Below are 54,497 nucleotides of genomic sequence, written 5' to 3' on the forward strand. Positions count from 1 at the left end.
GTTACCACCCCCCCGCCGCAAAACCATATATCCCTGCTGGTTCGGGTTTTTCACCGGTGGGCTCTTCCTAACTCAACCACCCGATACGGCCGCACGCCGTCGGCCGCGGCGTCCTCGGACGCCGCGGCCGACTGCACTGCACGGTTCTACGGGTGCGCTCAGCCCTGGTCGGCCTTGAGCGCCTCCATGGCCCGCTCGGTCACATCGGTGACCTTGCCGAGCGCGGAGATGGTGACCACCAGGTCCTGTGCCCGGTAGTAGTCGATGATCGGCTCGGTCTGCGTGTGGTAGACCTCCAGCCGGGTACGCACCGTCTCCTCGCTGTCGTCGTCGCGCTGGTACAGCTCGCCGCCGCAGGTGTCGCAGACACCCTCGGTCTTCGGCGGGTTGTACGTGGCGTGGAAGACGTGCGCGCTGTCGTTGCGGCAGATGCGGCGACCCGCGATCCGCTTCACGACCTCGTCCTCGGGGACCTCCAGGTCGAGCACGGCGTCCAGCTTCACGCCCTCGTCCTTGAGCATCACATCCAGAGCCTCGGCCTGACCCACGTTGCGCGGGAAGCCGTCGAGCAGGAAGCCGTTGACCGCGTCCGGCTGGGACATGCGGTCCTTGGCCATCCCGATCGTGACCTCGTCCGGCACCAACTGTCCCGCGTCCATGTAGGCGCGGGCCTGCTTGCCAAGGTCCGTGCCCTGGCTGATGTTGGCGCGGAAGAGGTCGCCCGTGGAGATGTGCGGAATCGACAGGTTCTTGGCAAGGTACGCGGCCTGCGTTCCCTTGCCGGCACCCGGCGGGCCGACGAGGACGATTCGCATCAGCGGAGGAACCCTTCGTAATTGCGCTGCTGGAGCTGACTCTCGATCTGCTTCACGGTTTCCAGACCCACACCCACGATGATGAGGATGCTCGTCCCGCCGAACGGGAAGTTCTGGTTGGCTCCACCGAAGCCTGCCAACGCCATCGTCGGCACAAGAGCGATCAGACCCAGATACAGCGAGCCCGGCCAAGTGATCCTGTTGAGCACGTAGCTCAGGTACTCGGCAGTAGGTCGACCTGCCCGGATACCCGGGATGAACCCACCATACTTCTTCATGTTGTCGGCGACTTCCTCGGGGTTGAACGAGATCGCCACATAGAAGAAGGCGAAGAACACGATCAACAGGAAGTACGTGGCGATGTAGTAGGGGTGGTCGCCCTTGACGAAGTTGTCCTTGATCCAGGTCGCCCAGCCCGCGTTGGAGTTGGAGAACTGAACGATCAGGGCCGGGATGTAGAGCAGCGAAGAAGCGAAGATGACGGGGATCACACCCGCCTGGTTCACCTTCAGCGGGATGTAGGTGGACGTGCCACCGTACGACCTGCGGCCGATCATGCGCTTCGCGTACTGCACCGGGATGCGGCGCTGGGCCTGCTCGACGAAGACGACGAGGCCCACCATCACGAATCCGATGAGGATGACCGTGCCGAACTCGATCCAGCCGTCCGCGAGCTTGCCGCTCGTCTTGATGGCCCACAGGGCGCCCGGGAAGCTGGCGGCGATCGAGATGAACATCAGGATCGACATGCCGTTGCCGATGCCGCGGTCGGTGATGAGCTCACCGAGCCACATGACGGCGGCGGTGCCGGCGGTCATCGTGACGACCATCACGATGGTCGTGAACAGCGACTGGTTCGGAACGATCTGGTCGGCGACCGGGCAGCCGCTGAAGAGCGCACCGCTGCGGGCGGTGGCCACCAGGCCGGTGCCCTGGAGGATGGCGAGCGCGACCGTCAGATAACGCGTGTACTGCGTGATCTTGGCCTGGCCGGACTGGCCCTCCTTCTTGAGCGCCTCAAGTCGCGGGATGACCACGGTGAGCAGCTGAAGGATGATGCTGGCGGTGATGTACGGCATGATGCCGAGCGCGAAGATCGTGATCTGCAGCAGTGCACCACCGCTGAACATGTTCACCAGGCCGAACAGGCTGTTGTTGCCCTTGCTTGCCTGGTCAACACAGGTCTGAACGTTCTCGTAGCTCACGCCCGGTACGGGGATGTGCGCCCCGAGCCGGTAGAGCACGATGATGCCGAGCGTGAAGAGCAGCTTCTTGCGCAGGTCGGGCGTCTTGAACGCCCGGGCGAACGCGGTGAGCACGGTGCCTCCTGCGACCCCCGCGCAATGCGTAGAGGTGACGGTCTTGAGGATCGACGAATGAGTGACAGCCAAAGGCCCCTGAACGCACGCGCCCAGGGGTTACCACAGCAACGGACGCCACCTTACCGGCGTACATGCCCCCCTAGGAACGACCAACCGGGGATGCCCCATATGAGAGGGCATCCCCGGTCGGATGTTCAGGCCACCGAATGGTCCGAGTTGTCTCAGACGAGCTCGGTGACGGTGCCGCCGGCGGCGGCAATCTTCTCCTTGGCGGAGCCGGAGACGGCATCGACCGTCACCGTCAGCGCCACGGAGATCTCGCCCTGTCCGAGGACCTTGACGAGGTGGTTGTTGCGCACCGCGCCCTTGGCGACCAGGTCGGCCACCGTGACCTCTCCACCCTCGGGGTAGAGCGTCGCGAGCTTGTCCAGGTTCACGACCTGGTACTCGGTGCGGAACGGGTTCTTGAAGCCCTTGAGCTTCGGGAGACGCATGTGGAGGGGCATCTGGCCACCCTCGAAGCGCTCCGGAACCTGGTAACGGGCCTTGGTGCCCTTGGTACCACGACCAGCGGTCTTACCCTTGGACGCCTCACCACGGCCCACACGGGTCTTGGCGGTCTTGGCACCCGGGGCAGGCCGGAGGTCATGGGCCTTCAGCGGCTTGTTCTCCGCCATGTCAGTCGACCTCCTCAACCGTCACGAGGTGGCGGACGGTGTGCACCATGCCGCGGAACTCGGGGCGGTCCTCCTTGACAACCGAGTCGTTCAGGCGCTTGAGCCCGAGCGAACGCAGGGTGTCGCGGTGGTTCTGCTTGCTGCCGATGTACGACTTCGTCTGCGTGATCTTGAGGCGAGCCATTACGCACCCGCTCCCGCACGCGCACGAAGCAGGGCCGCGGGGGCGACGTCCTCGAGGGGCAGACCGCGGCGGGCCGCGATCTCCTCGGGACGCTGCAGGCCCTGGAGGGCCGCCACGGTCGCGTGCACGATGTTGATCGGGTTCGAGGACCCGAGCGACTTCGACAGGATGTCGTGGACGCCGGCGCACTCCAGGACGGCGCGCACCGGGCCACCGGCGATCACACCGGTACCGGGGGAAGCCGGCTTGAGCAGGACGACGCCCGCGGCCTTCTCACCCTGGATCGGGTGAGGGATGGTGCCCTGGATGCGCGGGACCTTGAAGAAGTTCTTCTTGGCCTCTTCCACGCCCTTGGCGATGGCCGCGGGAACTTCCTTGGCCTTGCCGTAACCGACACCGACGGTGCCGTCACCATCGCCCACCACGACCAGCGCGGTGAAGCTGAAGCGACGACCACCCTTCACAACCTTGGCGACACGGTTGATCGCGACGACGCGCTCGACGTACGCGGTCTTCTCGGCGGCAGCAGCGCCGCCGTCACGGCCCTTCCGGTCCCGCCGCTCGCCGCCACCGGCACCGCTTCCGCGGCGCTGGGGTCCAGCCATTGGATTTACCTCTCTCTGTTACGTCCGCTGTGCGTAGGAACCGGGGCTAGAACTTCAGCCCGGCTTCACGGGCGGCGTCAGCCAGAGCGGCAATCCGCCCGGCGTACTGGTTACCACCGCGGTCAAACACGACGGCCTCGACGCCTGCGGCCTTGGCACGCTCGGCGACCAGGGCGCCGACCTGCTTGGCCTGGCTGCTCTTGTCGCCCTCGCCACCACGGATGGAGACGTCCAGGGTCGACGCCGACGCGAGCGTGTGGCCCGCGATGTCGTCGATGACCTGAGCCACCATGTGGCGGTTGGACCGCGTCACGACCAAGCGCGGACGCTCCGGCGAACCGGAGATGTGCTTGCGGACACGGATGTGGCGACGCTTGCGGGCGGCACGCTTGTAGGCGTCGCCCTTGGCGATCTTCACGCCGTATGCCATGGCTACTTACCAGCCTTTCCGACCTTGCGGCGGATGACCTCGCCGGCGTACTTGACGCCCTTGGCCTTGTACGGGTCAGGCTTCCGCAGCTTGCGGATCTTGGCCGCGGTCTCGCCGACCTTCTGCTTGTCGATGCCCTCGACGGTGAACTTCGTGGGGGACTCCACCTTGAAGGTGATGCCCTCCGGGGCCTCGATCAGGATCGGGTGGCTGTAGCCCAGGGCGAACTCCAGGTTGGAGCCCTTCGCCTGGACGCGGTAACCGACACCGCTGATCTCGAGCGCCTTGATGTATCCCTGGGTCACACCGGTGATCATGTTCGCCACCAGCGTGCGGGACAGGCCGTGAAGGGCCTTGTTCTGACGCTCGTCGTTCGGGCGGACGACGTTCAGGACGCCGTCCTCACCCTTGGTGACCTCGATGGGCGCGGCCACGGTGTGCGTGAGGGTGCCCTTGGGACCCTTCACCGCGACCGTGCGGCCCTCGATGGTGACGTCCACACCGGCGGGAACCTGGATGGGGAGCTTGCCGATACGCGACATGAGCTATTCCTCCGTTCCCGACTACCAGACGTAGGCGAGGACTTCCCCACCTACGCCCTTCTTCTGAGCCTGCTGGCCGGTCAGGAGACCGTGGGACGTGGAGATGATCGCCACGCCCAGGCCGCCGAGGACCTTCGGCAGGTTGGTGGACTTTGCGTACACACGCAGACCCGGCTTCGAGATGCGCTTGATGCCGGCGATCGAGCGCTCGCGGTTCGGGCCGAACTTCAGCTCGAGGACGAGGTTCTTGCCGACCTCGGCGTCCTCGACCTTCCAGCCGGTGATGAAGCCCTCCTGCTGGAGGATCTCCGCGATGTGCGACTTGATCTTGCTGTGCGGCATCACGACGGAGTCGTGGTACGCCGAGTTCGCGTTACGCAGACGCGTGAGCATGTCTGCGATCGGATCAGTCATGGTCATGAATTGGCCTTCGGCCTCTCTCGCCGGGGTTTCCTGTATGCGCCATCCCTCTCCCCACTCAGAGGCGGGACGGGTGCGGCGCGGGGACCTACGGCGTAGTAAGTCGGTCTTGGGCGGCAGGCGCCCAACCCTGCAAGCCTACGGCATGCGGGGCCGGGCTCCTGCCGACCAGATGCTTACCGAGAGTCTCCGGTGATTCCCAACGCCCAAAGGGCGAAGGAGAATTACCAGGAGCTCTTGGTCACGCCCGGCAGCTCGCCGCGGTGAGCCATCTCACGAAGGCACACACGGCACAGGCCGAACTTGCGGTAGACGGAGTGGGGCCGGCCGCAGCGCTGGCAGCGGGTGTACCCGCGGACGCCGAACTTCGGCTTGCGGGCGGCCTTAGCGATCAGAGCCTTCTTCGCCACGGTCAGTTCTCCTTGAACGGGAAGCCGAGGTGACGAAGAAGGGCACGACCCTCGTCGTCGTTGGTCGCCGTGGTGACCACGGTGATGTCCATGCCCCGGACCCGGTCGATCTTGTCCTGGTCGATCTCGTGGAACATGACCTGCTCCGTGAGACCGAAGGTGTAGTTGCCACGGCCGTCGAACTGCTTCGGCGACAGGCCGCGGAAGTCACGGATACGCGGAAGCGCGAGCGACAGCGTACGGTCCAGGAACTCCCACATGCGGTCACCGCGGAGGGTGACGTGGCAGCCGATCGGCTGCCCCTCGCGCAGCTTGAACTGCGCGATCGACTTGCGGGCCTTGGTGACGGCCGGCTTCTGACCGGTGATCGTGGTGAGGTCGCGCACGGCGCCGTCGATCAGCTTGGAGTCGCGGGCGGCGTCGCCCACACCCATGTTGACCACGATCTTGACCAGACCGGGGATCTGCATGACGTTCTCGTAGGAGAACTCCTCACGCAGCTTGCCGGCGATTTCCTCGCGGTAGCGCGTCTTGAGACGCGGCGCAGTGGTGGTAGTCATCAGATGTCCTCACCGGTGCGCTTGGCAACGCGGATCTTGTTGCCCTCGTCGTCAAAGCGGTAGCCGACGCGAGTGACGACCTTCTTGCCGTCCTTCTCGACAACCAGCTGCACGTTGCTGACGTGGACGGGCGCCTCGGTCGTCACAATGCCACCGGTCTGCGAACCGCGAGCGGTCTGACCGGCCTTGGTGTGCTTCTTGACCCGGTTGACACCCTCGACGAGGACGCGGTCCTGAGCGGGGTAGGCCACGATGACCTTGCCCTGCTTGCCCTTGTCCTTGCCGGTGATGACCTGAACCAGGTCGCCCTTCTTGATCTTCATGCTTACAGCACCTCCGGCGCGAGCGAGATGATCTTCATGAACTTCTTCTCGCGCAGCTCACGGCCGACCGGGCCGAAGATACGGGTGCCGCGGGGGTCGCCGTCGTTCTTCAGAATGACGGCGGCGTTCTCGTCGAAGCGGATGTACGAGCCATCCTGACGACGACGCTCCTTGACGGTGCGAACGATGACGGCCTTGACGACGTCACCCTTCTTCACGTTGCCACCGGGGATCGCGTCCTTGACGGTGGCGACGATGACGTCACCGATGCCCGCGTAGCGGCGACCCGAGCCACCGAGAACACGGATGGTGAGAATTTCCTTCGCACCCGTGTTGTCGGCGACGCGCAGTCGCGACTCCTGCTGGATCACGTCTATCTCCTGATCGTCTGCCGGTTCCCGGCGGGGAGCCCCGTAAGCGTGTTACGAGGCTCCCGCGCCGAGCCTGGCGGAACTGACCTGAGGGAAACCCCTCAGGAAATTACTTGGCCTTCTCGAGGATCTCGACGATGCGCCACCGCTTCGTGGCGGACAGCGGCCGGGTCTCCATCAGGAGGACGCGGTCGCCGACGCCGGCGGCGTTCTGCTCGTCGTGGGCCTTGAGCTTGTTCGTACGGCGGATGACCTTGCCGTACAGCGCGTGCTTGACGCGGTCCTCGACGGCGACGACGACGGTCTTGTCCATCTTGTCGCTGACGACGAGGCCCTCGCGGGTCTTGCGGAAGCCGCGCTCGGTCTTGGTCTCAGTCACAGTGTTCTCGCTCATCAGACGCTCTCCACCGTCTCGATGCCGAGCTCGCGCTCACGCATCAGGGTGTAGATCCGGGCGATGTCCTTACGGACGGACTTGAGCCGACCGTGGTTCTCGAGCTGCCCGGTCGCCGCCTGGAAGCGGAGGTTGAACAGCTCTTCCTTGGCCTCGCGGAGCTTGTTGAGGAGCTCCTCGTTGCCCAGCTCGCGCAGCTCGGACGCCTTGGTACCGGCCGACATCACGCTTCACCTGCCTCGCGCTTGACGATCCGGCACTTCATCGGCAGCTTGTGGGCCGCACGGGTCAGCGCCTCACGGGCGATCTTCTCGTTGGGGTACGACAGCTCGAACATGACGCGTCCGGGCTTGACGTTGGCGATCCACCACTCCGGGGAACCCTTACCGGAACCCATGCGGGTCTCGGCGGGCTTCTTGGTGAGGGGACGGTCCGGGTAGATGTTGATCCAGACCTTGCCGCCACGCTTGATGTGACGGGTCATCGCGATACGAGCGGACTCGATCTGACGGTTCGTCACGTACGCCGGGGTCAGCGCCTGGATGCCGTACTCGCCGAACGCAACCTGCGTGCCACCCTTGGACATACCGCTGCGCTTCGGGTGGTGCTGCTTGCGGTGCTTGACCCTACGGGGGATCAGCATTTCGGTCAGGCCTCCGTTCCGGTGCTCTCAGCAGCCGGAGCAGCGGCGGACGCCTCGGCCTTGGGGGCCTCGGCGGCCGGAGCCGACTGCTGCGGCTTGCGGCCGCGACCGCCACGCTCGCCACCGCGGCCACCGCGGCCGGCCGGACGGTCAGCGCCGCCACGGGCCGGGCGGTTGCCCGCACGGGCAGCAGCGTTCTCGGCGCGGACCTCGGCGATGTTCTTGACGTCGCCCTTGTAGATCCAGACCTTCACACCGATGCGGCCGAAGGTCGTCTTGGCCTCGAAGAAGCCGTAGTCCACGTTCGCGCGGAGGGTGTGCAGGGGCACACGGCCCTCGCGGTAGAACTCCGAGCGGGACATCTCGGCGCCGCCGAGGCGGCCACCGCACTGGATCTTGATGCCCTTGGCGCCGGCCTTCATCGAGCTCTGCATGCTCTTGCGCATGGCCCGACGGAAGGAGACGCGGGAGGAGAGCTGCTCGGCGACGGCCTGGGCCACCAGCTGAGCGTCCACCTCGGGGTTCTTGACCTCGAGGATGTTCAGCTGGACCTGCTTGCCGGTCAGCTTCTCCAGCTCGCCGCGGATGCGGTCGGCCTCGGCGCCGCGGCGGCCGATGACGATGCCCGGACGCGCGGTGTGGATGTCAACGCGGACGCGGTCGCGGGTGCGCTCGATCTCCACCTTGGAGATGCCGGCCCGCTCCATGCCCTTCGTCATCATGCGACGAATGGCGACGTCTTCCTTGACGTAGTCCTTGTACAGCTTGTCGGCGTACCAACGGGACTTGAAGTCCGTGGTAATGCCGAGCCGGAACCCGTGCGGGTTTACCTTCTGGCCCATTACCGGGTTCCTTCCTTGCTGCTGACGACCACGGTGATGTGGCTGGTCCGCTTACGGATCCGGTAGGCACGGCCCTGGGCACGCGGACGGAACCGCTTCAGGGTCGGGCCCTCGTCCACGTACGCCTCGCTGATGACCAGCGAAGAGGCGTCGGTGTGGTCGTAGTTGTGTGCAGCGTTGGCGATGGCGCTGTCCAGCACCTTGCCAACCGGCACGCTCGCGGCCTGCGGGGCGAAACGCAGGACCGCCTGAGCCTCCGTGGCATCCATGCCACGGATGAGGTCCACCACGCGGCGGGCCTTCATGGGCGTGACGCGGATGTACCGCGCCTGGGCCCTGGCTTCCATGGTTGTCCCTTCGGTGTAAGTCATAGTCGTTCCACTCCGCGGTTAGCGGCGCTTCGACTTCCGGTCGTCCTTGACGTGGCCGCGGAAGGTGCGAGTCGGCGAGAACTCGCCGAGCTTGTGGCCGACCATCGACTCGGTGACGAACACCGGGACGTGGATCTTGCCGTTGTGCACCGCGATGGTGTGACCCAGCATGGCCGGGACGATCATCGAGCGACGGGACCAGGTCTTGATGACGTTCTTGGTGCCTGCCTCGTTCTGAACTTCCACCTTCTTGATGAGGTGGCCGTCGACGAAGGGCCCCTTCTTGAGACTGCGCGGCATCTAAACCCGCTCCTAGCGCTTCTTGTTCGTCTTGCGGCGGCGGACGATGTACTTGTTCGACGCCTTCTTGGGCGAACGAGTACGACCTTCCTTCTTACCCCACGGCGAAACCGGGTGACGGCCACCGGAGGTCTTGCCCTCACCACCACCGTGCGGGTGGTCGACCGGGTTCATGACGACACCACGGACGGTCGGGCGGACGCCCTTCCAGCGCATGCGGCCGGCCTTGCCCCAGTTGATGTTCGACTGCTCGGCGTTGCCGACCTCGCCGATGGTGGCGCGGCAGCGGGCGTCGACCAGGCGGATCTCACCCGACGGCATACGAAGGTGGGCCATGGTGCCCTCCTTCGCCAGCAGCTGCACGGAGGCACCCGCGGAGCGGGCGAACTTCGCGCCGCCGCCGGGCCGCAGCTCGATGGCGTGGATGGTCGTACCGACCGGGATGTTGCGCAGAGCCAGGTTGTTGCCGGGCTTGATGTCGGCGGCCGGGCCGTTCTCGACACGGTCGCCCTGCACCAGACCACGCGGGGCGATGATGTAGCGCTTCTCGCCGTCCGCGTAGTGCAGGAGCGCGATGCGCGCGGTGCGGTTGGGGTCGTACTCGATGTGCGCGACCTTGGCCGGCACGCCGTCCTTGTCGTGACGACGGAAGTCGATCACGCGGTAGGCGCGCTTGTGGCCACCACCCTGGTGGCGAACGGTCACACGACCGGTGTTGTTACGGCCGCCCTTGCTGTGCAGGGGGCGGACCAGCGACTTCTCCGGCGTGGACCGCGTGATCTCGACAAAGTCGGCGACGCTGGAGCCACGACGGCCCGGGGTCGTCGGCTTGTACTTGCGGATACCCATTTCTCAGTCCTCGTCCGATTCCGGACGACTCGGCCTCACTAGGAGGTCGGGCCGCCGAAGATGTCGATACGGTCGCCCTCAGCGAGGGTCACGATGGCGCGCTTGGTGTCAGCGCGCTTGCCGAAACCGGTCCGGGTGCGCTTGCGCTTGCCCTGACGGTTGATCGTGTTGACCCCGGTGACCTTGACCGAGAAGACCGCTTCCACGGCCTGCTTGATCTGGGTCTTGTTGGAGCCGGGCGCGACGATGAACGTGTACTTGTTCTCGTCGAGCAGCGCGTAGCTCTTCTCCGAGACAACCGGCTTGACGAGAACGTCGCGCGGGTCGGAGTAGGTCTTGCTGGTAACGGTCGCCTCGCTCATCAGGCGTCGCTCCCTTCGGTCTCAGCGGTCTGGGGGCCAGACACGAAGGACTCGAAGGCGGCCTGGGTGAAGACCACGTCGTCAGAGACGATCACGTCGTACGTGTTCAGCTGGCCCGGCTCCAGGATGTGCACCTGGGGCAGGTTGCGTGCGGAGAGCCACGCGGCCTCGTCGGCGCGGTCGACGACCAGGAGCAGGTTCTTGCGCTCCGAGATCTTGCCGAGCAGCGTCTTGGCGGCCTTCGTGGAGATCCCACCCTCGACCACGCCGGTGACGACGTGGATGCGGGAGTGACGCGCCCGGTCGGAGAGGGCACCGCGCAGGGCGGCGGCCTTCATCTTCTTGGGGGTGCGCTGCGAGTAGTCACGCGGCTGCGGGCCGTGGACGACGCCACCGCCGACGAACTGCGGAGCGCGGGTCGAGCCCTGACGCGCGCGGCCGGTGCCCTTCTGGCGGTACGGCTTGCGCCCACCACCACGGACCTCGCCGCGGGTCTTGGTCTTGTGCGTGCCCTGACGGGCAGCTGCCAGCTGGGCGACGACGACCTGGTGGATCAGCGGAACGCTGGTCTTCGCGTCGAAGATCTCCGCGGGGAGCTCGACGGTACCGGCCTTGTCGCCTGCCGGCGAAAGGATGTCAATGGTGCTCATTACCTCAAGCCCCCTTGGCCGCGGTACGGACCAGGACGAGGCCGCCGTTCGGACCGGGGACCGCGCCCTTGATGAGCAGCAGACCCTTCTCCGCGTCAACCGCGTGGATGGTCAGGTTCTGGGTGGTGACGCGCTCGTTACCCATCCGACCGGCCATGCGCATGCCCTTGAAGACACGCCCAGGGGTGGCGCAGCCACCGATCGAACCGGGGGAACGGTGCTTGCGCTGGACGCCGTGGCCGGCGCCGAGGCCCCTGAAGTTGTGACGCTTCATGACACCGGCGAAGCCCTTGCCCTTGCTCTTGCCGGTGACGTCGACCTTCACACCGGACTCGAACACCTGGGCGGTGATCTCCTGGCCGAGCGTGTACTCGGAGGCGTCCGGGGTGCGGATCTCCACCAGGTGGCGGCGCGGGGTGACGTCGGCCTTGGCGAAGTGGCCCTTGAGGGGCTTGTTCACCTTGCGCGGGTCGATCTCGCCGAAGGCGATCTGGACCGACTCGTAGCCGTCGCTGTCGTTGGTGCGGACCTGGGTGACGACGCAGGGCCCGGCCTTGACGACGGTCACCGGGACGACCCGGTTGTTCTCGTCCCAGACCTGGGTCATGCCGAGCTTCTCGCCCAGGACGCCCTTAATGTTCTTAGCCATCTCGCGCGTCACCTCAGAGCTTGATCTCGATGTCGACGCCCGCCGGCAGGTCGAGACGCATCAGCGAGTCAACCGTCTTCGGCGTGGGGTCGAGGATGTCGATGAGGCGCTTGTGCGTGCGCATCTCGAAGTGCTCGCGCGAGTCCTTGTACTTGTGCGGCGACTTGATGACGCAGTACACGTTCTTCTCAGTGGGCAGCGGCACCGGGCCCGCGACCGACGCACCAGTGCGGGTCACCGTCTCGACGATCTTCTTCGCCGAGGAGTCGATGACCTCGTGGTCGTAGGCCTTGAGCCGGATGCGGATCTTCTGTCCCGCCATGGCTACTAGTAGTCCTGTCTCTCGTTTAACGCTCTGGGACCCGGTGTTCTGACAACTCCGCCTCCGACCCACGCGGTCGGGCGTGTCGCATCCCCTCTACGAAGATCTCCCGAAGGATTTCCCAACCAAGGGGGTGCGGGCCCAGGTCCGCGGTGCCGGGGGTGAAACCCACCGGGCGCCTGGCCGGTGCCACACATACGCTTCCCGAAAGATTCCCGTACGTCCGGCCCCAGGGGCCGACGAGTACTGTGGGACTCGCTTCCGGTCCTCCCGGCGGGAGGCGCGCAGCATTGACACTCAACCGAGCAACCTGGCTAGTGTGCCATACGGGCACTGAGCCTGGCCAATCGGGCCGAGGATCTTACCCCGGCCGCCCGCCGCGTCAAACGCGGCCACGCCCCCACGGCGCTTCCGGCCCCTGCCGCACCTGGGAAAACCGGTCGAACGGGACGTACGAACGCCCCTACAGTGACCCGCCGGAACGGCGACTCACGGGGGCACGAATCATGCGTACGCACTATCCGCGGACACCCCATCTGCCCTGGTCTCCCGGGGCCACGTCGGACGACGTGCGCATGACGGACCTGGCGCTGCTCGCCGGTACCGAGGTCGTCGTGACCGAGAAGCTGGACGGCGAGAACACCACCCTGTACGCGGACGGACTGCACGCCCGCTCCCTCGACTCCGCGCACCATCCCTCCCGGGCCCGGGTCAAGGCGCTCCAGAGCGGCATCGGCCCCCGTATCCCCGAGGGGTGGCGGATCTGCGGGGAGAACGTGTTCGCCCGCCACTCGATCGCGTACGAGGACCTGGCGGCCCACTTCTACGGCTTCTCCGTCTGGGACGGCGACCGGTGCCTGGGGTGGGACCGGACCGCGGACTTCCTGCGCGGGCTCGGCGTCCCGGTGCCTCCGGTGCTGTGGCGCGGCGTGTTCGACGCGAAGGCGCTGCGCGCGCTGAGACTGGACACCGGGCGTCAGGAGGGGTACGTCGTGCGGCCGGCGGCGTCGTTCCCGGCGGCCCTGTTCGGGCGGGTCGTCGGCAAGTGGGTGCGGCCGCACCACGTGACGACGGGCACCCACTGGATGCACTCCGAGGTCGTGGAGAACGGACTCGGCCCGGCCGCCCCGCTCTGGGCCGTCCGCTCCGGTGCCCCCGTCGACCCCGCGGCGCTGGCGGCCGCCACCGCTCCCGGCCGGGGCGACACCGGGGCCGCCCTGGCCGCCGCCGACGCGCTCGACGCGCTGGGCCGCACCGGCGACGACCGGCTCGCCGGCGTCCTCGCCGCCCTCCACCACGGCACCCGCCGCGCCGCCCTCGCCCCGCTGCTGGCCCCCGCCCTCGGCCTGCCGCAGGCCCGCCGCGTCGCCGACCTCGTCGGACTGGCCCCCACGCTGCACCGCCCCTACCCGGACGGGGAGCGGCGCGCCGGGCTCGCCCGGATGGCGCTCGCCGCCGACCTGCCCATGCTGCACGCGGTGGCCGGGGCGCTGGCGGACTCCCCCGAGGCGCGGGAGCAGGTCGAGTGGTCGGCCCTGCACGCGGAGGAGGTGCGGGCACCGGACGGGCTGGCCGGGGCGTTCGCCGGGCTGGACGCGGAGGCCGCCGCGCGCTGCCTGGCGCAGGCCCGGGAGGCGTACGCGGCCGGGCGCGTCTCCACCGCCGAGGAGGCGGTCGCCGCGACCTGGCGGTGGCGGTCCGGGGAGTTCCCGCGCCTGGTCCAGCTGGCCGGTCCCTCGGGCAGCGGCAAGAGCACGTTCGGCCGGGGGCTGCCGGGGGTCGCGACGTACGTCTCGCTGGACGGTCTGCGCGAGGCCCGGGGCTCGCGCGCCGACCAGGGGGCCAACGGGGAGGTGCTGCGCGAGGGGCTGCGCCGGCTCGACGACGCGCTGGTGCCGGGCGCCACCGTGGTCTGGGACGCCACCTCGCTCAACGCGCACCAGCGCTCCCTGGTCCACGCCGTCGCCCACCGCAGGGACGCGCTGCTCACCCACGCGGTGGCGTGGATCGGCGAGGAGGAGCTGACCGCGCGCAACCGCCGGCGCGCGCATCCGGTGCCCCCGGAGGTCCTCGCCTCCCAGCTGCACCGCTTCGTCCCCCCGTACCCCGGCCAGGCGCACCGCACCTGGTACATCGGCAGCAGCGGAACCGTGGAGGACCGGGCCTGATGCGTACAAGTGAGCAGCTCTACCACCAGGTCCGCTGGGACGCCCGCTTCGATCCTGCGCGCTTCGTGCTGGGGGTCGCCCAGCGCGGCCGGGAGCCCAAGCGGATCCGGCTCGACCACTTCACCCCGGGCGGCGACATCCCGTGGCACCGGGTGCTGTTCGTCGAGGCGGACGGCGAGCTGGTCTGGGACCGGGCCACGGGCACCGACCGGATCGACACGACCGGCGCGGGCCGCATCCGCACCCCGCGCGCGCTCCCCGCCCCGTACTTCGTCTCCCGTACGCCGCACGCCTTCTCCCCGGCCACGGGCACCTGGGAGCCGGTGCCCCAGGGCGCCCCGCCCCCCGCCGCCCCCTCGGCCCCCGGGCTGACGGTCCTGACCTGGAACACCCTCTGGGACCGCTACGACGCCGACCGCATCGACACGGCCCGGCGTCGTCCTCTGCTGCTGGACGCCCTGCGCGCGGCGGACGCGGACGTGATCGCGCTCCAGGAGGCGGAGCCGGCGCTGCTCGCGCTCGTCCTGGCCGATGACTGGGTGCGAAAGAACTACAGCGTCGCGACGGAACCGTCTCGTCGTGACGTGGCCGACCACGGACTGCTGCTGCTCAGCCGGCTCCCCGTGCGCGAGGCGGGGGTGCACGCGCTCGGTCCGCACAAGGCCGTGAGCGCCGCCGTCGTCGAGACGGCGGACGGCCCCGTCACCGTGGCCGTCACCCACCTCAGCAGCGACCACTCCCCCGACGGCGCCGCCCGCCGCGACGGCGAACTCGCCGATCTGGCGTCGGGCCTGGCCGGAGTGGAGGGAGAACTGGTGCTGGTGGGCGACTTCAACGACGGCGGCGACCATCCGCAGACCCGGCTGGCGATGACGGACGCGTGGAGCGAGGTGCGCGGCCCCGCCGACACCACCCCCACCTTCGACCCGTCCGTGAACCCCCTGGCGGCGGTCTCCTCCCTCTCCGGACGCGTTTCCCGGCTGGACCGCGTTCTGCTCCGCACCCGCCGGCTGCGCCCCCGGTCCGCCACGCTCACCGGCGACACCCCCGGCCCCGGCGGGCTGTACGTCTCCGACCACTACGGGGTACGGGTCGAGCTGGCCCCGCCCTCCGCGCGGGCCGACGAGATCGCGGACGGGGTCGCGGCGGCGCTCCCCGGGGCAGGGGCGCACGCCGGGACGGACCGCGCGGCGGAGGAGGCGGCCGCCCGTGTGACCGCCGCGCTCCCCGGGGCGCGCGTCCACGTCGTCGGCTCGCGCCGTATGGGCTGCGCCGTGCCCGGCGCCGATCTGGACCTGGTGGCCGCGCTGCCCGGCGCCCCCGATCCGGCGGGGGTGCGCGCCCGGCTGGCGGAGGCCTTCCCGGAGGCGCGGGACCTGGCCGAGGTGACGGGTGCCCGCGTCCCCGGTCTGCGCTGGTCGGTGGACGGGCTCCGGATCGATCTCGTCACCGTGGCGACCGGTTCCCTCGCCCCCGCCGACGCGGTGGACCGCCGCGCCGATCTGGGCGGGGCGGCGGCCGTGGCGCTGAGCGCGGTGAGCGACGCCGAGGCGGTCCTCGCGGCGGCGGACCCGCACCGGGCCGCGTTCGCCGGGCTCGCCCGGGACGTCAAGGCCTGGGCGGCCGCGCGGGGGCTCGACGCCGCGCCGTGCGGCGGTCTGCCGGGCCTCGCCTGGACGGTCCTGGCCGCCCGCACCGCGCACGAGGGGGGCGGCCTGCGCGACTTCTTCGCGACCTGGGCCGCGTGGGACTGGCGCGACCCGGTGGGCGAGGGTCCGGCGACCGGCGACCCCGTCACGGTGTACACCCCGACTCCCCCCGTCCGCTCCTGCACCACCCAGGTCTCCCCGGCCGGCCGCGACCTGCTCACGGCGGAGCTGTTCCGGGCCTGGGAGATCCTGGAGGCCGCCGGGGACGGCGCCGGTCCCCGTACGGACCTGTGCGCGCCCCCGCGCCTCGCCGCCGCGCATCCGTCCTGGGCCCTCGCCTCCGTACCCTCCGGCGGCCGGGACGAGGGCCGGCTGCGGGGCCGGCTGCTGGCGCTGACCGCCGCGCTCGACGGGGCGGGCGCCCCCGACGTCCGCGTCTGGCCGCGCCCGGTCCGGGCCGGCGGCCGCACGGGATACGCGATCGGGCTGGGCGCGACCCCGCCGGACGCCGTACGGCTGGCCGAGATCGGGGCCCAGGTGCTGCGCGGGGTCCGGGACGCGTCGCTGGCACCGGCCCAGGCCCCGGCCGCGTCGCCCGCGGCCGGGTGGGAGTGACAGACTCCCGCCCATGCGTGTACGTACCACTCAGGACTGGGCGCTGCGCCCGGCCACCCCGGACGACCTGGAAGCCATCGTCGAGCTGCGGGCCGTCGTGATGCGGCCCGATCTGGTCCGCCTCGGCCGTTTCGACGAGGACCGGGTGCGCCGGAGGATGCGCGACTCGTACGTCCCCGAGCACACCTCGGTGATCGTCGTCGACGGGCGCTTCGCCGGCAGTGTGACGGTGCGGCCGGACGGGGACGGCCGGTGCCTGGAGAGCTTCTTCCTCGACGCGGGCCTGCACGGGCGGGGCATCGGCTCGGGCGTACTGGACACCCTGCTGGCCCGTACCGACGCGGACGGGCTGACCGTCCGGCTCAATGTCCTCCAGGGCAGCGCGGCCCGGCGGCTGTACGAGCGGCACGGCTTCGTCCTGGAGCGGGAGGACCCGGTGGACGTGTTCATGGTGCGCCACCCCCGGCCGGCGGCGGTCCGAGCGAACGGCGAAGGGCCCCGCCCCACCGCGTGAACGGTGGGACGGGGCCCTTCTCGGTGCTCTGTGCGGAGCAACCAGGTCAGACGAACAAGTGATTACTTGTTGATCTTGGTGACCTGGCCGGCGCCCACGGTCCGGCCACCCTCACGGATGGCGAACTTCAGGCCCTCCTCCATGGCGACCGGCTGGATCAGCGCGACCGACATGACGGTGTTGTCGCCCGGCATGACCATCTCGGTGCCCTCGGGGAGGGTCACGACGCCGGTCACGTCCGTGGTACGGAAGTAGAACTGCGGGCGGTAGTTGTTGAAGAACGGGGTGTGACGGCCACCCTCGTCCTTCGACAGGATGTAGGCCTGGGCCTCGAACTCGGTGTGCGGCGTGACCGAACCGGGCTTGATGATGACCTGGCCGCGCTCGACGTCCTCGCGCTTGATGCCACGGAGGAGCAGACCGACGTTCTCACCGGCCTGGCCCTCGTCGAGCAGCTTGCGGAACATCTCGATGCCGGTGACCGTGGTGGTGGTCTTCTCGTTCTTGATACCGACGATGTCGACGGTCTCGTTGACCTTGAGGACACCACGCTCGATGCGGCCGGTGACGACGGTGCCACGACCGGTGATCGTGAAGACGTCCTCGATCGGCATCAGGAACGGCTTGTCGACGTCGCGCTCGGGCTGCGGGATGGACTCGTCCACGGCCTTCATCAGCTCGAGGACGGTGTTGCCCCACTCCTTGTCGCCCTCGAGGGCCTTGAGCGCCGAGACCTTGACGACCGGCAGGTCGTCGCCCGGGAACTCGTACTCGGAGAGCAGCTCGCGGACCTCGAGCTCGACGAGCTCCAGGATCTCCTCGTCGTCCACCATGTCGGCCTTGTTCAGGGCGACGACGATGTACGGAACGCCGACCTGGCGGGCCAGGAGCACGTGCTCCTTGGTCTGCGGCATCGGGCCGTCGGTGGCGGCGACCACGAGGATGGCGCCGTCCATCTGCGCGGCACCGGTGATCATGTTCTTGATGTAGTCCGCGTGACCCGGGCAGTCGACGTGCGCGTAGTGACGCGACTCCGTCTGGTACTCGACGTGCGCGATCGAGATGGTGATACCGCGCTGGCGCTCCTCGGGAGCCTTGTCGATCTGGTCGAAGGCCGAGGCCTCGTTCAGGTCCGGGTACGCGTCGTGCAGCACCTTGGTAATGGCGGCCGTGAGGGTCGTCTTACCGTGGTCGATGTGACCGATGGTGCCGATGTTGACGTGCGGCTTAGTCCGCTCGAACTTCGCCTTCGCCACTGGGTCCTCCTGTGGAGTGGTTCTGTACGCCTTGCTTCATCGGCGCCAGGGTGATCTTTGCTGGGATGCCGGGGCCCGGGGGCATTCTCCGCAGAACTTCCGCTCTGCGACGAATGCCCCACGGGGCTCCGGTGACAAGCCTAAAGCGTGAGCTCGGGAGAGTTACTCGCCCTTGGCCTTCGCGATGATCTCCTCGGCGACGTTCCGCGGAACCTCGGCGTAGGAGTCGAACTGCATCGAGTAGCTTGCGCGACCCGAGGTCTTGCTGCGGAGGTCTCCGACGTAGCCGAACATCTCCGAGAGGGGCACGAGGCCCTTCACGACGCGAGCGCCGCTGCGCTCCTCCATGGCCTGGATCTGGCCACGGCGGGAGTTGAGGTCGCCGATGACATCGCCCATGTAGTCCTCGGGCGTGGTGACCTCGACGGCCATCATCGGCTCCAGGAGCACGGGGGACGCCTTGCGGGCACCCTCCTTGAACGCCTGCGAACCGGCGATCTTGAAGGCGAGCTCCGAGGAGTCGACCTCGTGGTAGCCACCGTCGAGAAGGGTGACGCGGACGCCCACCATCTCGTAGCCGGCCAGGATGCCGAACTGCATGGCTTCCTGCGCACCCGCGTCCACCGAGGGGATGTACTCCCGGGGGATGCGGCCACCGGTGACCTTGTTGACGAACTCGTAGGACGCGTCGCCGCCCTCGATGGGCTCGATGGCGATCTGCACCTTCGCGAACTGGCCGGTACCACCAGTCTGCTTCTTGTGCGTGTAGTCGATGCGCTCGACGGCCTTGCGGATCGTCTCGCGGTACGCGACCTGCGGCTTGCCGACGTTCGCCTCGACGCGGAACTCGCGCTTCATGCGGTCGACGAGCACCTCGAGGTGAAGCTCGCCCATACCACCGATGATGGTCTGGCCGGTCTCCTCGTCGGAGTGCACCTGGAAGGACGGGTCCTCCTCGGAGAGGCGCTGGATGGCGACACCCAGCTTCTCCTGGTCACCCTTGGACTTGGGCTCGATCGCGACCTGGATGACCGGCGCCGGGAAGTCCATGGACTCCAGGATGACCGGGTTCTTGTCGTCGCACAGCGTCTCACCGGTGGTGGTCTGCTTCAGGCCCATGACGGCGATGATGTCGCCGGCGCCCACCGAGTCGATCTCCTCACGCTTGTTCGCGTGCATGCGGTAGATCTTGCCGATGCGCTCCTTCTTGCCCTTGACGGAGTTCAGCACCGCGGTGCCGGCGTCCAGGCGACCGGAGTAGATCCGGACGAAGGTGAGCTTGCCGAGGTGCGGGTCGCTCGCGATCTTGAACGCCAGAGCCGACAGCGGCTCGTCGTCCGAGGGCTTGCGCTTGATGACGCTCTCGGGGTCCTTGGGGTCGTGGCCCTCGATGGCCTCGACGTCCAGGGGGGAGGGCAGGTAGCGCACGACCGCGTCGAGCAGAGGCTGGACGCCCTTGTTCTTGAACGCGGTGCCACAGAACACCGGGGTGACGGTGACGGAGTCGGCGCCGCCCTTGGAGGCCAGGGTGATCCGGCGGATCGCCTCGTGCAGCTGCTCCTCGGTGGGCTCGGTGCCCTCCAGGTACAGCTCCATCATGGCGTCGTCGTTCTCGGCGACGGCCTCGAGGAGCTTGCCGCGCCACTCGTCGGCCGCCTCCTGGAGGTTCTCCGGGATGTCGACGATGTTGTACATCTCGCCCTTGGCGGCCTCTTCGGGGTACACGAAGGCCTTCATCGACACGAGGTCGACGACGCCCGTGAAGTCGGCCTCGGCACCGATCGGCAGCTGCATCACGATCGGGGTGGCGCCGAGGCGGTCCACGATCATGCTGACGCAGCGCAGGAAGTCGGCACCGGTGCGGTCGAGCTTGTTGACGAAGCAGATACGCGGAACGCCGTAGCGGTCCGCCTGACGCCACACGGTCTCGGACTGCGGCTCGACGCCCGCCACACCGTCGAACACGGTGACGGCGCCGTCGAGGACGCGGAGCGAACGCTCCACCTCGACGGTGAAGTCGACGTGACCCGGGGTGTCGATGATGTTGATGGTGTGGTCAACATCGTTGAGCGGCCAGTGGCAGGTCGTCGCGGCCGACGTGATCGTGATGCCGCGCTCCTGCTCCTGCTCCATCCAGTCCATCGTGGCAGCGCCGTCGTGGACTTCACCGATCTTGTACGAAACGCCGGTGTAGAAGAGGATCCGCTCAGTGGTGGTCGTCTTGCCCGCGTCGATGTGGGCCATGATCCCAATGTTGCGGACCTTGGCCAGGTCAAGCGAAGTGGTGGCCATAAGGCTCAATCTTCTCTCGGTCTCGATGGGGTGAGCGACTACCAGCGGTAGTGCGCGAAGGCCTTGTTGGACTCGGCCATCTTGTGGGTGTCCTCGCGCTTCTTGACGGCAGCGCCAAGACCGTTGGAGGCGTCGAGCAGCTCGTTCATGAGGCGCTCGGTCATCGTCTTCTCACGACGGGCGCGGGAGTAACCCACGATCCAGCGCAGCGAGAGGGTGGCGGCACGACCGGGCTTGACCTCGATCGGCACCTGGTAGGTGGCGCCACCGACACGGCGGGACTTGACCTCGAGCGACGGCTTGACGTTCTCGAGCGCGCGCTTCAGCGTGATGACCGGGTCGGCGCCCGTCTTCTCACGGAGGCCTTCCATGGCGCCGTAGACGATGCGCTCGGCGGTGGAGCGCTTGCCGTCCAGGAGGATCTTGTTGATCAGCGAGGTGACAAGAGGAGAGCTGTAGACCGGGTCGATGATGACCGGGCGCTTCGGGGCGGGGCCCTTACGAGGCATTCTTACTTCTCCTTCTTGGCGCCGTAGCGGCTGCGGGCCTGCTTGCGGTTCTTGACACCCTGGGTGTCGAGCGAGCCGCGGATGATCTTGTAACGAACACCCGGCAGGTCCTTCACACGGCCACCACGCACGAGCACGATGGAGTGCTCCTGCAGGTTGTGTCCCTCACCCGGGATGTAGGCCGTGACCTCGATACCGGAGGTCAGACGCACACGCGCGACCTTCCGGAGCGCCGAGTTCGGCTTCTTCGGGGTGGTCGTGAACACACGCGTGCAGACGCCGCGGCGCTGGGGCGAACCCTCGAGTGCGGGCGTCTTGTTCTTCTCGACCTTGTCCTGCCGGCCCTTCCGGACCAGCTGCTGAATCGTAGGCACTACTTCTCCGGTTTCTGTGTGCCGTCGGTGAAACTAACCTGGAACGCCACCGACCCACGCGGTCGGGTGTGTCGGATGCTGCGGGCCACTCCCCGGGAGCAGTGGAAGCACAGATCGCGGTGGCCAGTAACGGACTCGCCGTGCGGTTGAGGACACGCACACGAGCCCAGGCACACCCCAGGCACAAGGTCTGAGCGTACCTACCTCACCGAGCTGGGTCAAAACAAATGGTGTCCAGCCCGGGAGCGGCGCCCCGTCCCCGGGGCGGCCGTACCGAATCCCCATTATCCAGGTCCCCCCGGGGGCACCGCTGCTAGTTTTCGGGACCATGCGCCCGGACGAGCACCTCACTTCCGATGTGTCACTGGCCGGCTTCGTCCTGGACACGGCGAACATCGTCCTGGAGACCGCGCTGGGAGGCTCGCGCAGGGCCGACCTCGGCCGGCTGACCGCCCTCCTCGACGGGCTCGCCGTCTTCTCCGGCGACCCCTCCGTCACGGTGTACGCGGTGACCGACGCCTCGCTGCTCCGCAGTGGGCTGCTCACCCGGGCCGAGCGCGCCACGCTGGCCGGCTGGGCCGCCGCCGGGCTCCTGGAGGTGCTGGACGACGCGGACGGCCGCATCGTCGAGATCCTGGAGGCCGCCCCGGTCCGCGCCGTCACCCGGGACAACTTCGCCGGTCTGCACCGCACCCGCTCCTGGATCCCCGGCAACACCGACCGCTTCCTCACCCCGTACCTCACCCCCGACGGCCGCGTCGCCGTACGCCCCCGCATCGTCCCCGTCAAACCGGACGCCCAGCTGTCCCGGAAGGAGGAGGAGGACGAACTGAAGGGGAACGCCATGCTGACCCGCGACGACGGCCGGCGCGTCCCCAGGGAGGACCTCCTCCAGCGGTACTGGCGCTGCCCCGACCCGGCCTGCGTCCTGTTCGGGAGCCGGGCGCCCGGCTCCGGACAGGCCTGCCCCCGCCGCCGGAACGGTGAGGTCCGCTGCCCCACCCACGACGTCCCGCTCACCGATCTCGGCCCCCGGCCCTTCCAGACGCAGATCAAGGTGCGTGTCGACGGTGACGTCGTCCACAAGTTCCTGGTCGTGGAGGGGACGCCGGTGACCGTGGGGCGCTCCTCCCAGCAGGGCGGCGTCTCGCTGCTGCCCTGGCTGAGCGAGGCCGCCCGGCTGGCCATCAGCCGGGACCACGTACGGCTCCTGTTCGAGGAGCGGGTGCTGACCGTGACCAATCTGGGCCGCACCGGCATCCGCGTGCTGACCGCACCCGACCGCGAGCCGGCCGAGCTGCGCGGCGAGCGCTCCCGGCGGCTGCGCCCCGGACACGCGGTGCTGCTGCACGACACCGTGCGCCTGGAGCAGAGCGGGCGCAACTACGTCTTCGAGGCGGACGGCTGGACCCCCGACTCCGAGACCCGGCGCGCGGTCGCGCGGGACGGGCAGCAGCCCACCGCCCTGGCCGGGCCCCCGCCGTCCCCGGGACGCGGCGGGCGCCGCCGGCGCGGCAAGGGGCGCGGCCGCAGGTGATCGGCACACTGCTGGGTGGGCACTTCCGGCTGGTCCGGGAGCTGGGCAGGGGCGGGCAGGGCCGCGTCTTCGAAGCCTGGGACGAGAACCTGGAGCGCGCCGTCGCGGTCAAACTGCTCACCGCCCCGGACGGTTCCGGGGGCAGGACCGCGGGCCTGCGCCGCTTCGACCGGGAGGCCCTGGCCACCGCGCGGCTCGGCCATCCGCACATCGTGGTGCTGCATCTGCGGGGCGAGCACGAGGGTGTCCCGTACATGGTGATGGAGTACGTCGGCGGGGGCAGCCTCGCCGAACGGCTGGCGGCCGCGCCCCACGGTCTGGCGGTGGACGAGGTGGCGGTCTGGGGCGCGCAGACGGCGTCGGCGCTGGGCGCGGCCCACGGCCAGGGGCTCGCCCACCGGGACATCAAGCCGTCGAACCTGCTGCTCACGCCGTGGGGTGCGGCCAAGGTCTGCGATTTCGGTCTGGTGACCCGGCTGCGGGTGCAGGACTCGGGGATCACCGCCCGGGGGACGCTGCTGGGCACACCCGGCTATCTCTCGCCGGAGCAGGCCCTCGGTGCCGCGGGGGACGGCGCCTCGGACGTGTACTCACTGGGTCTGACGCTGTACGCGCTGCTCGCGGGCGCCTCCCCGCAGGCCGCCGCCGACGCGGAGTCGGCACGGCGCCGGGCGCTGGGCCCGCCTCCCCCGCCGGTCGTCCACTGGCGGCCGGACGTGCCGGCCGGTCTGTCGTCGCTGCTGGCCGCGATGCTGGAGCGGGAGCCGGCCGACCGGCCCACGGCGGGGGAGGCGGAGGCGGCCCTGTCCGCCCCCGGTGCCGCCCGCCGCGCGGTGCCGGGACCGCCGGCCGCGCGTACCCCCGGGGCCCCGGCCCGACCGGTCCCGGACGCCGACGCGCTCGCCCGGGAGGCGGAGCTGGCCACGGGTGAGGCGGGGCCCGGCGGCCCGGAGGGCGGGGGCTCGCCCGGGGGCCCGGTCGGGGCGGCGGACCCGTTGGCCGAGGAGTGCTGGCCCCTGCTGGAGGAGGCCGAGGGCCTGTGGGAGCGGGGTGAACTGGAAGCGGCCGAGCGGGCGTTCGCGCGGCTGTCGGCGGACCTGTCCCACCGCTCCGCCCAGGACCATCCGGCCTTTCTGGCGGCGCTGTTCGGCCGGGTGCGCACCCTGGCCGCGCGCGGGCGCCGGATCACCGCGGCCAAGCGCCTCGCCCGGCTGGTCCCGCAGGTCCGCGCCGCCCTGCCCGGACAGCATCCGCTGCGGCGGGCCGTGGACCGCTACCGCGTCTGACGGGCGCGGCGGCTCACTCCCCGAGGCGGCGTCCCAGCTGGGACAGGATCTCCCACACCAGCCGGGCCCGGCCGGCCGGAGGCACCTGCGGGGGCAGACTCGGCTTCGGGGGGACCGGCCTGCCGGCGGGCGGCTGCTTCCCCGCGGACGCCTTCTTGGCCGGCTGCTTCTTCGCCGGGGTCTGCCGGGCCCGGGACTCGGGCCGCGGTGTCGCCGGCGCGGACGTCCGCTTCCCCGTGGACGCGGCCTTCGCCGCCCGGCGGCGCAGCTGCTTCTCGACCACGGCGATCGCCTCGGGGGCGTTGGCCACCCACACCGCCCGGCCGCCCGGCGTATTGCGCCCTCCGAGGTCCTTCACCAGTCCGAAGAACCAGCCGAGGTTGCCGAGCACCTCGGGGATGTCCCGCTCCGCCATCAGCCGCGCGAGCGCCTGCTTCGCCCCGGTGTCGCGCAGCGAGGCGAGCAGCAGCGCGGCCGTCAGCTGCGGGGACTGCGTACGGGCGGAGATCGGCAGGTCCTCGTAGCGCCGTCCCGTGCTCGCGCGCCAGGCGGTCAGCATCGTGTCGTAGCGTTCCTGGGCGCCGCCGAGGCTGCTCCGCATCGGCCCGCCGCTCGCGTACGCGTCAAGGACCTCGTCGGTGCTTCCCAGCCAGACCACGTTGGCGACCGTCTCCGGTGCGGCCGTCCCCTTCAGGACGTCGAGGAACATCCGTACCCAGTCGGGCGTCAGGGCGGTTCTCCCGCCGAAGGCGGGGGCGGCGTCGGGGCAGAGCCACATGACGAGGTAGAAGTACCGGACCTTGGCGGACAGGGTGCCGCGCAGGTGCTTCTCCACCTCGGGCCACCGCCCGTCCGGATCGGGCTGCCGGCGCGCCCATGCCCGCAGCGGGCCGAGGTCGCCGTCGACGAGGCGCGGCCCCGCGTCCTCGCTCCGGCGCAGATGGAGGCCGAGTTCGTTCTTCGTCAGGAACACCAGACCGTCGAAGGCGAAGGGTGCCGCCTGCTTGGCGGGCCCGCCCTTGTCCGGCGGGACGGCGGGGCCGGGCCTCTTCCGCGCGGGTCCGGCGTCCGGCGCGGCCTTCGCCCGCTTCGGCCGCCCGGCCACCGCCCCGCCGCACACCGACTGCACCGCGTACCCGCCCAGCGAGCCGGGCCCGCCCAGGGCACCGACCATCGCCGCGTACCAGTCGGGGCCGCCGTCCGCGGGACCGGCCGGGAACCGGGCGAGTGCGGCGTGTCCGGTGCCCGTCAGCCGCGAGGGCAGGGCGGCCAGGAGGAGCGCCGCCTGTGCGGCGGGTCCGGCGGTGCGCAGGTGGGCGGGCATGGCGGGAAGACGGGCCGCCTCCGCGTCCCACAAGGCCGTCAGCGTCCGCCACTTCTCGTCGGCGCCCGCCAGACTCTCGAAGCCGGGGAAGAGAGCGAACGCCGGGAGCAGACGCCGGCTGTACACCAGCGCCAGCCGGTCCGTGTCCGGACCGCTCCCGTCCCGTGTCGCGTTGACGGCCGTCTGGACGAGCGCGGCCATGCGGAGCGTGCCGAGCGGCGTCACGGGACCGCCCTTCGGATCGAGGCGGCTCAGCAGGACATTGAGGCGGGCCAGGGGTGTGCCCCGGGCCAGCCGGTCGAGCAGGTCCTGGTCGCCTCCGTGGGCGAGGATCCACCGCCGCGTCTGCTGCCCCGGGCCGTCGGTGCCGTTCCACCGGCTGCCGGCGAACAGCGACTGGGCGATCCGCTCCGGCTCCCGGCGTGCGGCTCCGGCCAGTTCCGTCGCGGTGGTGTACGCCTCCCCCGCGACCCGCAGTCCGCCCGCCGGCTCGGGCGGCGGAGGCGCGGCCTTCGGGGGTGAGGGGTCCGGGCGCGGCGCCCGCCGGGTGGGGGCCGGGCGCGGCGCCCGTACCGTCGTGGCCCGGGGAGCCGGTGCGGCCGTCTCTTCCAGCCATTCCAGGACCCGGCCGCTTCCCCAGCGCCGCGCCGGATCGCGTTCCAGGAGCCCCCCGCACAGGGTGCGCAGCCGCTGGGGCAGCTGGACCAGGTCGACGTCCTCCTCGCGGACCCTCCGCACCACCGCCTCGACCGGGAGCCCCGCGAACGGCCGTGCCCCCGTGGCCATCTGACGTACCGTCATCCCGAGGGACCACCAGTCCCAGGCGGGCAGGACCACCCCGTCGTACGCCTCGGGCGGCGCATAGCCGGGGGTCATCATCCGGGTGGCCGTGACCCCGTCCAGGGCCCCGCTGATCCCGAAGTCCGCGATGACGGCCTCGTCGCCGGAGGCCTCCCGGAACAGCAGGTTCTCCGGCTTGAGATCGCGGTGGACGATCTCCGCCTCGTGCAGCTGGTTGATCCCGCCGACCAGCCGGTCCACCAGCCCGACGACGGCCGAGAAGCCGAGCCTCCCCCGGTCGGCGAGCGAACCGCCCGTGAGCAGCGGCATCGTCTCGTACGCGCGCCCGTCCGCGGTGGCCCCCCACTCCAGGAGCGGCATCAGCGCGGGGTGGCGCAAGCGCTCCAGCCGGTTCCAGACGCCGCGGCGGGCGGCGGGGTCGCGGGCGTAGACCTTGACGACGAGATCGGCGCCCCGGGCGTCGCGCACATGGTGGACGAGGGCCTCGCCGCCGTGGCCGAGCAGGGCGACGTACGTGTAGCGGGAGTCCAGGGGCGGCGGGAGGACGCCGGTCATCAGCGCGCCCCTTCCCGGACCCGGACGGTGATCTCCTCGGCGAGCAGCAGGGTGGCACCGGCGGTGACGGCGGTCCGCTCGCCCGCGTCCAGTCTGCGGGGGCCGAGCCAGGTTCCGTAACGGGAGTTCTCGTCGCGCACCCAGCCGGCGCCGTTCGCGTCGACGCCGAAGGTGGCGTGGCGGTTGGAGACGGCGAGATGGGTCTCCAGCAGACCGGAGAACGGGCAGAACTCGGGGTCGCGTCCGATTCCCACGGAGGTGCCGGCGCGCACCTCGACGCTGCTGCGGCACAGTTCCAGACGGAGGGCCGGACGGACGGTCCTGCGTAAGGGCCGCGCCCCGTGCCGTGCCGTGGGCACCCGGGCCGCGACGGCCGACCAGCGCAGCGGGGTGAGACAGCCTCGGCACACGAGCTGCCCGTCGTCCTGGACCGGTGTCCCGCATCCACAGACGCGCCCCTGCCGCATCCACACCCCCGTAGGCCCCGTCCCCGCCCTCGCGCGCGACCACCCTACCGGGCACACGAAAGGGCGCCCACCCCGTCACGACGGGATGGGCGCCCTTCTCGCTCACTGCCTACTGGTTGTACGGACCGTAGTCGTAGTCCTCCAGCGGAACGGCCTGGCCGGAGCCCGTGCCGAACGGCGAGTAGTCGATGTCCTCGTAGCCGACGGCCGAGTACATGGCGGCCTTGGCCTCCTCGGTCGGCTCGACCCGGATGTTGCGGTAGCGGGACAGGCCCGTACCGGCCGGGATGAGCTTACCGATGATGACGTTCTCCTTGAGGCCGATCAGGGAGTCGGACTTGGCGTTGATCGCCGCGTCCGTCAGGACCCTGGTCGTCTCCTGGAAGGAGGCCGCGGACAGCCACGACTCCGTCGCCAGCGAGGCCTTGGTGATACCCATCAGCTGCGGACGGCCGGAGGCGGGGTGACCGCCCTCGGTGACCACACGACGGTTCTCGGTCTCGAACTTCGAGCGCTCGACGAGCTCGCCCGGCAGCAGCTCCGCGTCGCCGGACTCGATGATCGTCACGCGGCGGAGCATCTGCCGGATGATGATCTCGATGTGCTTGTCGTGGATCGACACGCCCTGCGAGTTGTAGACCTTCTGGACCTCGCCGACCAGGTGGACCTGGACCGCGCGCTGACCGAGGATCCGGAGCACGTCGTGCGGGTTGGTGGCACCCACGGTGAGCTTCTGGCCCACCTCGACGTGGTCGCCCTCGCCGACCAGGAGACGGGCGCGCTTGGAGATCGGGAAGGGGATCTCGTCGCTGCCGTCGTCCGGGGTGACGACGATCTTCTTGGTCTTCTCGGTCTCCTCGATGCGGACCCGGCCCGCGGACTCGGAGATCGGGGCGACACCCTTGGGCGTACGGGCCTCGAAGAGCTCGACGACACGGGGCAGACCCTGGGTGATGTCGTCACCGGCCACACCACCGGTGTGGAAGGTACGCATCGTCAGCTGGGTACCGGGCTCACCGATGGACTGGGCGGCGATGATGCCGACCGCCTCACCGATGTCGACCAGCTTGCCGGTGGCGAGCGAGCGTCCGTAGCAGAAGGCACAGGTGCCGACCGCGGACTCACAGGTCAGGACCGAGCGGGTCTTGACCTCCTCGACGCCGGCGCCCACCAGGGCGTCGATCAGGACGTCACCGAGGTCGACGTTGGCCGGCGCGATGACCTTGCCGTCGACGACGACGTCCTCGGCCAGCATGCGGGCGTAGACCGAGGTCTCGACGTCCTCCGTCTTGCGCAGGACACCGTCGGCGCCCTTGACCGCGATCTTCAGCTTGAGGCCGCGGTCGGTGCCGCAGTCCTCCTCGCGGATGATCACGTCCTGCGAGACGTCCACCAGACGACGGGTCAGGTAACCCGAGTCGGCGGTACGCAGGGCGGTGTCCGCCAGACCCTTACGGGCACCGTGCGTGGAGATGAAGTACTCCAGAACGGTGAGGCCCTCGCGGAAGGACGCCTTGATGGGACGCGGGATCGTCTCGTTCTTGGCGTTGGACACCAGACCACGCATACCGGCGATCTGACGCATCTGCATCATGTTTCCTCGGGCACCCGAGTCAACCATCATGAAGATGGGGTTCGTCTTGGGGAAGTTCGCGTTCATCGCCTCGGCGACCTCGTTGGTCGCCTTGGTCCAGATCGCGATGAGCTCCTGCGTGCGCTCGTCCTTGGTGATCAGACCGCGCTCGTACTGCTTCTGGACCTTCTCGTCCTGCTCCTCGTAGCCCTTGACGATGGCCTTCTTGGCCTCGGGCACGACGACGTCGGAGATGGCCACGGTGACGCCGGAGCGCGTCGCCCAGTGGAAACCGGCCGCCTTCAGGTTGTCGAGCGTCGCCGCCACGATGACCTTGGGGTAGCGCTCGGCGAGGTCGTTGACGATCTCGGAGAGCTGCTTCTTGCCGACGGAGTAGTCGACGAACGGGTAGTCCTCGGGCAGCAGCTCGTTGAAGAGCGCGCGGCCCAGGCTGGTGCGCAGCCGGAAGGTGTCACCCGGCTGGTACTCGGGCTCGCCCTCCTCGGCGACCGGCGGCACCCAGCCGCGCGGCGGGATGGTGCCCACCGGGAAGCGGATGTCGATCGGCGACTGGAGCGCCAGCTCACCGGCGTCGAACGCCATGATCGCCTCGGCCGTGGAGCCGAACGCGCGGCCCTCGCCCTTGGTGTCACGGAGGTCGCCGTCCGTGGTGAGGAAGAACAGACCCAGCACCATGTCCTGCGTCGGCATGGTGACGGGACGGCCGTCGGCCGGCTTCAGGATGTTGTTCGAGGACAGCATCAGGATGCGGGCCTCGGCCTGCGCCTCCGCCGAGAGCGGCAGGTGCACGGCCATCTGGTCACCGTCGAAGTCCGCGTTGAACGCGGTGCAGACGAGCGGGTGGATCTGGATGGCCTTGCCCTCGACCAGCTGCGGCTCGAAGGCCTGGATGCCGAGGCGGTGCAGCGTGGGCGCACGGTTCAGCAGCACCGGGTGCTCGGCGATGACCTCTTCGAGGACGTCGTACACCACGGTGCGGCCGCGCTCGACCATGCGCTTGGCCGACTTGATGTTCTGCGCGTGGTTCAGGTCGACCAGGCGCTTCATCACGAACGGCTTGAAGAGCTCCAGCGCCATCGCCTTCGGCAGACCGCACTGGTGCAGCTTGAGCTGCGGACCGACGACGATCACGGAACGCGCGGAGTAGTCCACGCGCTTGCCGAGGAGGTTCTGACGGAAACGGCCCTGCTTGCCCTTCAGCATGTCGCTGAGGGACTTCAGGGGACGGTTGCCGGGGCCGGTGACCGGGCGACCGCGACGACCGTTGTCGAAGAGGGCGTCCACGGCCTCCTGGAGCATGCGCTTCTCGTTGTTCACGATGATCTCGGGCGCGCCGAGGTCGAGAAGCCGCTTCAGGCGGTTGTTGCGGTTGATGACGCGGCGGTACAGGTCGTTCAGGTCGGAGGTCGCGAAGCGGCCACCGTCCAGCTGCACCATCGGACGCAGGTCCGGCGGGATGACCGGCACGCAGTCGAGCACCATGCCCTTGGGCTTGTTGCTGGTCTGCAGGAACGCGGAGACGACCTTGAGGCGCTTGAGCGCACGGGTCTTCTTCTGGCCCTTGCCGGTACGGATGATCTCGCGGAGGCGCTCGGCCTCCTCGTCGAGGTCGAAGGACTCCAGGCGCTTCTGCAGCGCGGCGGCGCCCATGCAGCCGTCGAAGTACGTGCCGAAGCGGTCGCGCAGCTCGCGGTAGAGCAGCTCGTCGCCCTCCAGGTCCTGGACCTTGAGGTTCTTGAAGCGGCTCCACACCTCGTCGAGGCGGTCGATCTCGCGCTGGGCGCGGTCGCGCAGCTGCTTCATCTCGCGCTCGGCGCCCTCGCGCACCTTGCGGCGCACATCGGCCTTGGCGCCCTCGGCCTCCAGCTCGCCGAGGTCGGTCTCCAGCTTCTTGGCCCGGTTCTCCAGGTCGGAGTCGCGGCGGTTCTCGATCTGCTGGCGCTCGACGGAGACGTGCGCCTCCAGCGACGGGAGGTCGCGGGTGCGGCGCTCCTCGTCGACGAACGTGATCATGTACGCGGCGAAGTAGATGACCTTCTCGAGGTCCTTCGGCGCGAGGTCCAGCAGGTAGCCCAGACGCGACGGGACGCCCTTGAAGTACCAGATGTGGGTGACGGGAGCGGCGAGCTCGATGTGACCCATGCGCTCGCGGCGCACCTTGGCGCGCGTGACCTCGACGCCACAGCGCTCACAGATGATGCCCTTGAAGCGGACACGCTTGTACTTGCCGCAGTAGCACTCCCAGTCCCGGGTCGGACCGAAGATCTTCTCGCAGAAGAGTCCGTCCTTTTCGGGCTTGAGGGTGCGGTAGTTGATGGTCTCCGGCTTCTTGACCTCGCCGTGGGACCAGGTCCGGATGTCGTCCGCGGTGGCAAGGCCGATCCGCAGCTCGTCGAAGAAGTTGACGTCGAGCACTTGTCGTCAATCCCTCTTTCGGGGGTTCGAGCCCCCTCGCTCATGCGAGAAATCGGGGCACTTCAGCAATGGTCTGAACGGGTCCGGGGAGAGCCGGCCGGATCACGGGGATCCGGCCGGCCAACCCGTCAGACCTCTTCGACGCTGCTCGGCTCGCGCCGGGACAGGTCGATACCGAGCTCCTCCGCCGCGCGGAAGACGTCCTCGTCCGTGTCGCGCATCTCGATGGACATGCCGTCCGAGGACAGCACCTCCACGTTGAGGCAGAGCGACTGCATTTCCTTGATGAGCACCTTGAAGGACTCGGGAATGCCCGGCTCGGGGATGTTCTCGCCCTTGACGATCGCCTCGTAGACCTTCACTCGGCCGGTGACGTCGTCGGACTTGATCGTCAGGAGCTCCTGGAGGGCGTATGCGGCGCCGTATGCCTCAAGGGCCCACACCTCCATCTCACCGAATCGCTGACCACCGAACTGCGCCTTACCACCCAGCGGCTGCTGCGTGATCATCGAGTACGGGCCGGTCGAACGGGCGTGGAGCTTGTCGTCGACCAGGTGGTGCAGCTTGAGGATGTACATGTAGCCGACCGAGACCGGGTCCGGGAACGGCTCGCCGGAGCGGCCGTCGAACAGCTTGGCCTTGCCGGAGGGCTGCACCAGGCGGTCGCCGTCGCGGTTGGGGATCGTGGCCTCGAAGAGACCGGAGATCTCGTCCTCGCGCGCACCGTCGAAGACGGGGGTGGCGACGTTGGTGCCGGGGGCGACCTGGTCGGCGCCGATGGCCTGCAGGCGCTTGGCCCACTCGTCACCGAGGCCGGAGACGTCCCAGCCGCGGCTGGCGAGCCAGCCGAGGTGGATCTCCAGGACCTGTCCCGGGTTCATTCGGGACGGGACACCCAGCGGGTTGAGGATGATGTCGACCGGGGTGCCGTCCTCGAGGAAGGGCATGTCCTCGATCGGGAGGATCTTCGAGATGACGCCCTTGTTGCCGTGACGGCCGGCGAGCTTGTCACCGTCGGTGATCTTGCGCTTCTGCGCGACGTAGACGCGGACCAGCTGGTTCACGCCCGGCGGCAGCTCGTCGCCCTCTTCGCGGTCGAAGACGCGGACGCCGATGACCTTGCCGATCTCACCGTGCGGCACCTTCAGCGAGGTGTCGCGGACCTCGCGCGCCTTCTCACCGAAGATCGCGCGGAGCAGGCGCTCCTCGGGGGTCAGCTCGGTCTCGCCCTTGGGCGTGACCTTGCCGACGAGGATGTCGCCGGCGACGACCTCGGCACCGATGCGGATGATGCCGCGCTCGTCGAGGTCGGCGAGGACCTCCTCGGAGACGTTCGGGATGTCCCGGGTGATCTCCTCGGGGCCGAGCTTGGTGTCACGGGCGTCGACCTCGTGCTCCTCGATGTGGATCGAGGAGAGGACGTCGTCCTGCACGAGGCGCTGCGACAGGATGATCGCGTCCTCGTAGTTGTGGCCCTCCCACGGCATGAACGCCACGAGCAGGTTCTTGCCGAGCGCCATCTCACCGAACTCGGTGGCCGGACCGTCGGCGAGGACCTGGCCCTCGATGACCCGGTCGCCCTCGGAGACGACGACCTTCTGGTTGACCGAGGTGCCCTGGTTGGAGCGCATGAACTTGGCGATGCGGTACGTGGTGTACGTGCCGTCGTCGTTCGTCACGGTGATGTAGTCCGCGGAGACCTCCTGGACCACACCGTCCTTCTCGGCCTTCAGCACGTCACCGGCGTCGGTGGCGCAGCGGTACTCCATACCGGTGCCGACCAGCGGGGCCTCGCTCTTGATGAGCGGAACCGCCTGGCGCATCATGTTCGCGCCCATGAGGGCACGGTTGGCGTCGTCGTGCTCCAGGAAGGGGATCATCGCGGTGGCGACGGACACCATCTGGCGCGGCGAGACGTCCATGTAGTCGACCTCGGACGGGGGGACGTAGTCGACCTCTCCCCCGCGGCGGCGGACCAGGACGCGCGGCTCCGTGAAGCGCAGCTCGTCGGAGAGGGTCGCGTTCGCCTGGGCGATGACGAAGCGGTCCTCCTCGTCGGCGGTGATGTAGTCGACCTCGTCGGTGACCTGGCCGTCGACGACCTTGCGGTACGGCGTCTCGATGAAGCCGAACGCGTTGACGCGGCCGTACGAGGCGAGCGAACCGATCAGACCGATGTTCGGGCCTTCGGGGGTCTCGATCGGGCACATGCGTCCGTAGTGGGACGGGTGCACGTCACGGACCTCGAAGCCGGCGCGCTCACGGGAGAGACCACCCGGGCCGAGCGCCGACAGACGGCGCTTGTGGGTCAGACCCGACAGCGGGTTGTTCTGGTCCATGAACTGCGACAGCTGGCTGGTGCCGAAGAACTCCTTGATGGAGGCGACGACCGGCCGGATGTTGATCAGGGTCTGGGGCGTGATCGCCTCGACGTCCTGGGTGGTCATGCGCTCGCGCACGACGCGCTCCATACGCGCCAGACCCGTGCGGACCTGGTTCTGGATGAGCTCGCCGACGTTGCGCAGACGACGGTTGCCGAAGTGGTCGATGTCGTCGGTCTCGACGACGATCTCCCGGCCGGACTCGCCGATCGTCTCGGTCTCACCGGCGTGCAGCTTGACCAGGTACTTGATGGTCGCGATGACGTCGTCGGTGGTGAGCACCCCGGCGTCCAGCGGCTCGTCCGCGCCGAGCTTCTTGTTCACCTTGTAGCGGCCGACCTTCGCGAGGTCGTAGCGCTTCGGGTTGAAGTAGAGGTTCTCCAGCAGCGTCTGAGCGGCCTCGCGGGTGGGCGGCTCGCCCGGACGGAGCTTGCGGTAGATGTCGAGCAGCGCGTCGTCCTGGCCCTGGGTGTGGTCCTTCTCCAGGGTGGCGCGCATGGACTCGTACTCGCCGAACTCCTCCAGGATCTGCTCGGTGCTCCAGCCGAGCGCCTTCAGGAGGACGGTGACCGACTGCTTGCGCTTGCGGTCGATGCGGACACCGACCATGTCGCGCTTGTCGATCTCCATCTCCAGCCAGGCACCCCGGGAGGGGATGATCTTGGCGGAGAAGATGTCCTTGTCGGACGTCTTGTCGATCGACGAGTCGAAGTAGACACCCGGCGAGCGGACCAGCTGCGACACCACGACACGCTCGGTGCCGTTGATGACGAAGGTGCCCTTGTTGGTCATGAGCGGGAAGTCGCCCATGAAGACCGTCTGGGACTTGATCTCGCCGGTCTCGTTGTTGGTGAACTCGGCCGTGACGAAGAGCGGGGCGCCGTACGTGAAGTCGCGCTCCTTGCACTCGTCGATCGAGTTCTTCGGGGGCTCGAAGCGGTGGTCGCGGAACGTGAGCGACATCGACCCGGAGAAGTCCTCGATCGGGGAGATCTCCTCGAAGATCTCCTCCAGACCCGACTTCCTGGGGACGTCTTGTCCACTGTCCAGAGCAGCCTCGACGCGAGCCTTCCAGGCGGCATTGCCGAGGAGCCAGTCAAAGCTCTCGGTCTGCAGCGCGAGGAGGTTCGGAACCTCGAGGGGCTCCTTGATCTTTGCAAAAGAGATGCGCAGCGGGGCGGTGCTGGCGCCGTTGTTCGTATTCGCGGTCGAGGCGTTGCGCGAGGCGGCCAAGAGGGGGTCCTTCCGAGGGCTCGGACTCACTACGCGCGTACCGGTCCCAAACTGGACAGGTGGACAGAAAATCCCTGGTGAGAGATGTTGCGATCCACGGTGCACAAGATGGGTATGCCCCTGGTGACGGGCAGGAGGCAGCTAACAGGCAGCGCAAAGGGTCAGTGTAGCCAAGTGGCACACTGATGTCCAGTCGGGGTTCTCAGAGACCCGCGTCGCTGTCAACAGCTGTTCTCAACACCTTTGTCTGGCCCTGCGTGAGCTGCGCTCTTCTTTACTGCCCTCTTCGCCGCCGATCCATGCCTCGGATTCGGATCGATGTGACGACGCGCCTTGAGAATTGCGCGCCTGCTGCGGTTCGTCAAGGCCCCCCAGCCGGTGCGGGCCCCCGGGACCCCTGTCCCGCCGTCACCCGGCCACCGGCCGCGCCCCCGGAGAGGCGCACGGCGATGATCACCATACTCGTCGCGCCGGGAAGAGCAAGGCACCCGCCGCGGGTACGCCGAAAGGCGACCACCCGTACGGGTGATCGCCTTTCGCGATGTGACGTCCACGCCCTCAGGGCGCGGCAGTCGAGTCAGACGACTCGCGAGGTCACTTGACCTCGACGGAGGCGCCGGCGCCCTTGAGGGACTCGGCGGCCTTCTCGGCGGCGTCCTTGGCGACCTTCTCGAGGACCGGCTTCGGAGCGCCGTCCACGAGGTCCTTGGCCTCCTTCAGACCCAGGGAGGTCAGCTCGCGCACGACCTTGATGACCTGGATCTTCTTGTCGCCGGCACCGGTGAGGATGACGTCGAACTCGTCCTTCTCCTCGACGGCCTCGGCCACGGCGCCCGGGCCCGCGGGGCCGGCGACGGCGACGGCCGCGGCGGCGGTGACGTCGAACTTCTCCTCGAAGGCCTTCACGAACTCGGCGAGCTCGATGAGCGTGAGCTCCTCGAACTGGGCGAGCAGGTCTTCCTGGCTGAGCTTCGCCATGATGGCGTCCTTCCACTAAATCGGCAGGTGCCGGGTGTATATGAAGGCGGGCGTACATTCGGCCCGCTGTGACCGTCGCCCTAGGGGGCGGCGATCAGTGCGCGAGCCGAATTACTCGGCACCGCCCTGCTCGGCCTTCTTGGCACGAAGCGCTTCCGCGGTGCGGACGAACTTCGTCGGCAGAGCCTGGAAGAGCTGTGCAGCCTGAGTCTGCTTGCCCTTCATGGCGCCGGCCAGCTTGGCGAGCAGAACCTCGCGGGACTCGAGGTCCGCGAGCTTCTTGATCTCATCGGCGGACAGCGCCTTACCGTCAAGGACACCGCCCTTGATGATGAGGTTGGGGTTGTCCTTGGCGAAGTCACGAAGACCCTTCGCCGACTCCACCGGGTCACCGGTGACGAAGGCAACCGCCGTCGGACCTGCGAACAGGTCGTCCAGCGCGTCGATCCCGGCCTCGTTGGCCGCAATCTTGGTCAGCGTGTTCTTCACCACGGCGTACTGGGCGTTCTCACCGAGCGAACGGCGCAGCTGCTTGAGCTGTGCCACGGTGAGACCCCGGTACTCGGTCAGCACGGCGGCGTTCGAGCTGCGGAACTGGTCCGCGAGCTCGGCTACCGCTGCAGCCTTGTCGGGCCTTGCCATGAGCGTCGGCCTCCTTCCGGGTGATGAGGACCGCTCACAAGGGGCCGGGAAAGACGAAACGCCCCGGCGCAGGCGCCAGGGCGTAGCTCGACCGAAACGAGTCGGGAGCTTTCCACAGTCACCTGCGCAGGTCGCCCGTCTCAACGGATCCTTCGGTTGCCGTCCCCCTTGCGGGATCCGGGCAACGACCAGCGGTCTTTGGCTTCTGCAGAAGAGTACGCGACCGGGGTCGCGCGGGGCAAATCCGTCCGGTTCCGTACGGTCCGGGCCGGTCAGGCGCCGGTGCCGGCGGCCGACTGCTGCTGCTTGACCAGGTCCGCGAAGCCGATGGTCTGGGAGGCCGGCGGCTGCTCGACCGTGACCTTGACGCCGTAGTCGCTGTAGAACACCGTCGAGTTCAGCTCGCCGGTCTTCATCCGGCCGCGCTCGGTCTTCTTCACCAGCAGATCGTTCTCGTCGACCCAGATGTCGACCTTCTCGGTGGTGATCCCGGCGTCGTTGAGCTGCTTCTTCAGCGCTTCGAGCTGGTCCGCGTCGAGCTTCGAGGTCTTGGCGGTCAGCTCGGCGACGTCGACCGTGCCGGAGTAGTGCGTGGTGGCGACCCCGCGGACCTGCTCCTTGCCGACCTCCTTCACGTCCCCGGAGGCCAGCAGCGACTTCACTCCCTGCTCGGGGGTGGTGTTCTGCATCTGCTCCTTCATCGCCGCGCCGGAGGCGCCGCCGACCTGGGCCAGATCGTCGTAGGAGTAGCTGATCCAGCGCTTGCCGCCGGTCTGCCGGGCGAGCACCGGGCCCATGTCGGCCGCGTAGCCGTCCTTGAAGTAGCGGGCCTCCATGGTGCCGCTGCCGCCCGCCTGCTTCAGGGTGTCGGCCATGGTGCCACCGGTGTAGGTGATGCTCATGGTGCCGGTGATCCCGTCGCTCCAGTCCAGGGACCCGGTCTGCTTCATGGACATCGTGCTGCCCATGACCGTGGTGCCCTCGACCTTGGCGGAGCTGGCCGAGCCGGTCTTCTTCTGTACGTCGAGCAGCGCGGCGATCGTGTCGGCCTTCAGCACCGAGGTGCCGCCGCTCTTCTCCTTGGCGGCCGGCTTGCCGCTCCCGCCGTCCTCGTCCGCCCCGCCGCAGGCCCCGACCGACGTCAGCGCCGCTGCCACAGCCACGGCCAGACCCACGCGTCGTACGGTACTGGTCCTCATGTCCGCTTCCACCCCTCGTTCGGCTCTCTCGTCATGCGCACGCTAACGCACGACTCCGACAGCCGGGTTGTCTGTGTACGAGGACGGGCCCCGCACCTCGAAAGGTTGCGGGGCCCGTCCCATGTCACACGTGACACGGCGGTCGTACGAGCACGGGGGCTCAGACGGCGGCCGGGTCCTCCTCGACGAGGAGGTTACGGGTGCGGTTGGCGTCCAGCGGGATGCCGGGGCCCATCGTGGTGGCCAGCGCGGCCTTCTTGATGTAGCGGCCCTTGGCGGCGGACGGCTTCAGACGGAGGATCTCCTCCAGCGCCGCCGCGTAGTTCTCCACCAGCTTGGTCTCGTCGAACGAGGTCTTGCCGATGATGAAGTGCAGGTTCGAGTGCTTGTCGACGCGGAACTCGATCTTGCCGCCCTTGATGTCGTTGACAGCCTTCACGACATCCGGGGTGACCGTACCGGTCTTCGGGTTCGGCATCAGACCACGCGGACCGAGCACGCGGCCGAGGCGGCCGACCTTGCCCATGAGGTCCGGGGTCGCGACGACGGCGTCGAAGTCCAGACGGCCCTTCGCCACCTCGTCGATGAGCTCGTCGGCGCCGACGATGTCGGCTCCGGCGGCTTCCGCGGCCGCAGCACGGTCACCGGTCGCGAAGACCAGGACCCGGGCGGTCTTGCCGGTGCCGTGCGGGAGGTTCACGGTGCCGCGGACCATCTGGTCGGCCTTGCGCGGGTCGACACCCAGGCGGAAGGCGACCTCGACGGTGCCGTCGAACTTCGTGGAGGCGGTCTCCTTGGCGAGACGGACGGCCTCGAGCGGCGCGTACACACGCGTCCGGTCGACCTTGGCGTCCGCAGCGCGGAGGTTCTTGCTGCGCTTCACTTCTACTCCTGATGGTTTCAGAGTGTGGAGTCGTGGTGCGGACCAGCGCTTGGCCCTACCACTGAGAGGGGTGGGGGCTGAATCAGCCTTCGACCGTGATGCCCATGGAGCGGGCGGTGCCTTCGATGATCTTCGACGCGGCGTCGAGGTCGTTGGCGTTCAGGTCGGGGAGCTTCGTCGTGGCGATCTCGCGGACCTGGGCGGCCGTCAGCTTGGCCACCTTGGTCTTGTGCGGCTCGCCGGAGCCCTTCTCCACACCCGCGGCCTTGAGGATCAGCTTGGCGGCCGGCGGGGTCTTCGTCACGAAGGTGAAGGAGCGGTCCTCGTAGACCGTGATCTCCACCGGCACGACCATGCCGCGCTGCGACTCGGTCGCGGCGTTGTAGGCCTTGCAGAACTCCATGATGTTGACGCCGTGCTGACCGAGCGCGGGGCCGACCGGCGGGGCCGGGTTGGCCGCACCGGCGTTGATCTGGAGCTTGATAAGCCCCGTGACCTTCTTCTTCTTGGGAGGCATGTGCTCTCTCCGGGTCCTAGTGAGAGTGTTTCGCCTTCATCCGGTCATCCGGATGCAGGCATACCGCACAACGATAACGGGTATAGCTGCGCGACCAAAAACCGAGCAGGTCAGACCGGCTGCGACAGCCGGTCTGACCTGCTCGTTGGGCATGTGTCCAGGAACGAGCCGAAAGAGCTAGTTCTTCTGGATCTGGTCGAAGCTGAGCTCGACCGGGGTCTCGCGGCCGAAGATCTCGACGAGGCCCTTGACCTTCTTCGAGTCGGCGTTGATCTCGTTGATCGTCGCCTGCAGCGTCGCGAACGGGCCGTCGGTGACGGTGACCGAGTCGCCGACCTCGAAGTCGAGGACCTCGACGGTGACCTTGCGGGCCGGAGCCGGCTTGCCCTCGGCCTCGGCGGCCTCGCGGGCGGCCTTCTCCTCGGCCTCCGGGGCGAGCATCTTGACGATCTCGTCCAGCGTCAGCGGGTACGGGTCGTAGGCGTTGCCCACGAAGCCGGTGACACCGGGGGTGTTGCGGACGACGCCCCAGGACTCGTTCGTCAGGTCCATGCGCACCAGGACGTAGCCCGGGAGCTTGTTCTGACGGACGTTCTTGCGCTCGCCGTTCTTGATCTGGACGATTTCCTCCTCAGGCACCTCGGCCTGATAGATGAACTCCTCCACGTTCAGCGAGACGGCGCGCTGCTCCAGGTTGGCCTTCACACGCTTCTCGTAACCGGCGTAGGTGTGAATGACGTACCAGTCGCCGGGGAGACCGCGCAGCTCCTCGCGGAGGGCGGTGACGGGGTCGACGGGCTCGACGGGCTCGGCCGGCTCGGCCTCCTCCGCGTCGGCCTCGGCCTCGGCCTCGACGGCCTCCTCGTCGGCGGCGTCCTCGACGTCCGCGGTGTGCACAGCGGCCTGCTCGGCGGGCTCGCCCGCGGCGGCGTCGGCAGCCTCGGCCTGGTCCGGCTCCTCGGCGTCCGCCGCCTCGACGATGTCGAGCTCGTCCTCGGCGGACTCGAAGGCGCCCGCCGTCGGCTCGACGGCGTCGTTCAGGTTCGGGTCAGACACGGTGGCTGCTTCTTCCTGGATGTACAAATGGGTGGAACATGCGAAAGGGGCGCCCATGAGGCGCCCTCCGCGGGGATCAGCCGAAGACGTACTTGATGACCCGCTGGAATCCGAAGTCAAGCACGGTCACGAGGCCGATCATGACGACGACGAACACGATCACCACGGAGGTGTACGTCGTCAGCTGGCTGCGTGTCGGCCAGACGACCTTGCGAAGCTCCGCCACGACCTGGCGGTAGAAGAGCGCGAGACGGCCCAGAGGGCCCTTCTTGCCGCGCTTGCCGCCCTTGCGGGCCTTCTTCTTCGACTCGGGGACTTCATCCTCGGCATCAGGCATGTCGATGGAGCCCACGGCGTCCGTCACGCTTCTCACCTGATTCCGGGTCATGGCCGTGCCGCGCCCGGTGGAGCCGCACGGCAGTGCATTGAAGTACGTACATGCGCACACATCCTGGCGAAGGAGTGTGTAGCAGGGCCGGAGGGACTTGAACCCCCAACCGCTGGTTTTGGAGACCAGTGCTCTACCAATTGAGCTACGACCCTTTGTGGTTTCCACCAACCTACCGCATGTTCCCGGAAGTCCCGAGTGCAGGAACGGTGCGGCTGGTGAAGGCCAACGACAGGTGAGTGTACGTGCTCAGCGGCCCGGCGTCGAACAGATAGCTCCCGACCGCTCCTGACCGATGGCGTCCGCTTGCCTGTCCGGATGGTGTCCAGGTGCTGTCCGGTCCCTGAAACCCGTGTGCCGACGGGGATTCCGGTCTGGGAGCATGGGGGTCATGAGCGCTGCCACTTCTCCGTCCGAGCGCCGGGTCTCCGCCCGCATCGGTGCCATCTCCGAGTCCGCCACCCTCGCCGTCGACGCCAAGGCCAAGGCCCTCAAGGCCGCCGGCCGTCCGGTGATCGGCTTCGGCGCCGGCGAGCCCGACTTCCCGACCCCCGGCTACATCGTCGACGCCGCGGTCGAGGCCTGCCGCAACCCGAAGTACCACCGCTACACCCCCGCGGGCGGGCTCCCCGAGCTCAAGGCCGCGATCGCCGAGAAGACGCTGCGCGACTCCGGCTACGAGGTCGACGCCTCCCAGGTCCTGGTGACCAACGGCGGCAAGCAGGCCATCTACGAGGCCTTCGCCGCGATCCTCGACCCGGGCGACGAGGTCATCGTCCCGGCGCCGTACTGGACCACCTACCCGGAGTCGATCCGGCTGGCCGGCGGTGTCCCGGTGGAGGTCGTCGCCGACGAGACCACCGGGTACCGGGTCTCCGTGGAGCAGCTGGAGGCGGCCCGTACGGAGCGTACGAAGGTCGTCCTGTTCGTCTCCCCGTCGAACCCGACCGGCGCGGTCTACAGCGAGGCCGACGCCGAGGCGATCGGCCGCTGGGCCGTCGAGCACGGCCTGTGGGTGCTGACCGACGAGATCTACGAGCACCTGGTCTACGGCGACGCGAAGTTCACCTCGCTGCCGGCGATCGTGCCCGAGCTGCGCGACAAGTGCATCGTGGTCAACGGGGTCGCCAAGACGTACGCGATGACCGGCTGGCGCGTGGGCTGGATCGTCGGCCCCAAGGACGTGGTGAAGGCGGCGACCAACCTCCAGTCGCACGCCACCTCGAACGTCTCCAACGTCGCGCAGGTGGCCGCGCTGGCCGCCGTCTCGGGCAGCCTGGACGCGGTCGCGGAGATGCGCGCCGCCTTCGACCGGCGCCGCAAGACGATCGTGCGGATGCTCAACGAGATCGACGGCGTGCTCTGCCCGGAGCCCGAGGGCGCGTTCTACGCGTACCCCTCGGTGAAGGAGCTGCTCGGCAAGGAGATCCGCGGCAAGCGCCCGGCCACCTCGGTCGAGCTGGCGGCGCTCATCCTGGACGAGGCCGAGGTCGCGGTCGTGCCGGGCGAGGCCTTCGGTACGCCGGGCTATCTGCGGCTGTCCTACGCGCTGGGCGACGACGACCTGGTCGAGGGCGTCTCGCGGCTCCAGAAGCTGCTGGGCGAGGCCAAGGCGTAAGCACCACCGATCCCCAGAAGCGACCCCCGGCCCGGCCGGGGGTCGCTTTTTGTTCGCGTGGGCGTTCGACGGACAACCCGATGGGGAAAGCGGCTACCGCGAGGCCCCGTCCGTGCGGCAGGATCTTGGAATGGAGCGTGATGTACGTCTGTTGCCCAAGGCCCACCTGCACCTGCACTTCACCGGTTCGATGCGGCCCACGACGCTGCTCGAACTCGCCGACAAGTACGGCGTGCGGCTGCCCGAGGCCCTGACCGGCGGCGAGCCGCCCCGGCTGCGCGCGACGGACGAGCGCGGCTGGTTCCGTTTCCAGCGCCTCTACGACATCGCCCGGTCCTGTCTGCGGGAGCCCGAGGACATCCAGCGGCTGGTGCGCGAGGCGGCGCAGGAGGACGTGGCGGACGGTTCGGGCTGGCTGGAGATCCAGGTCGACCCGACCTCGTACGCGCCGCTGCTGGGCGGCCTGATCCCGGCGATCGAGATCATCCTGGACGCGGTGGACAGCGCGTCGGAGTCGACCGGGCTGCCGATCCGGGTGGTGATCGCGGCGAACCGGATGAAGCACCCGCTGGACGCCCGGACGCTGGCCCGGCTCGCGGTGCGGTACGCGGACCGGGGCGTCGTCGGCTTCGGGCTCTCCAACGACGAGCGGCGCGGCATGGCCCGCGACTTCGACCGGGCCTTCGCGATCGCCCGGGAGGGCGGTCTGCTGGCGGCGCCGCACGGCGGGGAGCTGTCCGGTCCGGCGAGCGTGCGCGACTGTCTGGACGATCTCGACGCGGCCCGGGTCGGGCACGGGGTGCGGGCCGCGGAGGATCCGCGGCTGCTGCGCCGGCTGGCGGAGCGCGGGGTGACGTGCGAGGTGTGCCCGGCGTCGAACGTGGCGCTGGGCGTCTACGAGAAGCCCTCGGACGTCCCCCTGCGCACTCTGTTCGACGCCGGTGTGCCGATGGCGCTGGGTGCGGACGATCCGCTGCTCTTCGGGTCGCGGCTGGCGGCGCAGTACGACCTGGTGCGGCGCCATCACGCGTTCACCGACGAGGAGCTGGCGGAGCTGGCGCGCCAGTCGGTGCGGGGCTCGTCGGCGCCCGAGGCGGTCAGGGCGGAGCTGCTGGCGGGCGTGGACGCCTGGCTGGCCTCTCCGGTGGCCTGACCCGGCCCCGGCGGGACGCGGGCTATCCGGTGAGTCCCCCGAGCAGCGTCCGGGCGACGGAGGCGGCGAAGTCGTCGAGGGACTGCGGCGGGGCGCCGGTGGGTGTGGCGGCGTAGGCGAAGGCGCGCTGGGCGCAGGCCCCCACGAGCAGGGAGGCGGCCGCGTAGGGGTCGGCGTCGGGGCGGACGCGGCCGGCCGACTGTTCGGCGCGCAGATAGGCCGCGACGCCCCTGATGGGCATGTGGGGGCCGGCGCCCAGTTCGCGCATGGCGTCGTTGTGGCGCTCCCTGAGCTTCGGTTCGGCGTACAGGGAGGCGGCGATCGGGAAGCTCTGTTCGTAGAAGAGGGCGGCCTGGCGGGCGATCTCGGTGAGGTTCTCCTCCACCGTGCGTTCGCCCTCCCCGGGGGCGGTCATCAGCCGTTCCAGGATGCTCTCCACCTTGGGCAGCCGTTCCCTGAGCACGACGACGAAGAGTTCTTCCTTGCTGGGGAAGTGCTTGTAGAGCGCGGCTTCCGAGCAGCCGGCCTCCCGTGCGATCTCCTTGGTGGTGGCGCGGGCCAGGCCGATGGTGAGCATCAGCCGGTGGGCGGCGTCGATGATGCGGGCGCGGGCCGGCTTCTGTTCCATGTGCTCTCCAACAAAGCTTGACGGGTGAGTGAGTGCCCACTCACCCTGGGGGTGAGTGAATACTTACCCACTCTAGAAGGGGTGTGCCATGAAACTCACGGTGTTCGGCGCGACGGGTGGCATCGGGCAGGAGATCGTCACCCAGGCGGTGAAGGCGGGGCACGAGGTGACGGCGGTGGTGCGCGATCCCGCGCGGCTGTCGGTCCCGCTCAAGGACGTCACGGTGTACACGGCGCCGCGGATCGACGAGCCCGAATCGCTGCGCGAGGCGGTGGCGGGCCGTGACGCGGTACTCTCCGGGCTCGGTTCGCGCGGCCGGAAGGCGGACGGGATCGCGGAGCGGCTCACCCGGGGCGTGCTGTCGGCGATGGAGGCGGAGGGCACGCGGCGGCTGCTCGTGGTGAGCGCGGCCCCGGTGGGCCCGCCGCCGGAGAACCCGGGGGCGCTCGACCGGATGATGCTCTCGCTGATCGGTGCGGTCCTCAAGGAGGTCTACGCGGACCTCACGGCGATGGAGGCGGCTCTGGCGGCCTCCGCGACGGACTGGACGTCCGTACGGCCCCCGAAGCTCACCAACGGCCCGCTGACGGGCCGCTACCGCACGGTGGTGGGCGGCAGCCCGCGCGCGGGCCGTTCGATCTCCCGCGCGGACGTGGCCCACGCGATGCTGGCGCTGATCGACGATCCGGCGTCGGTGAAGCAGGGCGTGGGCGTGGCGTACTGAACCGGGGCCGGGGCGGCCCTACAGGCTCACGCCGACGGTCACCGGTTCGTTGACGAGGGTGACGCCGAAGGCCTCGTGGACGCCGGCGACGACCTCGCGGGCCAGGGCGAGGAGGTCCTCGGTGGTGGCCTCGCCCCGATTGGTGAGGGCGAGGGTGTGCTTGGTGGAGATGCGGGCCGGGCCCGAGCCGTATCCCTTGGTGAATCCGGCCCGGTCGATGAGCCAGGCCGCCGAGGTCTTGGTGCGTCCCCCGCCCACGGGGAAGGCGGGGGGCGCGACGTCCGGGCCGAGCCGGTCGGCGACCCGGGCGGTGAACGCCTCGAACTGCTCCGGGTCCAGGATCGGGTTGGTGAAGAAGGAGCCGGCGGACCAGGTGTCGTGGTCCTCGGGGTCGAGCACCATGCCCTTGCCCGCCCGGAGCCGGAGCACGGTTTCGCGGGCCTCCGCGAGGGGAACGCGTTCCCCCTCCCCCACGCCCATGGCACGGGCCGTCTCGGGGTACTTGAGCGGGGCGGACAGCCCGCCCGCGTCCTCCAGGGCGAAGCGGACGCGCAGCACCACGTAGCGGTCGGGTTCGGCCTTGAAGCGGCTGTGGCGGTAGGAGAAGGCGCAGTCCTCGTTCGGGACGGTGACCGTCTCGCGGGTGCGCCGGTCATAGGCGACGACCTCCGTGAGGGTGGCGGAGACCTCCTGCCCGTACGCGCCGACGTTCTGGATCGGGGTCGCGCCGGCGGAGCCGGGGATGCCCGCCAGGCATTCGAGGCCGGCGAGCCCGGCCTCGACGGTGCGGGCGACGGCGTCCGTCCAGACCTCGCCGGCGGCCAGTTCGAGGCGGGTGCCGTCGAGCGCGAAGCCGCGGGTGGCGATGCGCAGGGCGGTGCCTTCGAAGCCCTTGTCGCCGATGACCAGGTTGCTCCCGCCGCCGATGACGAGAAGCGGGGTGCCGCTGTCGTCGGCCTCGCGGACGGCGTCGATCACCTCGGCGTCGGTCGTCGCGGTGATCAGACGGGTGGCGGGGCCGCCGAGCCGGAAGGTGGTCAGGGGGGCGAGGGGCGCGTCGTGGAGTTCCTGCACGGGAACAAGACTACGGTCCGCGCCCCCGCCTCCCGGGCGGGGCCGCGGACCGTGGTCGCGCGCGGTTCGTACGGGCCTCAGGCGGGCACGGCCACGCGGGCCTCCGCCGGTCCGGCGGCCGCCGGGGTCTCCGGGGCGGCCGGGGCAGTGCGCCGGCCCGGGATCATCAGGGCGACGAGCGCGGCCAGGCCGACCACACCGGCACCGATCCACACGGCGGGCACGGTTCCGTCGGTGAAGGCGTCCGGGGTGCCGATGCCGCCCTGCGCGGAGAAGACGGTGGCGAGCACGGCGACCCCCAGGGCGCCGCCGACCTCCCGCAGGGCGTTGTTCGCGCCGGAGGCGATGCCCTGCTCGGCCGGGCGGACGGACGACATCACCAGTCCGGCGGCGGGCGCGAAGTACAGGGCCATGCCGATGCCGCTGACGATCAGTCCGGGCAGCTGGGCGGCGTAGCTCGCGCCGGGGTCCAGGGCCAGGGCGAACAGGGCGAGTCCGGCGGCCTGGAGCGCGAGCCCCGTGACGACGACGGGCCGGCCGCCGAACCGGTCGGCGAGCACCCCGGCGACGGGGGCGACGAGCATCGGCATCCCGGTCCACGGCAGCATCCGCAGTCCGGCCTCGGTGGGCGAGTAGCCGAGGGCGCCCTGGAGGTACTGGCTGAGCAGGAAGATCGAGCCGAACATGCCGAGGAACATCAGCAGGCTTGCCATGTTGATGCCGAAGAAGGCCCGGTCCTTGAAGAGGCGCATCGGCAGGATCGGGTGGGAGGCGCGGAAGCCGTGGCGGACGAACGCGGCGATGAGCAGCGCGCCGACGGTGAGCGCGGTGAGGACGGTGGCGCTGGTCCAGCCCTTGGCGTTGGCGTTGACGAGTCCGTAGACGATGCCGAAGAGTCCGCCGCTGACCAGGAGGGTGCCGGGGATGTCGAGGCGGGCGTCGGGGGCGTACGACTCGGCCAGGCGGGTCCGGGCGAGCGGCAGGAGGACGAGGCCGATCGGGACGTTCAGCCAGAAGATCCACTGCCAGGAGATGTGCTCGGTGAGGCTGCCGCCGATGAGCGGGCCGCTGGCGACCGCGATCCCGGTGGCGGCGCTGAAGATGCCGAGGGCGGCGCCGCGCCGGGCCGGCGGTACGGCGGCGGTGAGCAGGGTGAGGGTCAGGGGCATCATGACCGCCGCGCCGACCCCCTGGATTGCGCGGAAGGCGATCAGTTCGCCGATGCCGGAGGAGAGGGCGGCCGCGGCGGAGGCGCCGGTGAAGACGGCGAGCCCGCCGAGGAAGAGCCGGCGGCGGCCGAACCGGTCGCCGAGCGAGGCGCCGAGCATCAGCAGGACGGCGAAGGTGAGCGTGTAGGCGTTGACCGTCCATTCGAGCTCTTCGAGTCCGCCGCCGAGGCTGGTGCGGATGGACGGCAGGGCGGTGGTGACGACGAGGTTGTCGAGGGCCGCCATGAAGCCGGCGACGCTGGTGATGACGAGGGCCCAGGCCGCCCCCCGGCGGCCTGTGGTGTGCTGGTCCACTGCTCCCCCTGCGGGTTAGTTATTGATGACTAACTTTCGTGCGCAGAAAACCGGGCCGGGCCCGGGTGGTGCTGTTCAGCTCGTCGGCCTGGCCGAGTCGTAGAGGCCGGTCCAGATGCGGTGGTCGGCCGGGAAGCCCATCGAGGTGAGCGTGTTGACGAGCATCCCGTACGCGAGGACCTGGGTGGTCTCGCTGACGTCGGCACCGAGGGCGAGGTGGACCGAGTCGAACCACTCCATCCACCCGGCCCGGAGCGTGGCGCCGAACTCGTGGTCCCCGGCTGCCTCCGCGGCCGCGACGGCCGCGTACATCTGCATCTGCATGAGCAGCTTGTCGGGGTCCGAGACGAGCATCTTCTGGTAGGCGGTGGCCATGGCGTGCAACGCCTCCTGGCCCTCCAGCCCCTCGGTGGCCTCCTCGAACACCTGCCGGATGTCGCGCAGACACCGCTCGGCCGCGGCGAGGAAGATCGCCTTCTTGTTGGGGAAGAGGCGGAACAGATAGGGCTGCGAGACGCCGACGGCCTTCGCGATCGCCTCGGTGGACGTCGCGCTGTACCCACCGCGGGCGAACTTCGTGACCGCCTCGCGGATGACGCAACCGCGCCGCTCGTCCGCACTCATCCTTGCCATGCCCGTAAGTTAGTACTCAATCACTAACTTACGCAAGCGGTCCGCGCGACCGTTCTTCGAAGGACGCACGCGTAAGGGGCACGGCCCCATGGACCGTGCCCCTTACGCGTACTCCGTACCGCCGGCGTCTCAGCCGAGCCGCACCACGGCGCGGGACATGCCCAGCACCTTCTTGCCGTCGCTCGTCGCCGTCAGGTCGACCCGCACCTGCCGGTCGTCCAGGAGGGCGGCCACCTTGCCGGTGACCTCGATCAGCGCGCCCTTGTCGTCGTTGGGCACCACGACGGGACGCGTGAACCGCACGCCGTACTCGACGACCGCGCCCGGGTCACCGGCCCAGTCCGTGACGACCCGGACGGCCTCGGCCATGGTGAACATGCCGTGGGCGATCACGTCCTCCAGGCCGACCTCACGGGCGAACTTCTCGTTCCAGTGGATCGGGTTGAAGTCGCCGGAGGCGCCCGCGTACCGCACGAGGGTCTCGCGGGTCACCGGAAAGGACCGCGCCGGCAGCTCCGTGCCGACCTCGACCGCGTCGTAGCTCACCTTCGCCGCCATCACGCCTCCTCGGCGCCGCGCGCCACGAGCTTCGTCCACGCCGTCACGACGAGCTCACCGGACTCGTCGTGGACCTCGCCGCGGATGTCCAGGATGTCGTTGCCCGCCATGGTCTTGACGGTCTCGATGGTCGAGGTGACCGTGAGCCGGTCGCCCGCCCGCACCGGACGCACGTACGCGAACTTCTGGTCGCCGTGCACCACCCGGCTGTAGTCCAGGCCCAGCTGCGGGTCCTCGATGACCTGCCCGGCCGCCTTGAAGGTGATCGAGAACACGAAGGTCGGCGGAGCGATCACATCGGTGTGCCCGAGCGCCTTGGCCGCCTCGGGGTCGACGTACGCGGGATTCGCGTCGTTCACCGCCTCGGCGAACTCGCGGATCTTCTCCCGGCCGACCTCGTACGGCGCGGTGGGCGGATAGGTCCGCCCCACGAAGGACTGGTCGAGCGCCATGAGCTCGCAACCTCCTGATGGAAAGACGAATGGGCCGGCGAGGCCCGGTACGACATACCGACCTGTACAACGACACGAGGCCGCCCCCAACGGGGGCGGCCTCGTGTACGAGCCTGATTCAGCGCGTTTCGCGGTGCGCAGTGTGCGAGTTGCAGCGCGGGCAGTGCTTCTTCATCTCAAGACGGTCCGGGTTGTTACGCCGGTTCTTCTTGGTGATGTAGTTCCGCTCCTTGCACTCCACGCAGGCCAGCGTGATCTTCGGGCGGACGTCGGTGGCAGCCACGTGAGTGCTCCTTGGACGGACGATGGACGGATGAACGCAAAAAAGAGTAGCCGATCGAAGGACCGACCCCACAATCGGCTACTGTTAGTAGCGGTGACCGGACTTGAACCGGTGACACAGCGATTATGAGCCGCTTGCTCTACCGACTGAGCTACACCGCTTTGATGACGAGTCCCCCCGCCGAAGCGGGGTTTCCCGATCACCAGAGCCCCAATGCGGAATCGAACCGCAGACCTTCTCCTTACCATGGAGACGCTCTACCGACTGAGCTATTGGGGCGAGCGATGAAGACATTACACGGTCTGTCGCCGATCGCCCAAATCCGTTTCGGCACCCCCTCGCCGGCCCCTGTCCGGCACGGCCCCGGGCCCGCGTCCCGGACCGCCGCACACCCCTTGATCAGCGACGCGTCCGCCCCGGCACCCGCACCCCGGAACCCCGTACGGCCACGCCGGTACGACTATTGCGCTCCTCCTCGAAGGCGGCCGGGCACGCCCCTAGGCTCGACCCACTCCGCGTGATCTCCACATGATCTTCTTCCCTCCCAGGAGCCGCGATGCCCGACAGCCAGCCGCGGCCGCCGGACGACCGCCCGGCGGGCACGGCGGGCGGCCCCGAGCAGGCCGCGCTGACCCTCTGCGGCGCCCGTCTCACCGACGGCCGCCTCGTGGACGTACGGCTCGGCGCCGGACGCATCGAGGCCGTCGGCACCGCCGGCAGCCTGGTCGCCCCCGGCTCCCGCGTGGACCTGCGCGGCCACATGCTGCTCCCCGCCCCCGCCGAACCGCACGCACACGGGGACACCGCGCTCACCGCCGACGGCGCCGGACCCGCCTCGCAGCGCCCCGAGGACATCCAGCGCCGCGCCACGGAGGCGGCGCTGCTCCAGCTCGGCCACGGCGCCACCGCCCTGCGCTCGCACATCCGGATCGGCGACATACAGGGCCTCACCGCCCTCGAAGCGGTCCTCCAGGCCCGCCGCTCGCTGCGCGGACTCGCCGATCTGACCGCCGTGGCCGTCCCCCGGCTGCTCACCGGGGTCGCCGGTGCCGAGAATCTGGCGATGCTCCGGGACGCGCTGAAGATGGGTGCCGGCGCCGTCGGCGGCCGCCCGGACCTCGATCCGGACCCCACCGGCTACACGGAGGCCGTCCTGGAGGTCGCGGCCGAGCACGGCTGCCCCGTCGACCTGCACACCGACGGCGACGATCCCGGCCGGCTCGCCCGGTTCGCCGCGATGGCCGGCGGGCTGCGCCAGGAGGTCTCCATCGGCCCCTGTGCGGGCCTCTCGCGGCTTCCGGAGGACGTCGTGGCCCGCACCGCCGACCGGCTCGCGGCAGCCGGTGTGACGGTCGTCTGCCTGCCCCAGGGCGGCTGCTGCGGGTCCGGGCGGCGGGGCACCGCCCCCGTACGGCTGCTGCGCACGTCCGGGGTGCGGGTCGCGGCGGGCAGCGGGGCGCTGCGCGATCCCGGCAACCCGGTGGGCCGCGGCGACCCCCTGGAGGCCGCGTATCTGCTCGCCTCGCAGGAAGGCCTGCCCCCCGGGCACGCCTACGAGGCCGTCGCCGCGGAGGCCAGACGGGCGATGGGGCTGCCCGAGGTGCGGGTGGAGGCGGGCTTCCCCGCCGAACTGCTCGCGGTCCGCGGCGAGACGCTCGCCGGGGTGCTGTCGCTCGCGTACAGCCGGGTCGTCGTGCACCGGGGCCGGGTGGTGGCCAGGACCAGCGCCGTGCGCGAGTACCGCGACCACGACGACCCGGGGACCGGCGGCCCGTTCGGGCTGCCGCGCCAGGGAAGACCGGACTCCCCCGGCGGGCCGTGAGCGTCCGGGCGCCGTCCGGCGTACCGTCGGCGGTATGCGCATTGTCATCGCAGGTGGACATGGTCAGATCGCGCTGCGGCTGGAGCGGCTGCTCTCCGCGCGCGGGGACAAAGCCGTGGGCGTCATCCGGAATCCGGCACAGCGTGAGGACCTACAGGAGGCGGGCGCCGAGGCCGTGGTGCTGGACCTCGAATCGGCCACCGTGGAGGAGGCGGCCGAGGTGCTGCGCGGCGCGGACGCGGCGGTGTTCGCGGCCGGTGCGGGCCCCGACAGCGGTGCGGGCCGCAAGGACACCGTGGACAAGGGCGCCGCGGTGCTGTTCGCGGACGCGGCCGAGCGGGCCGGGGTGCGACGGTACGTCGTCGTCTCGTCCATGGGCGCGGACCCGGACCACCCCGGCGACGAGGTGTTCGACGTCTATCTGCGGGCCAAGGGTGCGGCGGACGCGTACGTACGCTCCCGGCCCGCGCTCGACTGGACGATCCTGCGTCCCGGCATGCTGACGAACGACGCGGGTACCGGCCAGGTCCTGCTGGCGGCCTCCACCGGACGCGGCCCGGTCCCGCGCGACGACGTGGCGGCCGCCCTCGTCGAACTGCTGGACACCCCGGCGACGGCCGGTCTGACGCTCGAACTCATCTCGGGCAACGTTCCGTTGACCGTCGCGGTGAAGGACGTCGCCGGAAACTGACTCCGCGTCGGCGGACTCCTGGGAGGGCGTCCGTCCGGTCAGTCTCCCGTGGCCGGCCGGACGGTGATCCCGTGGCGCTCCAGCAGCGCCGCGGTGACCCCGTCGCCCTCCCGGAGCACCCCGCCGAACGTCCCGTCGTAGACCGCGCCGCGCCCGCACGAGGGGCTGCGCGCCATCAGCACCGCCTCCGCGCACCCGCCCGCCCGCGCCGCCTCCAGCGCCCTGCGGGCCCCGTCCAGGAACGCACCGGTCACGTCCCGCCCGGTGTCGTCCACGACCCGGGCCCGCCCGTCCAGCACGTCGTGCCCGTCGCCCCCGACGATCTCGGCGGGCCGCCGGGGCGTCGCCAGCCCGGCGGCGGCCTCCGGACAGAACGCCACCGCCCGCCGCCCCTCCAGCGCCTCCGCCACCCCCGCCGAGGCCTTGCCCCGCCCGTCGAAACGGCAGGGCACACCACGCAGACAGGCGCTGACCAGTACGGGTTCCATGGCGTGTTCCTCGCTGTGTCCTTGTCGTACGGAAACAGAGAAGGCCCCCGTCCGAAGGACGGGGGCCTTGCAGTGTGGCGGCGCCAGGGTTCGAACCTGGGTAGGCTGAGCCGGCAGATTTACAGTCTGCTCCCTTTGGCCACTCGGGCACACCGCCAAGGGATGTTGTCTTCGAGTCCCGTTTTTCGCGGTGCTCTCCGGCAACGACGTAAACGATACCTGATGACCGGGGGTGCTTCGCCACCGGATTGATCAGCGGTGGTGGCGGGGGTGCGCGGGGGTCCCGGGCCGGGGTGTCCGGGGGGTGCGGGGCCGGTGCGCGGGGACGCGAGGGGCTCGGGGGCTGTCCTAGGCTTGGCCGGACGGCGTGGTGCCCGCGGGCTCCGCGGCCGCCCCTGTAAGCACTTTCTTTCCAGCACCCCGATCCAAGGAGCCACACGTCATGGCCGACTCCAGTTTCGACATCGTCTCGAAGGTCGAGCGGCAGGAGGTCGACAACGCCCTCAACCAGGCCGCGAAGGAGATCTCCCAGCGCTACGACTTCAAGGGAACCGGTGCCTCGATCTCCTGGTCCGGCGAGAAGATCCTGATGGAGGCGAACGGTGAGGAGAGGGTCAAGGCGATCCTCGACATCTTCCAGTCCAAGCTGATCAAGCGAGGCATCTCGCTGAAGTCGCTGGACGCGGGCGAGCCGCAGCTGTCCGGCAAGGAGTACAAGATCTTCGCCTCGATCGAGGAGGGCATCTCCCAGGAGAACGCCAAGAAGGTCGCGAAGGTCATTCGTGACGAGGGCCCCAAGGGCGTCAAGGCGCAGGTCCAGGGCGACGAGCTGCGGGTCAGCTCGAAGAGCCGGGACGATCTGCAGGCCGTTCAGGCGCTGCTGAAGGGCAAGGACTTCGACTTCGCCATCCAGTTCGTGAACTACCGGTAGTCCGGCCGTCGCGCGGGACCGTCGCGGTCCGGGCGGGCGGGAGCGTGCGACGCGCTCCCGCGCCCGGTCCCGACCGGTTTCCCGGTACGGGACTGCATGTCCGAATACCGCCGGTCACGGCGGTCCGGGCGCCGCAGACTGGTCGGTGGAGGCCGGCGGAGCGGCCGGTTCCGGACGGAGGAGAGGGACGCGTCATGACGCTGTACACGACGGTCGACAGCCCGTTGGGCGAGCTGCTGCTGGTCGGCGAGGAGGCGGCCGGGGCGGCCGGTTCCGCCGCGGGGGTCGCGCTCGTCTCGCTCTCCGTGCCGGGCCAGAAGGGCGGGGCGGTCGTCGAGGACGGCTGGGTCCGTGATCCGGGGGCGTTCGCCGGGGTGGCGGCGCAGTTGCGGGAGTACTTCGAGGGCCGGCGGACGCGGTTCGACCTGCTGTACGCGGCGGGGCGCGGGACGGAGTTCCAGCGCCGGGTCTGGGCGGCGCTGGAGGCGGTGCCGTACGGGGAGACGGTCTCGTACGGGCAGATCGCCGAGCGGGTCGGTTCGTCGGGTGCGGGGGTGCGGGCCGTGGGTACGGCGATCGGGCGCAATCCGCTGCTCGTCGTGCGGCCGTGCCACCGGGTGATCGGCGCGGACGGGGCGCTGCGCGGGTACGCGGGCGGTCTGGAGCGCAAGGAGCGGCTGCTGGGCCTGGAAGGCGCCCTCGTGGGGCGCTGATGGGCGGCCTGTTCCCCCGGCCGCGGACGGTGGTCGCGCCGGGCGCGGTGCATGTGCCCGAGTGGCTGTCCCCGGAGCGGCAGCGGGAGTTGGTGGCGGCGTGCCGGGAGTGGGCGCGCGGGCCCGTTCCGCTGCGGCACACGGTGCTGCCGGGCGGCGGGGTGATGTCGGTGCGGACGGTGTGCCTGGGGTGGCACTGGCAGCCGTACCGCTATTCGCGTACGGCGGACGATGTGAACGGGGCGCAGGTCGCGCCACTGCCCGCATGGCTCGTGGAGCTGGGGCGGGCCGCGGTGGCGGAGGCGTACGGGCCGGAGGGCGGTGCCGGGGCGTACGCGCCGGACGCGGCCCTGGTGAACTTCTACGACGACGCGGCGCGCATGGGCATGCACCAGGACAAGGAGGAGCGGGCCGGGGCCCCGGTGGTGTCGCTGAGCATCGGTGACAGCTGTGTCTTCCGGTTCGGCAACACGGAGCACCGGGGGCGGCCCTACACGGACGTGGAACTGGCCTCGGGCGATCTGTTCGTCTT

59 protein-coding genes and 4 tRNA genes (1 of these 63 running past the window's edge) are annotated in these 54,497 nt (G+C 69.6%); 13 read left to right on the forward strand and 50 right to left on the reverse strand.

Annotated features, from left to right (window positions below; genetic code table 11):
- Positions 1-158: 158 nt before the first annotated feature.
- The 23 genes from ACZ4FH_RS21255 to rpsJ form a co-directional block, all read right to left on the reverse strand.
- Positions 159-815: an adenylate kinase gene (locus tag ACZ4FH_RS21255; protein ID WP_467306573.1), complete on the reverse strand. Its 657-nt coding sequence runs from the start codon at positions 813-815 to the stop codon at positions 159-161.
- Positions 815-2,134, reverse strand: coding sequence for a preprotein translocase subunit SecY (secY, locus tag ACZ4FH_RS21260; RefSeq protein ID WP_383639987.1), 1,320 nt, complete (start codon positions 2,132-2,134; stop codon positions 815-817). The genes ACZ4FH_RS21255 and secY overlap by 1 nt, the downstream gene beginning before the upstream one ends.
- A 224-nt stretch (positions 2,135-2,358) precedes the next feature.
- Positions 2,359-2,814 (reverse strand): 50S ribosomal protein L15, encoded by a 456-nt coding sequence (gene rplO, locus ACZ4FH_RS21265; protein ID WP_383639990.1) that lies wholly within the window; start codon positions 2,812-2,814, stop codon positions 2,359-2,361.
- 1 nt (position 2,815) lies between these two features.
- On the reverse strand, positions 2,816-2,998 hold the full coding sequence (gene rpmD, locus ACZ4FH_RS21270; protein ID WP_003966943.1) for a 50S ribosomal protein L30: 183 nt from the start codon (positions 2,996-2,998) through the stop codon (positions 2,816-2,818).
- Positions 2,998-3,603, reverse strand: a complete 606-nt coding sequence (gene rpsE, locus ACZ4FH_RS21275; RefSeq protein ID WP_018101216.1) for a 30S ribosomal protein S5 — start codon at positions 3,601-3,603, stop codon at positions 2,998-3,000. Before rpsE ends, rpmD begins: the two co-directional genes overlap by 1 nt.
- A gap of 46 nt (positions 3,604-3,649) precedes the next feature.
- Positions 3,650-4,033 carry a 50S ribosomal protein L18 gene (gene rplR / locus ACZ4FH_RS21280; RefSeq protein WP_111337428.1) on the reverse strand — a complete coding sequence of 128 codons (384 nt, stop codon included), beginning with the start codon at positions 4,031-4,033 and terminating at the stop codon, positions 3,650-3,652.
- 2 nt (positions 4,034-4,035) lie between these two features.
- Positions 4,036-4,575, reverse strand: coding sequence for a 50S ribosomal protein L6 (gene rplF, locus ACZ4FH_RS21285; RefSeq protein WP_383639993.1), 540 nt, complete (start codon positions 4,573-4,575; stop codon positions 4,036-4,038).
- A 21-nt stretch (positions 4,576-4,596) separates the two neighbouring features.
- Positions 4,597-4,995 carry a 30S ribosomal protein S8 gene (rpsH, locus tag ACZ4FH_RS21290; RefSeq protein WP_005313538.1) on the reverse strand — a complete coding sequence of 133 codons (399 nt, stop codon included), beginning with the start codon at positions 4,993-4,995 and terminating at the stop codon, positions 4,597-4,599.
- A gap of 224 nt (positions 4,996-5,219) precedes the next feature.
- The gene (locus ACZ4FH_RS21295) at positions 5,220-5,405 is read right to left on the reverse strand and encodes a type Z 30S ribosomal protein S14 (RefSeq protein WP_003948630.1); all 186 of its coding nucleotides are present in this window, start codon (positions 5,403-5,405) and stop codon (positions 5,220-5,222) included.
- Between the two features lie 2 nt (positions 5,406-5,407).
- Positions 5,408-5,965, reverse strand: coding sequence for a 50S ribosomal protein L5 (gene rplE / locus ACZ4FH_RS21300; protein ID WP_018550615.1), 558 nt, complete (start codon positions 5,963-5,965; stop codon positions 5,408-5,410).
- Entirely contained in the window at positions 5,965-6,288 is a 324-nt protein-coding gene (gene rplX, locus ACZ4FH_RS21305; protein ID WP_111337423.1) for a 50S ribosomal protein L24, read from the reverse strand. The genes rplE and rplX overlap by 1 nt, the downstream gene beginning before the upstream one ends.
- A gap of 2 nt (positions 6,289-6,290) precedes the next feature.
- Complete coding sequence (gene rplN / locus ACZ4FH_RS21310; protein ID WP_003966950.1) at positions 6,291-6,659, reverse strand: 50S ribosomal protein L14; 369 nt, start codon at positions 6,657-6,659, stop codon at positions 6,291-6,293.
- A gap of 109 nt (positions 6,660-6,768) precedes the next feature.
- Positions 6,769-7,053, reverse strand: coding sequence for a 30S ribosomal protein S17 (gene rpsQ / locus ACZ4FH_RS21315; RefSeq protein WP_383639998.1), 285 nt, complete (start codon positions 7,051-7,053; stop codon positions 6,769-6,771).
- Entirely contained in the window at positions 7,053-7,277 is a 225-nt protein-coding gene (rpmC, locus tag ACZ4FH_RS21320; RefSeq protein ID WP_014047786.1) for a 50S ribosomal protein L29, read from the reverse strand. Before rpmC ends, rpsQ begins: the two co-directional genes overlap by 1 nt.
- Positions 7,277-7,696: a 50S ribosomal protein L16 gene (gene rplP, locus ACZ4FH_RS21325; RefSeq protein ID WP_018101222.1), complete on the reverse strand. Its 420-nt coding sequence runs from the start codon at positions 7,694-7,696 to the stop codon at positions 7,277-7,279. Before rplP ends, rpmC begins: the two co-directional genes overlap by 1 nt.
- Positions 7,697-7,701: 5 nt before the next feature.
- Positions 7,702-8,538, reverse strand: coding sequence for a 30S ribosomal protein S3 (gene rpsC / locus ACZ4FH_RS21330; protein WP_148020233.1), 837 nt, complete (start codon positions 8,536-8,538; stop codon positions 7,702-7,704).
- Positions 8,538-8,885, reverse strand: coding sequence for a 50S ribosomal protein L22 (gene rplV, locus ACZ4FH_RS21335; protein ID WP_004571827.1), 348 nt, complete (start codon positions 8,883-8,885; stop codon positions 8,538-8,540). Before rplV ends, rpsC begins: the two co-directional genes overlap by 1 nt.
- A 42-nt stretch (positions 8,886-8,927) precedes the next feature.
- Positions 8,928-9,209: a 30S ribosomal protein S19 gene (gene rpsS / locus ACZ4FH_RS21340; RefSeq protein ID WP_093540761.1), complete on the reverse strand. Its 282-nt coding sequence runs from the start codon at positions 9,207-9,209 to the stop codon at positions 8,928-8,930.
- Positions 9,210-9,221: 12 nt separating this feature from the next.
- Positions 9,222-10,058, reverse strand: a complete 837-nt coding sequence (rplB, locus tag ACZ4FH_RS21345; RefSeq protein ID WP_383640002.1) for a 50S ribosomal protein L2 — start codon at positions 10,056-10,058, stop codon at positions 9,222-9,224.
- Between the two features lie 38 nt (positions 10,059-10,096).
- On the reverse strand, positions 10,097-10,420 hold the full coding sequence (rplW, locus tag ACZ4FH_RS21350; RefSeq protein WP_003966958.1) for a 50S ribosomal protein L23: 324 nt from the start codon (positions 10,418-10,420) through the stop codon (positions 10,097-10,099).
- Positions 10,420-11,070: a 50S ribosomal protein L4 gene (gene rplD / locus ACZ4FH_RS21355; protein ID WP_383640005.1), complete on the reverse strand. Its 651-nt coding sequence runs from the start codon at positions 11,068-11,070 to the stop codon at positions 10,420-10,422. The genes rplW and rplD overlap by 1 nt, the downstream gene beginning before the upstream one ends.
- Positions 11,071-11,074: 4 nt before the next feature.
- Positions 11,075-11,719: a 50S ribosomal protein L3 gene (gene rplC, locus ACZ4FH_RS21360; protein ID WP_383640009.1), complete on the reverse strand. Its 645-nt coding sequence runs from the start codon at positions 11,717-11,719 to the stop codon at positions 11,075-11,077.
- Positions 11,720-11,732: 13 nt separating this feature from the next.
- Positions 11,733-12,041, reverse strand: a complete 309-nt coding sequence (gene rpsJ / locus ACZ4FH_RS21365; protein WP_003948644.1) for a 30S ribosomal protein S10 — start codon at positions 12,039-12,041, stop codon at positions 11,733-11,735.
- A 506-nt stretch (positions 12,042-12,547) separates the two neighbouring features.
- On the opposite strand from rpsJ, the gene ACZ4FH_RS21370 reads away from it, so the two are divergent.
- Genes ACZ4FH_RS21370 through ACZ4FH_RS21380 form a run of 3 tightly spaced genes read left to right on the forward strand, consistent with a single transcriptional unit; the run spans position 12,548 to position 16,987 of the window.
- Entirely contained in the window at positions 12,548-14,209 is a 1,662-nt protein-coding gene (locus ACZ4FH_RS21370; RefSeq protein ID WP_467306577.1) for an RNA ligase family protein, read from the forward strand.
- Positions 14,209-16,473: an RNA repair domain-containing protein gene (locus ACZ4FH_RS21375; RefSeq protein WP_467306578.1), complete on the forward strand. Its 2,265-nt coding sequence runs from the start codon at positions 14,209-14,211 to the stop codon at positions 16,471-16,473. The genes ACZ4FH_RS21370 and ACZ4FH_RS21375 overlap by 1 nt, the downstream gene beginning before the upstream one ends.
- A gap of 13 nt (positions 16,474-16,486) precedes the next feature.
- Positions 16,487-16,987 carry a GNAT family N-acetyltransferase gene (locus tag ACZ4FH_RS21380; RefSeq protein ID WP_467306580.1) on the forward strand — a complete coding sequence of 167 codons (501 nt, stop codon included), beginning with the start codon at positions 16,487-16,489 and terminating at the stop codon, positions 16,985-16,987.
- A 62-nt stretch (positions 16,988-17,049) separates the two neighbouring features.
- On the opposite strand, the gene tuf is transcribed toward ACZ4FH_RS21380, so the two are convergent.
- The 4 genes from tuf to rpsL all read right to left on the reverse strand — a co-directional run bounded on the left by tuf (position 17,050) and on the right by rpsL (position 21,418).
- A complete protein-coding gene (gene tuf, locus ACZ4FH_RS21385; protein WP_383640021.1) occupies positions 17,050-18,243 on the reverse strand; it encodes an elongation factor Tu in 1,194 nt (397 codons plus the stop codon).
- Positions 18,244-18,405: 162 nt separating this feature from the next.
- Complete coding sequence (gene fusA, locus ACZ4FH_RS21390) at positions 18,406-20,535, reverse strand: elongation factor G (protein WP_467306582.1); 2,130 nt, start codon at positions 20,533-20,535, stop codon at positions 18,406-18,408.
- A gap of 38 nt (positions 20,536-20,573) precedes the next feature.
- Positions 20,574-21,044 (reverse strand): 30S ribosomal protein S7, encoded by a 471-nt coding sequence (gene rpsG / locus ACZ4FH_RS21395; RefSeq protein ID WP_014154599.1) that lies wholly within the window; start codon positions 21,042-21,044, stop codon positions 20,574-20,576.
- Positions 21,045-21,046: 2 nt separating this feature from the next.
- Positions 21,047-21,418, reverse strand: coding sequence for a 30S ribosomal protein S12 (rpsL, locus tag ACZ4FH_RS21400; protein WP_003948652.1), 372 nt, complete (start codon positions 21,416-21,418; stop codon positions 21,047-21,049).
- Positions 21,419-21,746: 328 nt separating this feature from the next.
- Between rpsL and ACZ4FH_RS21405 the strand changes: the two genes are divergently transcribed.
- Together ACZ4FH_RS21405 and ACZ4FH_RS21410 are read left to right on the forward strand one after the other, a co-directional pair.
- A complete protein-coding gene (locus tag ACZ4FH_RS21405) occupies positions 21,747-22,955 on the forward strand; it encodes an FHA domain-containing protein (RefSeq protein ID WP_467306583.1) in 1,209 nt (402 codons plus the stop codon).
- Entirely contained in the window at positions 22,952-24,241 is a 1,290-nt protein-coding gene (locus ACZ4FH_RS21410) for a serine/threonine-protein kinase (protein ID WP_467306584.1), read from the forward strand. Before ACZ4FH_RS21405 ends, ACZ4FH_RS21410 begins: the two co-directional genes overlap by 4 nt.
- A 13-nt stretch (positions 24,242-24,254) precedes the next feature.
- Here ACZ4FH_RS21410 and ACZ4FH_RS21415 read toward each other — a convergent pair whose 3' ends face one another.
- The 12 genes from ACZ4FH_RS21415 to ACZ4FH_RS21470 all read right to left on the reverse strand — a co-directional run bounded on the left by ACZ4FH_RS21415 (position 24,255) and on the right by ACZ4FH_RS21470 (position 40,829).
- The gene (locus ACZ4FH_RS21415; RefSeq protein ID WP_467306585.1) at positions 24,255-26,921 is read right to left on the reverse strand and encodes a protein kinase domain-containing protein; all 2,667 of its coding nucleotides are present in this window, start codon (positions 26,919-26,921) and stop codon (positions 24,255-24,257) included.
- Positions 26,921-27,331: an FHA domain-containing protein gene (locus ACZ4FH_RS21420; RefSeq protein WP_467306586.1), complete on the reverse strand. Its 411-nt coding sequence runs from the start codon at positions 27,329-27,331 to the stop codon at positions 26,921-26,923. Before ACZ4FH_RS21420 ends, ACZ4FH_RS21415 begins: the two co-directional genes overlap by 1 nt.
- A 166-nt stretch (positions 27,332-27,497) precedes the next feature.
- Positions 27,498-31,397, reverse strand: coding sequence for a DNA-directed RNA polymerase subunit beta' (locus tag ACZ4FH_RS21425; RefSeq protein ID WP_467306587.1), 3,900 nt, complete (start codon positions 31,395-31,397; stop codon positions 27,498-27,500).
- A 128-nt stretch (positions 31,398-31,525) separates the two neighbouring features.
- A complete protein-coding gene (gene rpoB, locus ACZ4FH_RS21430) occupies positions 31,526-35,011 on the reverse strand; it encodes a DNA-directed RNA polymerase subunit beta (RefSeq protein ID WP_383640032.1) in 3,486 nt (1,161 codons plus the stop codon).
- Positions 35,012-35,605: 594 nt separating this feature from the next.
- On the reverse strand, positions 35,606-35,989 hold the full coding sequence (gene rplL / locus ACZ4FH_RS21435) for a 50S ribosomal protein L7/L12 (protein ID WP_383640036.1): 384 nt from the start codon (positions 35,987-35,989) through the stop codon (positions 35,606-35,608).
- 111 nt (positions 35,990-36,100) lie between these two features.
- Positions 36,101-36,631: a 50S ribosomal protein L10 gene (gene rplJ / locus ACZ4FH_RS21440; RefSeq protein WP_383640039.1), complete on the reverse strand. Its 531-nt coding sequence runs from the start codon at positions 36,629-36,631 to the stop codon at positions 36,101-36,103.
- 272 nt (positions 36,632-36,903) lie between these two features.
- On the reverse strand, positions 36,904-37,830 hold the full coding sequence (locus ACZ4FH_RS21445) for an SCO4651 family lipoprotein (RefSeq protein WP_467306588.1): 927 nt from the start codon (positions 37,828-37,830) through the stop codon (positions 36,904-36,906).
- A 160-nt stretch (positions 37,831-37,990) separates the two neighbouring features.
- Entirely contained in the window at positions 37,991-38,713 is a 723-nt protein-coding gene (gene rplA / locus ACZ4FH_RS21450) for a 50S ribosomal protein L1 (protein ID WP_383640045.1), read from the reverse strand.
- Between the two features lie 82 nt (positions 38,714-38,795).
- The gene (rplK, locus tag ACZ4FH_RS21455) at positions 38,796-39,230 is read right to left on the reverse strand and encodes a 50S ribosomal protein L11 (protein WP_073786749.1); all 435 of its coding nucleotides are present in this window, start codon (positions 39,228-39,230) and stop codon (positions 38,796-38,798) included.
- 177 nt (positions 39,231-39,407) lie between these two features.
- A complete protein-coding gene (nusG, locus tag ACZ4FH_RS21460) occupies positions 39,408-40,286 on the reverse strand; it encodes a transcription termination/antitermination protein NusG (protein ID WP_467306589.1) in 879 nt (292 codons plus the stop codon).
- Between the two features lie 76 nt (positions 40,287-40,362).
- Positions 40,363-40,650, reverse strand: coding sequence for a preprotein translocase subunit SecE (gene secE, locus ACZ4FH_RS21465; RefSeq protein ID WP_383640053.1), 288 nt, complete (start codon positions 40,648-40,650; stop codon positions 40,363-40,365).
- A 106-nt stretch (positions 40,651-40,756) separates the two neighbouring features.
- A tRNA-Trp gene (locus ACZ4FH_RS21470) sits at positions 40,757-40,829 on the reverse strand.
- A gap of 236 nt (positions 40,830-41,065) precedes the next feature.
- Here ACZ4FH_RS21470 and ACZ4FH_RS21475 point away from each other — a divergent pair.
- Both ACZ4FH_RS21475 and ACZ4FH_RS21480 read left to right on the forward strand, forming a co-directional pair.
- Positions 41,066-42,292, forward strand: coding sequence for a pyridoxal phosphate-dependent aminotransferase (locus ACZ4FH_RS21475; RefSeq protein WP_467306591.1), 1,227 nt, complete (start codon positions 41,066-41,068; stop codon positions 42,290-42,292).
- Between the two features lie 130 nt (positions 42,293-42,422).
- Positions 42,423-43,445: an adenosine deaminase gene (locus ACZ4FH_RS21480; protein WP_467306592.1), complete on the forward strand. Its 1,023-nt coding sequence runs from the start codon at positions 42,423-42,425 to the stop codon at positions 43,443-43,445.
- Between the two features lie 22 nt (positions 43,446-43,467).
- Here ACZ4FH_RS21480 and ACZ4FH_RS21485 read toward each other — a convergent pair whose 3' ends face one another.
- Positions 43,468-44,073, reverse strand: a complete 606-nt coding sequence (locus ACZ4FH_RS21485) for a TetR/AcrR family transcriptional regulator (protein WP_385108454.1) — start codon at positions 44,071-44,073, stop codon at positions 43,468-43,470.
- 88 nt (positions 44,074-44,161) lie between these two features.
- On the opposite strand from ACZ4FH_RS21485, the gene ACZ4FH_RS21490 reads away from it, so the two are divergent.
- Positions 44,162-44,797, forward strand: coding sequence for an NAD(P)-dependent oxidoreductase (locus tag ACZ4FH_RS21490; protein WP_467306594.1), 636 nt, complete (start codon positions 44,162-44,164; stop codon positions 44,795-44,797).
- 18 nt (positions 44,798-44,815) lie between these two features.
- On the opposite strand, the gene ACZ4FH_RS21495 is transcribed toward ACZ4FH_RS21490, so the two are convergent.
- From ACZ4FH_RS21495 to ACZ4FH_RS21530, 8 genes are all read right to left on the reverse strand, one after another.
- Positions 44,816-45,871 carry a UDP-N-acetylmuramate dehydrogenase gene (locus tag ACZ4FH_RS21495; RefSeq protein WP_467306596.1) on the reverse strand — a complete coding sequence of 352 codons (1,056 nt, stop codon included), beginning with the start codon at positions 45,869-45,871 and terminating at the stop codon, positions 44,816-44,818.
- A gap of 77 nt (positions 45,872-45,948) precedes the next feature.
- Positions 45,949-47,394: a DHA2 family efflux MFS transporter permease subunit gene (locus tag ACZ4FH_RS21500; RefSeq protein ID WP_467306597.1), complete on the reverse strand. Its 1,446-nt coding sequence runs from the start codon at positions 47,392-47,394 to the stop codon at positions 45,949-45,951.
- 75 nt (positions 47,395-47,469) lie between these two features.
- Positions 47,470-48,018: a TetR/AcrR family transcriptional regulator gene (locus ACZ4FH_RS21505; RefSeq protein ID WP_467306931.1), complete on the reverse strand. Its 549-nt coding sequence runs from the start codon at positions 48,016-48,018 to the stop codon at positions 47,470-47,472.
- Between the two features lie 138 nt (positions 48,019-48,156).
- Positions 48,157-48,585, reverse strand: a complete 429-nt coding sequence (locus ACZ4FH_RS21510) for a MaoC family dehydratase (protein ID WP_467306599.1) — start codon at positions 48,583-48,585, stop codon at positions 48,157-48,159.
- On the reverse strand, positions 48,585-49,037 hold the full coding sequence (locus ACZ4FH_RS21515) for an FAS1-like dehydratase domain-containing protein (RefSeq protein ID WP_383640078.1): 453 nt from the start codon (positions 49,035-49,037) through the stop codon (positions 48,585-48,587). The genes ACZ4FH_RS21510 and ACZ4FH_RS21515 overlap by 1 nt, the downstream gene beginning before the upstream one ends.
- A gap of 118 nt (positions 49,038-49,155) precedes the next feature.
- Positions 49,156-49,320, reverse strand: coding sequence for a 50S ribosomal protein L33 (gene rpmG, locus ACZ4FH_RS21520; RefSeq protein WP_003956487.1), 165 nt, complete (start codon positions 49,318-49,320; stop codon positions 49,156-49,158).
- Between the two features lie 88 nt (positions 49,321-49,408).
- Positions 49,409-49,481, reverse strand: a tRNA-Met gene (locus ACZ4FH_RS21525).
- A gap of 45 nt (positions 49,482-49,526) precedes the next feature.
- Positions 49,527-49,599 (reverse strand) — tRNA-Thr (locus tag ACZ4FH_RS21530).
- Between the two features lie 277 nt (positions 49,600-49,876).
- Here ACZ4FH_RS21530 and ACZ4FH_RS21535 point away from each other — a divergent pair.
- Positions 49,877-51,142, forward strand: a complete 1,266-nt coding sequence (locus ACZ4FH_RS21535) for an amidohydrolase family protein (protein ID WP_467306601.1) — start codon at positions 49,877-49,879, stop codon at positions 51,140-51,142.
- Between the two features lie 34 nt (positions 51,143-51,176).
- Positions 51,177-51,833, forward strand: coding sequence for an SDR family oxidoreductase (locus ACZ4FH_RS21540; RefSeq protein ID WP_467306603.1), 657 nt, complete (start codon positions 51,177-51,179; stop codon positions 51,831-51,833).
- Between the two features lie 38 nt (positions 51,834-51,871).
- Here ACZ4FH_RS21540 and ACZ4FH_RS21545 read toward each other — a convergent pair whose 3' ends face one another.
- Both ACZ4FH_RS21545 and ACZ4FH_RS21550 read right to left on the reverse strand, forming a co-directional pair.
- Complete coding sequence (locus tag ACZ4FH_RS21545) at positions 51,872-52,321, reverse strand: 2-thiouracil desulfurase family protein (protein ID WP_467306604.1); 450 nt, start codon at positions 52,319-52,321, stop codon at positions 51,872-51,874.
- Between the two features lie 75 nt (positions 52,322-52,396).
- Positions 52,397-52,478, reverse strand: a tRNA-Tyr gene (locus ACZ4FH_RS21550).
- A gap of 285 nt (positions 52,479-52,763) precedes the next feature.
- Here ACZ4FH_RS21550 and ACZ4FH_RS21555 point away from each other — a divergent pair.
- From ACZ4FH_RS21555 to ACZ4FH_RS21565, 3 genes are all read left to right on the forward strand, one after another.
- Positions 52,764-53,252, forward strand: coding sequence for a YajQ family cyclic di-GMP-binding protein (locus tag ACZ4FH_RS21555; protein ID WP_383643207.1), 489 nt, complete (start codon positions 52,764-52,766; stop codon positions 53,250-53,252).
- A gap of 194 nt (positions 53,253-53,446) precedes the next feature.
- Positions 53,447-53,965: a methylated-DNA--[protein]-cysteine S-methyltransferase gene (locus tag ACZ4FH_RS21560; protein ID WP_467306607.1), complete on the forward strand. Its 519-nt coding sequence runs from the start codon at positions 53,447-53,449 to the stop codon at positions 53,963-53,965.
- On the forward strand, positions 53,965-54,497 hold the 5' portion of the coding sequence (locus tag ACZ4FH_RS21565) for an alpha-ketoglutarate-dependent dioxygenase AlkB family protein (protein ID WP_467306608.1). It continues 130 nt past the right edge of the window; the window shows 533 of its 663 coding nt (coding positions 1-533); its start codon is at positions 53,965-53,967; its stop codon lies off the right edge, out of view. Before ACZ4FH_RS21560 ends, ACZ4FH_RS21565 begins: the two co-directional genes overlap by 1 nt.

This window comes from Streptomyces sp. NPDC024555 (genome assembly GCF_055559335.1).

Coding starts and splice junctions, on each gene's coding strand:
- ACZ4FH_RS21485 (WP_385108454.1), bottom strand. CDS start 44,073: ATGGAACAGAAGCCGGCCCGCGCCCGCATCATCGACGCCGCCCACCGG.
- rplW (WP_003966958.1), bottom strand. CDS start 10,420: ATGAGCGAGGCGACCGTTACCAGCAAGACCTACTCCGACCCGCGCGAC.
- rpsQ (WP_383639998.1), bottom strand. CDS start 7,053: ATGAGCGAGAACACTGTGACTGAGACCAAGACCGAGCGCGGCTTCCGC.
- rplB (WP_383640002.1), bottom strand. CDS start 10,058: ATGGGTATCCGCAAGTACAAGCCGACGACCCCGGGCCGTCGTGGCTCC.
- fusA (WP_467306582.1), bottom strand. CDS start 20,535: ATGGCCACCACTTCGCTTGACCTGGCCAAGGTCCGCAACATTGGGATC.
- ACZ4FH_RS21475 (WP_467306591.1), top strand. CDS start 41,066: ATGAGCGCTGCCACTTCTCCGTCCGAGCGCCGGGTCTCCGCCCGCATC.
- rplC (WP_383640009.1), bottom strand. CDS start 11,719: ATGGCTAAGAACATTAAGGGCGTCCTGGGCGAGAAGCTCGGCATGACC.
- rplR (WP_111337428.1), bottom strand. CDS start 4,033: ATGGCATACGGCGTGAAGATCGCCAAGGGCGACGCCTACAAGCGTGCC.
- rpsH (WP_005313538.1), bottom strand. CDS start 4,995: ATGACCATGACTGATCCGATCGCAGACATGCTCACGCGTCTGCGTAAC.
- rplP (WP_018101222.1), bottom strand. CDS start 7,696: ATGCTGATCCCCCGTAGGGTCAAGCACCGCAAGCAGCACCACCCGAAG.
- rpsJ (WP_003948644.1), bottom strand. CDS start 12,041: ATGGCGGGACAGAAGATCCGCATCCGGCTCAAGGCCTACGACCACGAG.
- rplL (WP_383640036.1), bottom strand. CDS start 35,989: ATGGCGAAGCTCAGCCAGGAAGACCTGCTCGCCCAGTTCGAGGAGCTC.
- ACZ4FH_RS21515 (WP_383640078.1), bottom strand. CDS start 49,037: ATGGCGCTCGACCAGTCCTTCGTGGGGCGGACCTATCCGCCCACCGCG.
- ACZ4FH_RS21380 (WP_467306580.1), top strand. CDS start 16,487: ATGCGTGTACGTACCACTCAGGACTGGGCGCTGCGCCCGGCCACCCCG.
- rplX (WP_111337423.1), bottom strand. CDS start 6,288: ATGAAGATCAAGAAGGGCGACCTGGTTCAGGTCATCACCGGCAAGGAC.
- ACZ4FH_RS21505 (WP_467306931.1), bottom strand. CDS start 48,018: ATGAGTGCGGACGAGCGGCGCGGTTGCGTCATCCGCGAGGCGGTCACG.
- rplV (WP_004571827.1), bottom strand. CDS start 8,885: ATGGAAGCCAGGGCCCAGGCGCGGTACATCCGCGTCACGCCCATGAAG.
- rpsC (WP_148020233.1), bottom strand. CDS start 8,538: ATGGGCCAGAAGGTAAACCCGCACGGGTTCCGGCTCGGCATTACCACG.
- ACZ4FH_RS21370 (WP_467306577.1), top strand. CDS start 12,548: ATGCGTACGCACTATCCGCGGACACCCCATCTGCCCTGGTCTCCCGGG.
- rplD (WP_383640005.1), bottom strand. CDS start 11,070: ATGAGCACCATTGACATCCTTTCGCCGGCAGGCGACAAGGCCGGTACC.
- ACZ4FH_RS21405 (WP_467306583.1), top strand. CDS start 21,747: ATGCGCCCGGACGAGCACCTCACTTCCGATGTGTCACTGGCCGGCTTC.
- ACZ4FH_RS21490 (WP_467306594.1), top strand. CDS start 44,162: ATGAAACTCACGGTGTTCGGCGCGACGGGTGGCATCGGGCAGGAGATC.
- rpmD (WP_003966943.1), bottom strand. CDS start 2,998: ATGGCTCGCCTCAAGATCACGCAGACGAAGTCGTACATCGGCAGCAAG.
- ACZ4FH_RS21445 (WP_467306588.1), bottom strand. CDS start 37,830: ATGAGGACCAGTACCGTACGACGCGTGGGTCTGGCCGTGGCTGTGGCA.
- rpmC (WP_014047786.1), bottom strand. CDS start 7,277: ATGTCGGCCGGTACCAAGGCGTCCGAGCTGCGCGAGCTGGGCAACGAG.
- ACZ4FH_RS21555 (WP_383643207.1), top strand. CDS start 52,764: ATGGCCGACTCCAGTTTCGACATCGTCTCGAAGGTCGAGCGGCAGGAG.
- rplJ (WP_383640039.1), bottom strand. CDS start 36,631: ATGGCAAGGCCCGACAAGGCTGCAGCGGTAGCCGAGCTCGCGGACCAG.
- ACZ4FH_RS21480 (WP_467306592.1), top strand. CDS start 42,423: ATGGAGCGTGATGTACGTCTGTTGCCCAAGGCCCACCTGCACCTGCAC.
- ACZ4FH_RS21375 (WP_467306578.1), top strand. CDS start 14,209: ATGCGTACAAGTGAGCAGCTCTACCACCAGGTCCGCTGGGACGCCCGC.
- ACZ4FH_RS21540 (WP_467306603.1), top strand. CDS start 51,177: ATGCGCATTGTCATCGCAGGTGGACATGGTCAGATCGCGCTGCGGCTG.
- rpsG (WP_014154599.1), bottom strand. CDS start 21,044: ATGCCTCGTAAGGGCCCCGCCCCGAAGCGCCCGGTCATCATCGACCCG.
- ACZ4FH_RS21545 (WP_467306604.1), bottom strand. CDS start 52,321: ATGGAACCCGTACTGGTCAGCGCCTGTCTGCGTGGTGTGCCCTGCCGT.
- rpsE (WP_018101216.1), bottom strand. CDS start 3,603: ATGGCTGGACCCCAGCGCCGCGGAAGCGGTGCCGGTGGCGGCGAGCGG.
- rplE (WP_018550615.1), bottom strand. CDS start 5,965: ATGACTACCACCACTGCGCCGCGTCTCAAGACGCGCTACCGCGAGGAA.
- rplF (WP_383639993.1), bottom strand. CDS start 4,575: ATGTCGCGTATCGGCAAGCTCCCCATCCAGGTTCCCGCCGGTGTGGAC.
- ACZ4FH_RS21255 (WP_467306573.1), bottom strand. CDS start 815: ATGCGAATCGTCCTCGTCGGCCCGCCGGGTGCCGGCAAGGGAACGCAG.
- ACZ4FH_RS21510 (WP_467306599.1), bottom strand. CDS start 48,585: ATGGCGGCGAAGGTGAGCTACGACGCGGTCGAGGTCGGCACGGAGCTG.
- rplK (WP_073786749.1), bottom strand. CDS start 39,230: ATGCCTCCCAAGAAGAAGAAGGTCACGGGGCTTATCAAGCTCCAGATC.
- ACZ4FH_RS21535 (WP_467306601.1), top strand. CDS start 49,877: ATGCCCGACAGCCAGCCGCGGCCGCCGGACGACCGCCCGGCGGGCACG.
- rplO (WP_383639990.1), bottom strand. CDS start 2,814: ATGGCGGAGAACAAGCCGCTGAAGGCCCATGACCTCCGGCCTGCCCCG.
- rpsS (WP_093540761.1), bottom strand. CDS start 9,209: ATGCCGCGCAGTCTCAAGAAGGGGCCCTTCGTCGACGGCCACCTCATC.
- ACZ4FH_RS21560 (WP_467306607.1), top strand. CDS start 53,447: ATGACGCTGTACACGACGGTCGACAGCCCGTTGGGCGAGCTGCTGCTG.
- ACZ4FH_RS21415 (WP_467306585.1), bottom strand. CDS start 26,921: ATGACCGGCGTCCTCCCGCCGCCCCTGGACTCCCGCTACACGTACGTC.